A 57,671-nucleotide genomic window follows, 5' to 3' on the forward strand; every position below is an offset into this window, starting at 1 on the left:
CGCGGGGCGGTATTTCGGGGGCGCCTGGTGGCGGGGTTAACCACGGGCTCAAATCTGTTGGTGGACGGCGGCACCTCTAACCGGGGAATTTTTTGCGGCCCCGCTGTCATCGCCCGGCTTGACCGGGCGATCCAGTATTCCGATGCGACAGAAGTTGAATCGTGAAGCCGCGGCGTACTGGATACCCCGCCTCCGCGGGGTATGACACCGAGAGTGTGACGCGCACTCGTCGCAACAATCTCGTGGCAGCAGAGTGCGCTACATTCTTCAATGGAAATCCCGCGACGGCGGCAAGATGCGGACGTTGCGGGGGTGGCGAAGCTTTTGCGCGGGCGCATCCGGGTGGGCGCGGGGGTCGTCGTTGAGCGGCTCGATCGGGGCGGCGCCTGCCGGCACCGGATGCTTGCGGGTCAAGGCATCGTTGGCAAGCCCGATCAGGTCGTGTGAACGGTCGATCATGCGCTGGGCGATAAGGTGCGTCACCTTTTCTGGGCTGCTCTGGATGTAGCCTTCGACCAGGATGAGACGTGCGCCCATCACCTCTTTCCGGTACTGCTCCATGATCTTCGGCCACACCACGACATTGGCGATGCCGGTTTCGTCCTCCAGTGTCATGAACACGACGCCGCTGGCGCTGCCCGGCCGCTGTCGTACCAGAACGACGCCGGCACAGCGAACGCGGCGCCGCTCGTTGTCATGATTGATGTCCTTGCAGGCGATGATGCGCTCGCGCGTAAACATCTCGCGCAAAAATTCCATCGGATGGCCTTTGAGCGAAAGGCGAATGGTTTGGTAGTCCGCGACCACCTGTTCGGCGCGCGGCATCACCGGCAATGGCCTGGCGTGCTCGTCCGGCTGCTCGCGCGCGGTAGCCACCTCGAACAGCGGCAGCGGCACGTCGTCGGGCAGGCGCCGCACCTGCCACAGCGCCTCGCGGCGGTCGAGCCCGAGCGAGCGGAACGCGTCTGCATCGGCGAGCAGGATCAACGCGCGCTTGGGCAGGCCGGTGTCGCGGGCGAAGTCTTCCAGCAAGGTGAAGGGCCGGCGGTTGCGGGCGGCGACGATGCGGTCGGCCCAGTCGGGCGCTCTCTCCACATGGTCATTCCGGGACGCGGCTCTTTTCAGCCTTTCCTCATCCTCGTCCAGCCAGTGGAAACCGTCGATCTGGCGGAAGCCGAGACGTACCGCGCAATACCCGCCATTTCCCTGCTCCAGCGTGCTCTGCGCAAAACTGTAGGACACATCGATCTCGCGCACCTCGACGCCGTTCTTGCGGGCATCGCCGACGATCTGCGCCGGCGCGTAGAAGCCCATCGGCTGCGAGTTCAGCAGACCACAGCAGAAGGCATCGGGATGATGATATTTCAGCCATGAAGATATGTAGACGAGTTGCGCGAAGCTTGCGGCATGGCTCTCCGGAAAACCGTAGGAGCCAAAGCCCTTGATCTGGTCGAAGCAGCTCTTGGCGAAGTTCGGATCGTAGCCGCGCGCGACCATGTTGCCGATCAGCTTCTCCTCGTATTGGCCGATGGTGCCGACATTGCGGAAGGTCGCCATGGAGCGGCGCAGGCCGTTGGCTTCCTCGGAGGTGAATTTTGCCGCCTCGATCGCGATGCGCATCGCTTGCTCCTGGAACAGCGGCACGCCCAATGTTTTGTGCAGCACATTGTAAAGTTCGTCCTTGTCGCCATGATCCGGTGACGGCGACGGATAACTCACTTTTTCCAGGCCGTTCCGCCGCCGCAAATACGGATGCACCATGTCGCCCTGGATCGGTCCCGGCCGCACGATCGCGACCTCAATGACGAGATCGTAGAAGGTCCGCGGCTTCAGGCGCGGCAGCATGTTCATCTGGGCGCGGCTCTCGACCTGGAACACGCCGAGCGACTCCCCATCGCACAGCATGTCGTAGACTTTGGAATCATCCTGCGGGACGCTCGCCAGCATCCAGCGTTCGCCCTTGTGCTGCTCGATCAGATCAAAGCACTTGCGGATGCAAGTCAGCATGCCCAGCGCGAGCACGTCGACCTTCATCATGCTGAGCGCGTCGACATCGTCCTTGTCCCATTCGATGAAGGTGCGATCATCCATCGCCGCATTGCCGATCGGCACATAGGTGTCGAGCCGGTCTTGCGTGAGCACATAGCCGCCGACATGTTGGGACAGATGACGCGGGAATTCGATCAACTCGGTCGCGAGCTCGACCGCGAGGTTGATCATGGAATTTTGCGGATCGAGGCCGGCCTGCCTGACCTGCATGTCGTTGAGGCCCTTGCCCCAGCTTCCCCACACCGTATCGGCGAGGGCCGCGGTGACGTCCTCGGTTAGGCCCAGCGCCTTGCCGACGTCGCGGATGGCGCTGCGCGGGCGATAATGAATGACGGTGGCGATGATCGCGGCGCGATGGCGGCCGTAACGCCGATAGACATATTGCATCACCTCCTCGCGCCGCGAATGCTCGAAATCGACGTCGATGTCGGGCGGCTCCAGCCGTTCCTTGGAGATGAATCGCTCGAACAGCAGATCGACCTTGGTCGGGTCGACCGAGGTGATGCCGAGCACGTAGCAGACCGCCGAATTCGCTGCCGATCCCCGCCCCTGGCACAAAATGTTCTGGCTGCGCGCGTAATGCACGATGTCGTGCACGGTGAGAAAGTAATGTGCGTATTTCAGTTCGGCGATCAGCGCGAGTTCTTTCTTCAGGGTGGCGCGCAGCTTGTCGTCGATCTTGCCGCCAAAATATTTGTCGACACCGGCCCAGGTCAGATCCTCCAGATGCCCTTGCGCGGTCTTGCCCCGCGGCACCGGCTCGTCCGGATACTGATATTTGAGCTGGTCGAGCGAGAAGGTGATCTTGTCCGCAAAGCGAATGGTCTCCGCGACAGCCTCAGGGAAATCGCGGAATAGCCGCGCCATCTCCCTGGGCGTCTTCAGAAACCGCTCGGCATTGCCTTCCAGCTTGCGGCCGACCGCCTCGATCGTGGTTGTTTCCCGGATGCAGGTCAGCACGTCCTGGAGGGGACGGCGCGCGGGGTGGTGATAGAGCACCTCGTTGGTCGCAAGCAGCGGCACTTTTGCTTTTGAGGCGAGATCATCGAGCTGCGCGAGGCGACGGCGGTCGTCGCCGCGATAGACCAGGCTCGCCGCCAGCCACACGCCCTCGGCCCGACTTGCCTTCAGCTTGGCGAGGATGTCCTGCGCTTGCGCCGCATCGAAGCGATGCGGCAGCGTCAGGATCAGGAGCTGGCCTTCGGAAAACGCAAGGAGATCGGCGAAGGTGAGATGGCACTCGCCCTTCGCGATCCGCGTGATGTCGTCGCCGCGCTTGCCCCTGGTGAGAAGCTGGCATAGCCGGCCATAGGCGGCGCGGTCGCGCGGATAGACCAGGATATCGGGCGTACCATCGATGAAGACGATGCGCGCGCCGATCAGAAGTTTTGGCTTGTGCAGCACCTCGTCATTGTCGAGCTCCTTGTAGGCGCGCACCACGCCGGCGAGCGTGTTGTGGTCGGCGATGCCGATCACGGGAATGCCGAGTTTGCTGGCCTGATGCAAATAGGCGCGCGGATCCGAGCCGCCGCGCAGGAAGGAAAAATTCGTGGTGATGCCGATCTCGGCATAAGCTGGCGTAGTCATGCGAAGAGACCGTGCACATACCAACCGGGAGGAACGGGCTTGCCGTCGCCGTCGAAGCACTCCCCCTCGTAAAGACCATCGCGAAAGATCCAGAAGCGCAGGCCTTCGGCATCCTCGATACGGAAATAATCCCGCGTCAGTTGCTTGCCGTCCTGCCGCCACCATTCCATGGCGATGCGCTCGGGGCCTTCCACCCGCACCACCGCATGCTGCGCGCGGCGCCAGGTGAATTGATGCGGCGGGCCGTCGGGCACGGTCGCGAACGGCACATTGATCGGCTCAGGCTTGTCGAACAGCCGCAACGGACGCAGCGGCGGCTCACTTTCAGTGCGCGCGGGCCATTCGGCCTGCATGGCCACGGCGAGATGATGCTGGGCAGGCGCCGCCAGCACCGCACATTCGGGGATATGGGTATCCTCAGGCAGGTGCACGACGACGCGCTTTCCGCCGATGCGCGCGGCGATGCGGTCGATCAGCGCAGCAAGCTCGTCATTGTCGTGGACATGGGCATCGAGATCGCGCTGCTCCTGCACCACGATCTCGGTGCGGCTTGCCGACAGCCGCACCATGTCGAAGCCGAAGCCGGGATCGAGCGGATCGGCGAGTGCATCGAGACGCTCGCGGAACAGCCGGTCGACGACCGCGCTCCGCGTCACGGGACGTCCGGTCTCGACCATGATCGCACGCACTGCGCCGTCGGTACGGAAGAAGGTGGCCTCAAGCCGGCGCGCGCCCTTGCCCTGCTTCTCCATCGACGCGATCAACGTGTCCGCCAGGCGCGACAGCGTCATCGCGATCATGGTGTCGGTCGCGATCGGCTCAGCAAAGCGTTTCTCCACGATGTAATCGGGCAGCGGCTTTCGTGGATTGATCGGCGCATCGCCCTGCCCCAGCGCATGCGCGAGCAGTGTGGAGAATCGTGCACCAAACCGCGCCGTGATTTCGCTCGGCGTTCGCGAGGCCACATCGCCGATGGTCTTCAAGCCGGCGCGGCGCAGGCCGGTGGTGATGGCCTCACCCGCACCAAGCGCGGACACCGGAAACCGGCTGATTGCCGCCGCCTCCCCGTCATCGGCAACGATGCTACCGGATGCCTGCCGCGTCAGCGTGCGCGCGCAGACCGAGGTGCCGGCGACCGCCGCGCTGACGGCAAAGCCCTGGCGATCGAGGGCACGGACAAGGGTTTGCAACAGCGCAGCCTCGCCGCCGAACAGATGCGCGCAGCCGGTGATGTCGAGGAACAGCCCGTGCGGCGGATCGAGCGCCACCAGCGGCGTGAAGCGGTCGCACCAGTCGGCGATGTCGCCGATCGTCTTGGCATCGGCCACGGCATCGGCGTCGAACACCTTTAAATCAGGACACATCGCCCGGGCATTGGCCAGCGGCTGGCCGATATGCAGACCGAGGCGCTCGGCCGCCTCGTCCAGCGCATGGATCACCAGCGCGTTGCTGTCCTTGATGACGACAATGCTCGGATCATTGGTTCTACCCAGCCCGACGCCGTCGAAGAACCGCTGGATCCGGTCGATGGGCAGGCGCGGCAGCCACAGGCTGAGGATACGCCGACGATTCAGAGAACTGGCACTCATCACATTTCCATTCCATGATCCACCGGCCACACGGGCCATGACGATTGCGCAGGAGCTCGGCATCGAAGCGCGGCGCACCCCAGGCACTCCACATCGCGCCCGGCGGCGAATGCGCCGCGCGCAGCATCCACCTGGTCTCGGCGGTCGAGGGCAAAGGTTGCGCGGCCATCCGCAGCAGCAAGCCGGTGACACCGGAAGACTGCGCAGCCAATGTCAGCTTGCGGCTCGCTACGAGATCGAACTGCCTCGTCTCGCCCCAGAGCTCGAGCACGACGGCGCCCAGCGCGTCGCAGGCGAGTGCATCAGCCGACGTGCGCAGCGCGCTCTCCACGTCGGCGGCGCGCACCATCACCATGCGACGCGGATCGAGACCGATCTCGGCGAGCCCGCTCATCGACAGCGCGCCGGTTTCAATTTCCGAAAAATCCTGCCGCACCCACAGCAGCGGCTTGCGTGCCGTCACGCGCCCCGCAAGTCCCGTGACAAAGCCGGTCGCGGTCGCGCCCTGACGTCCCTCGCAAAACACCTCGTGGATTGCCGCGCGCGCGAGCCCGCCCTTTAGCGCGCTGTCGGCCTCGCGGTGGCCGAGCGCGACACGGTCGCGATGATGCACGACCTCCGCCGTCTCGATGCGCTCGATCTGGCCGCGCAAGGCTGCAAGCGCGCTTGTTCGTGCGCCGCTCATATACGCCGCTCCTCAAGGGTGATTGCCGGTGGCTCTCAAAAAGAGAACCAGCGGCTAGCTCATTTGTTCATGATATGTTCTAATATAAAGCTAACGACGCCCCGGGAGTCAATCGAATTGGCGGGCCTTGGGATTCGTGAGCTGAATCAAAGGGATTCCAATATGGACGTGCAACGCAAGCTGGAAATCCTGGCGGACGCCGCCAAGTACGACGCGTCCTGCGCCTCCAGCGGCACCGAGAGGCGGGATTCCAGCGACGGCAAGGGCATGGGCTCGACCGCGCCCGGCATGGGTATCTGCCATTCCTACGCGCCGGACGGCCGCTGTATCTCGCTGCTCAAGGTGCTGCTGACCAACGCCTGCAATTACGACTGCCTCTATTGCGTCAACCGCGCCTCCTCCAACGTGCCACGTGCCCGCTTCACCATCGACGAAGTGATCAAGCTGACGCTCGACTTCTACCGGCGCAATTACATCGAAGGACTGTTTCTCTCCTCCGGGATCATCCGTAACCCCGACTACACCATGGAGCAGGTGGTGAGCGTCGCGCGAAAACTGCGCGAGGAGCATCACTTCCGTGGCTACATCCATCTCAAGACTATTCCCGAGGCCGACGATGCATTGATCTCCGAGGCCGGCAAATATGCCGACCGTCTCTCCATCAACATCGAGATGCCGCAGGAGACGAGCCTGCAGCAATTCGCGCCCGAGAAGGACGTGCGCGCGATCCGCCGTACCATGGGCCGGCTGCGGCTGAAGCTGGACGAGGCCGAGGAAAGCCGCAGCGCGAAGACGAAAGCCAAGCCGCAACGCTTCGCGCCGGCCGGCCAAAGCACGCAGATGATCGTCGGCGCCGACGCGGCTTCCGACCACACCATCCTCCACACCAGTGCCAATCTCTACGGTTCATACAGGCTGAGGCGCGTCTATTATTCCGCGTTCAGCCCCATCCCCGATGCCAGCCGCGCGCTGCCTCTGCGCGCGCCGCCCTTGCTGCGCGAGCACCGTCTCTACCAGGCCGATTGGCTGATGCGGTTCTACGGCTTCGACGTCGGCGAGATCGTCGACGACAGCGCGATGCTGCCGCTCGACATCGATCCAAAGCTCGCCTGGGCGCTGCGTCACCGCGACCGCTTCCCGCTCGATGTCAACCGCGCCAGCCGCGAGGAATTGTTGCGCGTGCCGGGCTTCGGCACCAAGGCGGTCGAGCGCATCATCGCGGCGCGCCGCACGACCACGATCCGCGTCGCCGACCTCGCGCGGCTGCACGTGCCCCGCAACAAGGCGCTGCCGTTCATCGTCCTCAGCGATCACCGGCCCGCGCCGCACCGCCTCGACGAGGCACGGCTGATCGAACGGTTCAAGCCGGCAACACAACTGGGATTTGGCTTCTGATGCAGTACATCATCCTCGAAAACGAAACCGATTTCGATGGCTGGCGCAAAGCCGCGCGTAGCCTCGTGCTTCATCAAATGAAGCCGGGCGACATCACCTGGGCCGTGCGGGGCGGCGAAGCGGAGCTGTTCGCGCCGCCCTCGCCGTCTCCGCTGCCCGCGGGTGGCGACGGCACCTTCAACGTGCCTGCAAAATTCGTCGAGCTCGCCAAGGCCGCGATTCTGCATCGCGATCCCGAGCGTTTCGCGATCCTCTATCGCCTGCTGTTTCGGCTGAAGGACAATCACGACCTCATCGAGGTCGCGACCGATCCCGATGTCGCGCAAGTCACGGCCATGGCAAAGGCGGTCTACCGCGACGAGCACAAGATGCATGCCTTCGTGCGCTTCCGCGAGATCGGCAGGGAACGCGAAGCGCACTACGTTGCGTGGTTCGAGCCGGAGCATCACATCGTCGAGCTCGCCGCGCCGTTCTTCGCCAAGCGCTTTGCCGACATGCCCTGGTCGATCCTGACGCCGGATTTGTGCGCGCATTGGGATGGCCACGCTCTCTCCTTCACATCAGGCGTCAGCAAGAGCGAGGCGCCGAGCGAAGACCGGCTGGAGGAAACCTGGCGGCGCTACTACGCCAGCATCTTCAATCCGGCCCGCCTGAAGGTGAAGGCGATGCAAACGGAGATGCCGAAGAAATATTGGAGGAACCTGCCCGAGGCTTCGATCATTAAGCCCCTGATCGAGGACGCCGAACGCATGACCGGCGCCATGATCGCCAATGCCGCAACCGATCCGCACAAGCCTCAAAAGCGGCCGGAGGCTCCGATGAAACGCAAGACCGCCACCGACGATCTCGAAGCGCTCCGCGAGGAGGCCGCTCACTGCCGCGCCTGCCATCTCTACAAGGACGCCACCCAGACCGTGTTCGGCGAAGGCCCGAAGTCCGCCAATATCATGCTGGTCGGCGAACAGCCCGGCGACAAGGAAGACCTCGCCGGCCATCCCTTTGTCGGTCCGGCCGGCCAGATGCTCGACCGGGCGCTGCAGGAGGCCGGCGTCGACCGCAAGAAGGTCTATGTCACCAACGCGGTGAAGCACTTCAAATTCGTGCCGCGCGGCAAGATCCGTCTGCATCAAAAGCCGAATACGCCGGAGATAAAGGCCTGCCGACAGTGGTATGAGCGGGAGGTCTCCGTTATCCAGCCCGATCTCATCGTCGCGATGGGCGCGACCGCCGCGCAGAGCGTGTTCGGCAAAATCACCCCGATCGGAAAGAACCGCGGCCGGCTCATAGACCTGCCCGACGGCCGCAAGGCGCTGGTGACGGTGCACCCGTCCTATCTGCTGCGGTTGCCCGATCCGGAGGCCAAACTGCTGGAATATCACCGCTTTGTCGAAGATTTGAAGATCGCCGCCGGCTTACAGAAGAAAGCCGCGCGCGCCGCCTGAATACTGGCGGGAAAACGGCTTTCAGGCGCCGCCTGTCATCCAGCCTTCAAATCCATCGGGGACAATAGCCCTTACAGAAAGTTAAGGGGCGTCCAGACATGACCGATGTTGCATTCGACCGCGCGGTAGCCGATCCCGCGCCGATCCAGCCGGCCTCGCGGCCAAATCTCGACAAGGGCTTCAATCCGCTGACACTGATCCTGTTCTTCGGCATCCTCGCCGCGGGCCTGCTCTACGTGGCCTACAGCATCTATTCCGATGTCGATGCGACCGGCACCAGGGTCACGAGCTACCTGCCTTATATCCTCCTTATCGTTGCGCTCCTGATCGCGCTCGGCTTCGAATTCGTCAACGGTTTCCACGACACCGCCAACGCGGTAGCGACCGTCATCTACACCCACTCGCTGCCGGCCGAAGTCGCGGTGATGTGGTCGGGCTTCTTCAACTTCCTCGGCGTGCTGCTCTCGTCCGGCGCCGTCGCCTTCGGCATCGTTTCGCTGCTGCCGGTCGAGCTGATCCTGCAGGTCGGCTCCAGCGCCGGTTTCGCGATGGTGTTCGCGCTGCTGATCGCCGCGATCCTTTGGAACCTCGGCACCTGGTATTTCGGCCTGCCGGCCTCCTCCTCGCACACGCTGATCGGCTCGATCATCGGCGTCGGCGTTGCGAACGCGCTGATGCGCGGCCGCGACGGCACCTCGGGCGTGGACTGGGGCAAGGCCACGGAGATCGGCTATGCGCTCCTGCTGTCCCCGCTGGTCGGCTTCGTCTGCGCCGCCGGCCTGCTGCTGCTGCTCAAGCTGATGATCAAGAACCCGGCGCTCTATGCCGCTCCTGAGGGTAACAAAGCCCCGCCGATCTGGATTCGCGGCCTGCTGATCCTGACCTGCACCGGCGTCAGCTTCGCCCATGGTTCGAACGACGGCCAGAAAGGCATGGGCCTGATCATGCTGATCCTGATCGGCACTGTGCCCACGGCCTATGCGCTCAATCGCGCATTGCCGGAGTCGCAGGTCGCCCAGTTCGCGAAGATTTCGGAAGCCGCCTCCAAGGTGATTGCGGCCAAGGGCGCCGGCCATGCGATCATCGGCGATCCCCGTCCTGCGGTGACGCAGTACGTCACCTCCCATCACATCAGCGAAGGCACCTATCCTTCGCTGGCAGTGCTGGTGAAGGATGTCGGCGAGCAGGTCGCGAAATACGGTTCGCTGAACAAGGTGCCGGCGGAAGTCGTCGGCAACACCCGCAACGACATGTACCTGACCTCGGAAGCGATCCGCTTCCTGATGAAGGACAAGGAAAACGACCTTAGCAAGGAAGAGGTCGCGACCTTGAACGCCTACAAGGGCGGGCTCGACAGCGCGACCAAGTTCATCCCGACCTGGGTGAAGGTTGCGGTCGCAATCGCGCTCGGCCTCGGCACCATGATCGGCTGGAAGCGCATCGTCGTGACCGTCGGTGAGAAGATCGGCAAGACCCATCTGACCTACGCGCAGGGTGCCTCCGCCGAGCTCGTCGCCGCGGCCACGATCGGCGCCGCCGACGTATTCGGCCTGCCGGTCTCGACCACCCACGTGCTGTCGTCAGGCGTCGCCGGCACCATGGCCGCGAACGGTTCGGGTCTCCAGGTCGCCACCATCAGGAACATGGTGATGGCCTGGGTGCTGACCCTGCCGGTCGCCATCCTGCTGTCGGGCACACTGTACGTGATCTTCTCGCGGATCTTCTGAAAGATCTCTCCACTCCCTCTCCCCGTTCTTACGGGGAGAGGGTTCGGGTGAGGGGCCGCTTCCGCGATCACGGTGAGAGACGGACTCGCGGAGAGTCCCCTCACCCGGAACTCAAGCTGCGCTTGAATTCCGACCTCTCCCAGCAAGCCGGGCGAGGTGAAGTAAGAGTCTTACGATGCCGCGAGCGCTTCCTCGACCAGCTTGACCCAGTACGACGTACCGTAAACGATCGCCTCGTCGTTGAAATCATAGGCGGGGTGATGCAGGCCGGCGCTGTCGCCATTGCCGCAGAAGATAAGGGCGCCGGGCCGCGCTTCCAGCATGTAGGCGAAGTCCTCGCCGGCCATTTGCGGCGGCATCTCGTACACTTTGGCGTCTCCGACGACCTGTTTGGCGATCCGACGCGCCACCTCGGTCGGTGCCGCGTGGTTGTTGGTCACGGGATAACTGTTGTTGTAGCGCAGGTCGATCTTGGCGCCACTGATCTGGGCCACGCCGGCCACGATTTCGCGCACGCGCTTCTCCACGAGCTTGCGCGCCTCCGCGGTCAGCACGCGGATCGTGCCTTTCAACTCCGCCGTTTGCGGAATGACGTTGCGGGTGTTGCCGGCGTGAAATTCGCAGATCGAGATGACGGCCGCGTCCAACGGATCGACGCTGCGCGCGACGATCGACTGCAGGGCCGTGATCACCTGCGCGCCGACCAGAACGGGATCGACGCATTTGTGCGGACGCGCCGCGTGGCCGCCGAGGCCCTCGATCCTAATGTCGACCGCATCGGTCGCCGCCATGATCGGGCCCTGCCGGATCGCGAACGCCCCGATCGGAATGCCGGGGGCGTTGTGCATGCCGTAGACCTGATCGATGGCGAAACGCTCCATGAGTCCATCCTTGACCATGGCCGCGCCGCCGGCACCGCCCTCCTCGGCGGGCTGAAAGATCACGATCGCATCGCCGGCGAAGTTGCGGGTCTCGGCCAGGTAACGGGCTGCACCCAGCAGCATCGCGGTGTGGCCGTCGTGGCCGCAGGCGTGCATCTTGCCCGGAATCTTCGAGGCGTAAGGCAGGCTGGTCTGCTCCTCGATCGGCAGCGCGTCCATGTCGGCGCGCAGACCGATCACCCTGATATCAGCGCTCGCCGGCCGCTTGCCCTTGATCACGCCGACGACGCCGGTCTGGCCGATGCCGGTCACGACCTCGTCGCAGCGGAAGTCGCGCAGGCAGTCTGCCACGAAGGCTGCGGTCCGGTGAACGTCGTACAGCAGCTCCGGATGCTGGTGAATGTCCCGCCGCCAGGTCTGGATGTCGGGTCGAAAGTCGACGACGCGGTTCACGACGGGCATGGCTTTCCTGGATCCTGACTGACACCTCCCTCGGTGGAGCAGGCAAGAGCGCTGGCAATTTCGACAGGCCCACCCGAAGGAGATCTTTACAACGTAAAGATACCTAAGGGTCGGACAGGGGCATCGTCAAGCCAAATCTTGACAGTGTCAAAATTGAAATGGATGTGACGGATCAAGAAAAATGCCCGGGGCAAGCCCGGGCAACGAAGGGATGGACGGGAATGACCTCACGCCGCGAGTTGGCCCTCCACCAGCTTGACCCAGTACGACGTGCCGAAGACGATCGCCTCGTCGTCGAAATTGTAGGCGGGGTGATGCAGGCCGGCGCTGTCGCCGTTGCCGCAGAAGATGAAGGCGCCGGGGCGCGCTTCCAGCATATAGGCGAAATCCTCGCCGCCCATCAGCGGCGGCATCTCGAGCACATTGGCTTCGCCCGCAACTTGCTTGGCAATGCGCTTCGCCACCTCGGTCTCCGCGGCGTGATTGACCACTACCGGATAATTGCGCTGGTAGCGCAGGTCGATCTTGGCGCCGGTGATCTGCGCCACGCCCGCGACGACCTCGCGTACGCGCTTCTCGACCAGCTTGCGCACCTCCGGCGACAGCGTGCGGATGGTGCCCCTCAGTGTCGCGGTTTGTGGAATCACGTTGCGGGCATTGCCCGCGTGGAACTCGCAGATCGAGATCACGGCCGATTCCAGCGGATCGACGCTGCGCGCGACGATCGACTGCAGCGCCGTGATGACCTGCGCGCCGACCAGAACGGAATCGACACATTTGTGCGGCCGCGCGGCGTGGCCGCCGAGACCCTCGATCATGATATCGACCTCGTCGGTCGCCGCCATGATCGGACCCGGCCGGATCGCGAACGAGCCCACCGGAATGCCCGGACCGTTGTGCATGCCATAGACTTGCTCGATGCCGAAGCGCTCCATCAGGCCGTCCTTGACCATGGCCGCTCCACCCGCGCCGCCCTCCTCGGCCGGCTGGAAGATCACCACCGCATCGCCGGCGAAGTTGCGGGTCTCGGCGAGATAACGCGCAGCACCGAGCAGCATCGCGGTGTGGCCGTCATGGCCGCAGGCGTGCATCTTGCCGGGAGTCTTCGAAGCATAAGGCAGGTTGGTCTGCTCCTCGACCGGGAGCGCATCCATATCGGCGCGTAGGCCGATGGCCTTGAGGCCCTCGCCGGCCGGCTTGCTGCCCTTGATCACGCCGACCACGCCGGTCTGGCCGATGCCCGTCACGACCTCATCGCAGCCGAACTCGCGCAGGCGGTCCGCGACGAATGCTGCAGTGCGGTGGACGTCATAGAGCAGCTCCGGATGCTGGTGGATGTCCCGGCGCCAGGCCTGAATATCGGGTTGAAGGTCGGCGACGCGGTTCACGATGGGCATGGAGGGTCTCAAGCTTTGTTGAAAATGCAGGCCTGTCTACCATGCAAGCACCAGTCCACCCAACTGGCGCGGATCGGGGTGTAGCCCTGACTCACAGGCATGGCCGGACTTGTCCCGGCCATCCACGTCTGACTATTAGAACGGAAAGCTCGTGGATGCCTGGGACAAGCCAGGGCACGATTCCTGTTGGGTGGAAGAAGAATGCCAAGGCGGCTCGAAGGTGAGTTTGACTACATTGTCGTTGGGGCCGGCACGGCGGGCTGCATCGTCGCCAACCGGCTGTCGGCCGTTTCCAGCAATCGCGTCCTCGTCCTCGAAGCCGGCGGCGACGACAACTGGATCTGGTTCCACATTCCCGTCGGCTATCTCTTCGCCATCGGCAATCCGCGCTCGGACTGGATGTTCAGGACCGAGGCCGAGCCCGGCCTGAACGGCCGCTCGCTCGCCTATCCTCGTGGCAAGGTGATCGGCGGCTCTTCGGCGATCAACGCCATGATCTCGATGCGCGGGCAGGCCGCTGATTACGATCACTGGCGCCAGCTCGGCATGACCGGCTGGGGTTATGACGACGTGCTGCCGCTGTTCAAACGGCTCGAGGATCACTTCCTCGGCGCGAGCGAGCACCACGGCGCCGGCGGCGGCTGGCGCATCGAGGCGCCGCGGCTGTCCTGGGACATCCTCGATGCCGTGGGCGACGCGGCCGAGGAGATGGGCATCAAGCGCATCCCGGATTTCAATACCGGCGACAACGAAGGCACCAGCTATTTCCACGTCAATCAGAAGCGCGGCCGGCGCTGGTCGTCGGCGCGCGGCTTCCTCAAGCCGGTCCTGAACCGGCCCAATCTGCGGCTCGAAAAGCATGTGCTGGTTGATCGGCTGATCGTCGAACAGGGCCGCGCCGTCGGCGTGCGCTTCATCCAGAATGGCGAGATCGTCGAGGCGCGTGCGAGGCGCGAGGTGATCCTCTCGGCAGGCGCGATCGGCTCAGTGCAGGTGCTGCATCGCTCCGGCCTCGGGCCGGCCGACTGGCTGTCGCCGCTCGGCATCGATATCGTGATGGACAAGCCCGGCGTCGGCCGTAATTTACAGGATCATCTCCAGCAGCGCGCGATCTACAAGGTCGAGGGCGTGCGCACACTGAACGAGACTTATTACAATCTGCTCCGCCGCGGCCTGATGGGGCTCGATTACGCGTTCCGTCGCCGCGGGCCGTTGACCATGGCGCCGTCGCAGCTCGGCATCTTCACCCGCTCCGATGCGACGCGCGCACGCGCCAACATCCAGTTCCACGTCCAGCCGCTGTCGCTCGACAAGTTCGGCGATCCTCTGCACCGCTTCCCCGCGATCACGGTGAGCGCCTGCAATCTCCAGCCGACATCGCGCGGCACCGTACGTCTGCGTTCGGCGGCGCCGGACGAGAAGCCCATCATCGCGCCGAATTATCTTTCAACGGATGACGACCGCCAGGTCGGCGCCGATGCCATCCGCACCACCCGCCGCCTGATGCAGCAGAAGGCGCTGGCAAAATATCGCCCGAGCGAATATCTGCCCGGCCCCTCCGTCGGCGACGACGATGCCTCGCTCGCGAAGGCCGCCGGCGACATCGGCACCACCATCTTCCATCCCGTCGGCACCGCGAAGATGGGCGCGGTGAGCGATCCGATGGCGGTGGTCGACGAACGCCTGCGCTTCTACGGTCTCGGCGGCCTTCGCATTGTCGATGCCTCGATCATGCCGACCATCACGTCGGGCAACACCAACACGCCGACTGCGATGATCGCCGAGAAAGGCGCGACGATGATTTTGGAGGATGCGAAGTGAATGCATAGCCCCGATGGGGCGTAGCGAAATCCGGGAGAGGACGCTCGATTGGTCCCGTATTCCGCTGCGCTCCATACGGGCTACGCGTCCAACCACCTCACGAAAACGTCATCGCGTCCGGGAATAACACCCCCGCTCCCCCAATCACCTCCCCGAAGCCCAATTCCGGGCGGAGTGGAGCTGCGCGATGAGCGGACACGATCACGGCGAGGACGGCTTAAGCCGCCGCAAGGTGTTGGAATGCATGACCTGGGCCGGCACCGGAGTGCTCTGGACCATCACTGGGGGCGTGCCGCGCTCGCTCGGCATCATCGATTCCGCGCAAGCTGCGACCGCGGCCGCGCCCGGAATGACCTTCCTCCAGATCAGCGACAGCCATGTCGGCTTCGACAAGCCGGCCAATCCCAACGCGCTCGGCACGCTCGAGGAAGCCATCAACAAGATCAACGCGATGCCGGTCAAGCCGTCGTTCATGATCCACACTGGCGACATCACGCATCTGTCGAAGGCCGCCGAATTCGACAATGCCGATCGCATCATCTCGCAGAGCAAGCTCGACGTGCATTACGTGCCCGGCGAGCATGACTTCCTCGACGAGGAGGTGAAATTCTATCGCGAGCGCTACGGCCGCGGCACAAAGGGCGCAGGCTGGTATTCGTTCGACGCTGGCGGCGTGCACTTCATCGGCCTCGTCAATGTCGTCGACCTCAAGGCCGGAGGCCTCGGCAATCTCGGCGCCGAGCAGCTCGCCTGGCTCGAGGACGATCTGCGCGGCAAGTCGAAATCGACGCCGATCGTGCTGTTCGCCCACATCCCGCTCTGGACGGTCTACCCCGAATGGGGCTGGGGCACCGAGGACGGCGCCCGCGCGCTGGAACACGTGAAAGGCTTCGGTTCGGTCACCGTGCTGAACGGGCATATTCACCAGGTGATGCAGAAGGTCGAGGGCAACGTCACCTTCCACACCGCCCGCTCCACCGCCTTCCCGCAGCCGGCACCCGGGGCTGCCCCCTCGCCCGGACCGATGAAGGTCGAGGACGCAAAGCTCCGCGCGATGCTCGGCGTTGCCAGCATCAACTTCAAGCAGAACGAGCAGCGGCTCGCGATCATCGACACGCCGCTCCAGGGTTGATGCAGGGCTAACGGAAGCTGACAATGAAGACACTCAATCGCCGCGACTTCGGTGTCGCTTTGGCCGCGGCCATGCTGTTACCCGCCACAACCGCCCGTGCCGACGACATGGAGGTGCATATCGACAATTTCGTCTTCCAGCCGGCCGAGCTCAAGATCAAGGTCGGCACCACCGTGACCTGGACCAACCGGGACGACATCCCGCACACCGTGGTGTCGGCCGGCAAATTCAGGTCCAAGACCCTGGACACTGACGACAAGTTCTCGTTCACCTTCACCAATGCGGGCGACTACAAATATTTTTGTTCTCTGCACCCGCACATGACGGGGATGATCAAGGTTGAGTAACATCTCGAACCAAGGCATCAACGTCTTGCCCGGCCGGTGGTCCCACGCCGGCCGGGCTCGTGTGCCTTCGGTCACACACAGAGACAAAACGAACAGGGACGAGACGAACAGCGACGACACGATTCAACGCGCAGAACAAGAGGCAAAGCGAGGAGCGATGCCCGCTAACGACGATTTGCAGAAGGCGCAACGCTTCCGCGAGGCGGCGCTGCCCTATCTCGACGACGTCTACACGCTCGCGCGCTATCTCTTGCGTGACGCCTCCGATGCCGAGGACGCGGTGCAGGAGTGCTATCTGCGCGCTCTGAAGCATTTCGATAGCTATCGCGGGCCGGCGATGAAGCCCTGGCTGTTCGCGATCCTGCGTAACGTCTGCAATGCCGAATATGCACGCCGCGCACACAGGCACAGCGCGATCGAGGATACCCCCGGCGCTGCCGAGCAGACGCCGATCTGGCAAGAGACCGAGGCAAGCCCGGAAACCGAAGTGCTGCGCAGCCGCGATGCGGGCGCGATCCGCAAGCTGATCGACGCGCTCGCCGAACCGTTCAAGGAAACATTCGTGCTGCGGGAGATCAACAACCTGTCTTATCGTGAAATCGCAGAGGCCGTCGGTGCACCCGTCGGCACCGTGATGTCCCGCCTCGCCCGCGCCCGCGCCATGCTGCGCGCGGCCTGGACGGCGGATGAGGAGCAAGCAAGATGACCTGCGACGAAGCAAGAATCCTGCTTCACGCGCTGCTCGACAATGAGCTCGATGCCGGCCACGCGCGCGAGGTCGAAGCCCATATCGCCAGCTGCCCGGCCTGCGCTGCGGAGTTTTCGGCCCAACGCGACATGCAGCGCGTGCTTGCGGATGCCGATTTGCGCTACACCGCACCGGCGAGCCTGCGTGCGCGTATCGAGGCTTCGCTGCCGCAGCCGCAGCGTCAACAGCCGAGCCGCCGCTCCGTGCTGCGCGGCTTTGCGATGGGCTCGGCAGTCTCCGCGCTCGCCGCCTCCGGCGTCGTCGCATTGGTGCTGCGCCAGGACGACCAGCAGCGCATCCTGTCGGAGGTCGTCTCCGCGCATCTGCGCTCGCTCCAGGCCGGCCACCTCATCGACGTGGTCTCCACCGACCAGCACACGGTCAAGCCGTGGTTCAACGGCAAGCTCGACGTCGCCCCGCCCGTAATCGACCTCACCGCGCAAGGTTTTACGCTGGTCGGCGGCAGGCTCGACTATATCGACGCCCGTGCCATCGGCGCGGTCGTCTACAAGCGCCGGCAGCACGTGGTCAATCTGTTCGTGTCGCAGACATCGAACGCGGAATACCGCGCGCCCAAGACCGAAACCATGCAGGGCTTCAACTGCCGGCGCTGGGGCAATCGCGGCCTGAACTTCTGGGCCATCAGCGATCTCGGCGCCGACGAGCTCGCCGAGTTCGTCGAGAAGTTCGAGGCGGCGATGAAGGCCAATGTGGAGGGATAGCGGCGCATCCCGCAAGTCAGACTCACAACTTTTGATTGCGAGCTCGGGAGAGCGCTGCTAATTCAAGCGCCATGATGCGCCCTCTCCTTCTTGCCGCAGCGCTTGCCTGGACGATCGCCGCTTCCGGGCCGGCAGCAGCCCGCGACGGACTCGCCACCACGATGCGGGCCGTCCTCTACGAGGAAGACGTGAGCAACCCGAAGGGTGATCGCGCAGAAGGAAAGATCACTTGGCGGATAGAACCGACGACCGATGCCTCCGCACCATCAGGCGATGTTACGATACGCGGGAATGTCGAGGTGCCTTCGCGGAACCTGCAGATGACGCTCTCCATCCGGCGCAATTTCGACCCCGCACTGCCAGCCACCCACACGGTGCAGATCGATTTCGCCCCGGACTTCGCCGCCGGCAGGATCAAACAGGTCATGGGCCTTCTGATGAAGGCCAACGAGCAGGCCAAGGGAGCGCCCATTGCCGCGCTGTCGGTGAAGGTCGACGACACGCATTTCCTGATCGGCCTGTCCGCTGTGCCGCAGGACGCGGCAAACAATTCGCTTCTGATCCGAAGTAGAGCCTGGATGGACATCCCGATCGTCTACGCGACGCAACGCCGCGCCATTCTTGCGGTCGAGAAGGACGGCAACGTCCTGGCGCTCTTCAATACGGTGTTTGCCCATTGAGGCGGGCACCTCCCGCGGCCCTCGATCACATCGAAGTGGCGAACAAGATTGAAGCCGCCTGAGCGCCTCGGCCTTACGCCGACCGCCGCACCGCGTTGTCGACCAGCGTCTTGCCGAGCGACCAGATCGCGCCGGGGACCTTGTGGCTGCCGGCGATGACGTCGTCGAAGGCGCGCTCGATCCAGCCGCAATCTTCTTCGGTGATGGTGAGCGGCGGCAGAAGCTTGATGGTGTGGCTGCCATGGCCGGCGACCTGCGTCAGGATCTTGTGGTCCTTGAACAGCGGCACGGTGATGAGCTGGCAGAACAGGCCCTTGTTGGCTGCCTCCAGCACGTTCCAGGACGCCCGCAGCCGCAGCGATTTGGGCGGGCCGAACTCGACGCCGATCATCAGGCCCTTGCCGCGGACTTCCTTCAACAGCTCGTAGCCGGGCACCATGCGCGTGAGCGCGAGGCGCAGCTCGGCACCGCGCTTGGCGGCGGACTCGATCAGCTTCTCGGCCTCCATGATGTCAAGCGTGGCGATGCCCGCAGCCATCGCCAGGTCGTTCTTGGAGAAAGTTGAGCCGTGCACGACTGCACGGTCCATCTGGTTGAAGATCTTGTCGAAGATGCTCTTGCGCGTCAGCACCGCGCCGACCGGCACGTGGCCGCCGGACAGCGACTTCGAGAGCAGCACCATGTCGGGCTCGACGTTCCAGTGCTCGACCGCGAGGAAGCGGCCGGTGCGGCCCATGCCGGTCTGGATCTCGTCGGCGACGAACAACGTCCCGTATTTCTTGCAGAGCGCAGCCGCACCCGGCAGGAACTCGTCGGTGGGCATGTTGACGCCCTTGCCCTGGATCGGCTCGACGACGAAGGCCGCCACCTCGCGCGAAGCCAGCGCCTTTTCAAGAGCGGCGAGATCGTTGAACGGGATCGAGGTGCAGCCCGGCAGCAACGGCTCGAAGCCGGTGCGGAAGTTCGAATCACCGGTCAGCGACAGCGCGCCATAGGTCAGGCCGTGATAGCCGTGGGCACAATAGACGATCCCCGGACGGCCGGTGGCGCCGCGGGCGAACTTGATCGCGGCTTCGACGCATTCGGCGCCGGAATTGGCGAAGAAGGCCTTGTCGAGATAGGGGACGTACTTCAAAAGCCGCTCAGCGAGCACGCCGGCAAGCACCGAGACGTCGAATTGGACGAGGTTCGGCAGGTCGGCATCGAGCACGCTCTTGAGCGCCTCACGCATGACAGGATGATTGCGCCCGATCGCAAACACGCCAAAACCGGACAAGAGGTCGAGATAGCGCGCCCCGTCGCGGTCGTAGAGGTACTGCCCCTGCCCCTTCTGGAAGCCGACATCGTAGCCGATGGTCTTCAGAACCCGAACGAACTGCTCGTTCAGATGCCGATTATGCAGGGCGCTGCGCTGGGCCTGGCGGTCCGCGAACAGCTGAGACATGTCTGGATTTGGGCTGTGCATCCGCTACATACTTCGGTTGAGGGCCGTCTCGTCAACTGAAAACGGAACGTCGCTGAAAACGGTCTGTGCGGCCTTTTGCCCTTTTTCGGACCATCTTCGCAAGCAGAGCTTTAGACCATGTTGCACTGCCAAGGAACTATCATGCGTTTAGCCCTTTACACCGGACTAATACTGGCTGGCGGTTACACCTGCCTGGCCCCGGCGCTCGCCGCCGATCCGACCGGCGACTGGCGGGTTGCCGACGGCGTTGCCAACATTCGTGTCGCCCAATGCAATGGCAGCATGTGGGGCGCGGTTTCCTGGGAAAAACAGCCCGGCGGCCGCGACGAGAACAATCCGGACGCGTCGAAAAAGACCCGGCCCACGCTAGGCATGGCGACCCTGATCGACATGAAGAAAAAGCCCGGCGCCGAGCAGTGGGAAGGTCAGGTCTACAACGCCAAGGACGGCCAGCTCTACAGCGCGACCATCACGCCGGTTGGCACCGACCAGCTCGAGATCAAGGGCTGCGTGATGGGGTTCCTGTGCGGTGGCGAGACTTGGACCCGGGTCAGCCCCCCGATTCCCTTGAGCTCCGCCAACGCCATGGCCAAGGGCGCGCCGAAGCCCGCCGGCGCGGCACCGAAAGCCCCGGGAACGACAGGTACTACAGCGGCGCAGCCTGCGCCCGCAGCCCCGAAGGCCGCCGGCAGTGCCAAACCCGGTCAGAAGGGCGCCGCCGACCAGGTCGGCGACATCTGCCTACTCCCTGAGATTGCGGGGTTTGCCCATTAGGGCGGGCTGAAACAGCAGCACGGCGGCGAGCGTCGTCACCAGCGACAGCGCGAGCAGCTTGCCCATGCTGGACGTGCCGGGATGGCTCGACAGCCAAAGGCTGCCGAACGCGGTCGCCGTTGTCAGCGCGCTGAAAAATATCGCGCGCGTCAGGCTGGTCTGGAGCAGGTTTGTCCTGCCCGAGCGCCAGGCCACGACATAGTAGATCTTGAAGGCCACGCCGACGCCGAGCAGCAGCGGAAACGCGACGATATTGGCGAAGTTGAGCGGCAAGCCGATCAGCACGCAGATCTCGAGCGTCACCGCGCCGGCCACCAGCAGCGGCACCAGCGTCATCAACACGTCGACGAACCGGCGCAGCGTGATCCACAGCAGCAGGCCGATCACCAGCAGCGCGTAGATTCCCGCATGGATGAACGCCTTCACCACGGTGTCGCCGGATTTCAGGATCGAGACCGGACCGCCGATCGCGGTCGGCTCGGCAACGAGCACCGCCGCCGCAAATTTGCGCAGCGTGTCGTTGTCGTTGGGATCGCCCTTCGGCAGCGCCTCGACCCGGATGATGCCGTCCTTGCTCTTCCAGGCGCTGACGAGATCTGCCGGCAATGACTTCAGGGTAACCGGCTCGGCTTGCATCGCGTTCCGGAGCTGGTCGAACACGATCTTCATCGGCGCGACGAACACGTCCTGCGCCTTGTTCCGCGTGGCTTCATCGCCATTGGCGAGCTTTTCCAGCGCGTCAGCGAGCCGACGCGAGGCGACCGCACCCGGGCCCTTCGCATCGCCTGCGGTCCGGCGCAGATTGTCGACCGAGGATTTCAGCGCATCGACGTTTTCCTTGTCCGTGGGCGCGGCGTCGATCTGGTCGGGATTGAGCGCGGGGTTCAGCACCTTGGCGCCCTGCGCGATCAGCTTCAGCTTCGGCGCCTGGTCTTCGGGAACGAAGCTGTTGAGCGACATCACGCGCAACACCTCCGGCACCTTCTCCAGCTTCGCCTCCACCTGCCTCGCCTGCTCTTCCGACGTGGTCATCACGTTGATGGCATTGGCGCCAGTGTTGGGATCCTTGCGCAAATCGAGGAAGGTCGCGATCGACTCTGCCTTCGGGTTGCGCAGGTTCATCGGGTTGAAGTCGAACTTCATGTAATAGAGCAGCGGCAGGCCGGCGACCGCCAGAAACATCGTACCGCCGACGACCAGCACCCGGTGCTTCTCCAGGAAGTGATCGAGCGGCGCCAGGAAGGCGTAGCCGACCGGCTCCTTCTCGCCGGGCGGGTTCAACAGCTTCAGCATCGCCGGCAGCACGGTGATGCTGGTGACGAACGCGACCAGCATGCCGACGCCGGCGATCTGCCCGAGTTCGGCAATACCCTTGTAGTCGGTGGGGATGAAGCAGAGGAAGCCGGCCGCGGTCGCCATTGCCGCCAGCGACAACGGAATTGCCGAGCGCTTGGCAGCCAGGATCAGCGCGCCCGAAAGGTCGTTGTGCTTGTAGCGCTCGGAGCGATAGCGGACGCTGTACTGAATGCCGAAATCGACGCCGAGACCGACGAACAGCACGGCGAACGCGATCGACAGCAAATTGAGCGAACCCACCATCATCAGGCCGGCGGCGGTTGTCAGCGCAAGACCGACGAAGAGATTGACGAACACGGCGAAGATGATCTTCGCCGAATGCAGCGCCAGCCAGAGGATGAGCAGCACGACGAGAACCGTGCCGATGCCGTTGACGACGGCGCCTTCCTGGACGGTTGCGTATTCCTCGTTGGCGATCGGGACCGGCCCGGTCAGCCGGACCCGCGCCTGGTATTTGGTGGCAAAGTCCAGATCGGCTGCGGCCTTGCGGATCGCGTCGGTTGCGCCCTTACCGGGCTCCAGCGCGTTGTAGTCGAGGATCGGTTTGAACTCGATGAAGGCGCGCTTGTCCGAATCCGTCAGCGGCTCGTCACTGACGAGCTCACGCCAGGAGAAGGTCGCATTGCCCTTGTTGAGCACGGTCTCGACCGTTTGCGCGATCTGGTTGAAGGGCCGCTCGGTGTTGTCGAGCTTGACCTGCCCGCGCTTGACGCCGGCAAGTCCCGTTTCCAGCGCCCCGGTCAGGCCGCGGATCGAGGGATCGCCTGCCATGATCTCGATCAGAGGCGCGGCGGATTCGAACTGGCTGGTGACCTTTGCGACTTCCTCTGTCGGCAGGAACAACAGGCCATTCTTCTCGAAGAACTCGCCGGTGCCGAGCTGCTGCACCGACTGGAAGTCTGTCTTGTTGTCCTTCAGCTTGGCATAGAGCGCGTCCGAGGCCGCGGTCGCCATCTCCGGCGTTTTGGCTTCGACCACCGCCGTAATCGTCGCATCGCGGTCGAAGGCGCGATCGAACTGCTGGTCGCGTTGGCGCCAGTCCAGATTTTGGGCAATCAGCGAATTGATATCGGTGTTGATGGCGAAATGCCGGGACGTGTAATAGCCCGCCCCCACCGCCAGCAGGAGCCCGAGAATGACGACGAGGGAGGCAAACCGGGTGCAGGCCCTGACGATGGCAACGACGACGCTTTGCAGCACTACTTTTCTTTCTGCGGTTAACAGCTTGCCGGAAACGCCCGCTGTTTAACGGAGTTCCCGGCCGAAACCTATTGCTGTTTTGAGTGGTTATCGCCGTCAGAAGGTTCGAGGTAAACGGCGGAAGACCATGGCGAAATCATGCGGGGCGGTCGGTATAGCCGGGGAGTTGAGGCGGGAAAGTGACGAAGGCGCAAACACCGATATCACCGCTTTTCTGACCAAACATCCCTCTACTATAATACCGTAAAAGTGATCCCAGAGGAACCAAAGTTCATTCCACCTTTCCTTGCTGCCGATTTTTTGACACAAAGTATTGCGCCTCCATGCACGGGGCCCCGACAGGGGTGGGCGGCTACCGCGTGAGCGAAACCGGTGGTGCGGATATTGCAACTCATTGGTTCGTATCGGGGTGTCCCCTGAACTTGAGAGCGGATTGGTGCAACTTGCGTGATGGGCGTCCAATGGAAGTTTATCTGGCGCAACCGCGCGGCTTTTGCGCGGGGGTGGTACGTGCGATCGAGATCGTGGAACGGGCGCTGGAGAAGTACGGCCCGCCCGTCTACGTGCGCCATGAGATCGTGCACAATAAGTACGTCGTCGAGAGCCTGAAGAACAAGGGCGCGATCTTCGTCGAGGAACTGTCGGAGGTGCCGCCGAAGGCTGTGACGGTCTTCAGCGCTCATGGCGTCGCCCGCAGCGTCGAGGAAGAAGCGGCCGCGCGCGACCTTCCGGTGCTCAATGCCACCTGCCCCCTGGTCACGAAAGTTCACAATCAGGGGAAGCGCTACATCGCCAGGGGCCGCACCCTGATCCTGATCGGCCATGCCGGCCACCCCGAGGTCGAAGGTACGATGGGCCAGGTTCCCGCCCCCGTACTGTTGGTCCAAAGCGTTGAAGAGGTTAAGGCCCTTGAGCTGCCGGCGGATACGCCAGTGGCCTACATCACCCAGACCACCCTGTCTGTGGATGACACAAAGGACATCATTTCGGCCCTGCAGGCCCGCTTTACAGATATTCAAGGCCCGGATATCCGGGATATCTGCTATGCGACACAGAACCGCCAATCTGCGGTAAGGGACTTGAGCAAGCTGGTCGACGTGATCTTGGTGGTGGGCGCTGCCAATAGCTCGAATTCGAACCGGCTCCGCGAAATCGGCACTGAGGCCGGTGTCGCGAGTTATCTGATTGCCGACGGCAGCGCGCTCAATCCGGAGTGGTTGAAAGATGCCAGAACCGTCGGTGTCACGGCCGGCGCTTCGGCGCCCGAGGTACTCGTGGATGACGTGATCGAAGCGATGCGGCGGATCGGACCGGTCAAGGTCTCGGTGCTTCCGGGCCGCGAGGAAAACATCGAATTCCGGCTTCCGGCCCAACTGGCTGCGAGCTGACCCACCCGAATTTCAAGCCCAGAAAGAAACTTGTAATGGCTATCCCCTTCTTCAAGGAAATGCGTATCGGCGGCTATTTGATCAAGCAGAAGCTGCTTGGCCGCAAGCGCTATCCGCTCGTGCTGATGCTGGAGCCGCTGTTCCGCTGCAACCTCGCCTGCGTCGGCTGCGGCAAGATCGACTATCCGGATGCGATCCTCAACCGCCGCATGACCGCACAGGAGTGCTGGGACGCGGCCGACGAGTGCGGCGCGCCGATGGTCGCCATCCCCGGCGGCGAGCCGCTGATCCACAAGGAGATCGGCGAGATCGTGCGCGGCCTCGTGGCGCGCAAGAAGTTCGTCTCGCTCTGCACCAACGCTCTGCTGCTCGAGAAGAAGCTCGATCTGTTCGAGCCCTCGCCCTACCTGTTCTTCTCCGTGCACCTCGACGGTCTGAAGGAGCACCACGACAAGGCGGTGTCGCAGAAGGGCGTGTTCGACCGCGCCGTCTCCGCGATCAAGGCGGCCAAGGCCCGCGGCTTCACCGTCAACGTCAACGCCACCATCTTCGACGGCCATCCGGCCGAGGAGATCGCCAAGTTCTTGGATCTCACCGTCGAGCTCGGCGTCGGCGTCTCGATGTCTCCGGGCTACGCCTATGAGCGGGCGCCCGACCAGGAGCACTTCCTCAACCGCACCAAGACCAAGAAGCTGTTCCGCGACGTCTTTGCGATGGGCAAGGGCAAGAAGTGGAATTTCATGCATTCCGGCCTGTTCCTGGACTTCCTCGCCGGCAACCAGGAATACGAGTGCACGCCCTGGGGCATGCCCGCGCGCAACATCTTCGGCTGGCAGAAGCCCTGCTATTTGCTCGGTGAAGGCTACGCAAAAACCTTCAAGGAGCTGATGGACACCACCGACTGGGAGACCTACGGCACCGGCAAGTACGAGAAGTGCGCCGACTGTATGGCCCATTGCGGCTACGAGCCGACCGCGGCGACCGCGGCCATCAACAATCCGCTGAAGGCAATGTGGGTGTCGCTGCGCGGGATCAGGACCACGGGTCCGATGGCCCCGGAGATCGACATGAGCAAGCAGCGCCCGGCGCAGTACATCTTCTCCGCGGAAGTGCAGAAGCGCCTGTCGGAGATCCGCAAGGACGAGGCCGCCGCCGCGCAGGAGAAGGCGGCGCGGAAGGCTTCCACCGCCGCGTAAGCGCGACGCCCGCCCGGATGGAGCGCAAGCGAAATCCGGGACGGCCCCTCTGCTTTGAAGACGTCGGATTGCGCTCCGCTCCATCCGAGCTACGCACACCGAAATAGAAAAGGCCCGATCGCCAATGGCGACCGGGCCTTTTGTTTTTAGTGATCGCAGAAACCGCTCAGGCTGCCTCAGAGACCAGCGCCTCGCTCTCCACGAGCTCGGTACCAATCAAATAGTCGCGGCAACCGCGCAAGCTGCGCAGCGCGCGGTTGAAGTCGAGGCCGGTCGAGACCAGTCCATGCAGCGCGGTCGGATTGCGCACGATGCCGCGCAGCACGGCCAGCACGTCGATCTGGCCGTTCGGCTTGATGGCGGCGCGGGCGAGCGCCGGCAGCGCGCGATGGGCGGGATCGCTGATGACGCGGACCGCGGCGAACGGCAAGCCGGCTTCGGCGGCGTAGGCGGCCGCGATGTGGCTTTCCATGTCGACGGCGGCAGCTCCGGTCTCCGAATGCAGCGCCGCCTTGCAGGAGCGCCTCGTGACCACTTCCTCGGCACCGGCGAGGCTGCCGCGCACCACGCGGCGGCGGCCCGACGTCAGGCGGTCGATCAGGTCGTCGCCGAGCGAGAGGCCAGCGGCCCAGCGCGTGTCGCCCGCGAGCACCTCGGTCGCCAGCACGACGTCGCCGGAGCGCAGCGTCGGGTCGAGCCCGCCGGCCACGCCAAAGGAGATCACACCGCGAATCGTCTCGGGATCCAGCACCGTCAACAGCGCCCGCAACTGGGTCGGGCTGCTCGACGAACAGATCACCGCCATTCCGGGCCCGGCCGCGATGCGGGCCTCCTGAACCAATCCAGTCACGATCAATATCGGCCTCGGATCAACGGTTTGACCCGCGGTAAGATAGTCCCCCGTCCCCAAAGTCACATTCCGACCCCTACCACCCTGCTGTTGGTGTTCCGCAAGTTCCGATACCGCGCCAACGCCCACAGCGGGAAGAACTTCGGGTAACCATGGTACCGTAGATAGAATACACGGGGAAAGCCTGTGGCGGTGTACCGCTGTTCGTCCCACAGTCCTTTTTCGTTCTGTGTTGCAATCAGGTACTCCACCCCGCGGGCGACGGCCGGGTGATCAACCTCGCCAGCAGCCATCAAGGCAAGCAAGGCCCATGCCGTTTGCGATGCGGTCGAGGGGGCGGCTTCCCAGCCTCGGTAGTCCAGCCGGTAGCTGACGGCATCCTCGCCCCAGCCGCCGTCCTGATTCTGGATCGAGGCCAGCCAGCCGGCGGCTTTCCGGATCATGGGGTCGTCATGGCGGACGCCGGCCATGTTGAGGGCGCACAGCACCGACCAGGTTCCATAGATGAAATTCATGCCCCAGCGGCCGTACCAGGACCCTTCGGGGTGCTGGGTCTTCCGCAGGTAGGCGACGCCCTCGGCGACATGCTTGCTGGTCTTCGGGGTCTCGCCGAGCTGGGCCAGCATCGAGATGCAGCGCGCGGTGACGTCCTCGGTCGGCGGGTCGAGCAGCGCGCCATGGTCGGAGAACGGGATGTTGTTCAGATAATATTCGAGGTTGTTGACGTCGAAGGCGGCCCAGCCGCCGTCGTCGCTCTGCATGCCCTCGATCCACTCCCGGGCACGGTCGATCGCGGCGTCATAGCCGGTCGCACCGTGCTCCCGGCGCATCCGGTCCATCGACATCACCACCACCGCGGTGTCGTCGAGATCGGGATAATGGGCATTGTTGTACTGGAAGGCCCAGCCGCCCGGGCGCACGTCGGGCCGCTTCACCGCCCAGTCGCCCTTCACCTCGAGCTCCTGCTTCGGGATCAGCCAGTCGAGACCCTGCTTGGCCGCGGGCACCGCTCTGTCACAGCCGGCTTCGAGCAGCGCGTGGGCGGTCAGCGTCGTGTCCCACACCGGCGAGACGCAGGGCTGGCAATAGGCCTCGTCGTCCTTGATCACGAGCAGCTTGTCGATACCCCGGCGCGTGATCGCGCGCGGCGGATAGGTCTCATCCTTGCCGAGCGCGTCGTACATCATGACGATGTTGGCCATCGGCGGATAGATCGCGCCCATGCCGTCCTCGCCGTTCAACCGCTCCTCGGTGAAGGCGAGCGCGGCATCGATCGCGCGCTTGCGCAGGCTCTTGGGAAACATCGGCTCGACCACGCGCAAAATGCCGTCGAGCGCGCGGAACAGCACGAACCAGGCCATGCTCTGGTGCGGCGCCTTGGCCGTCATGCCAATCGAGCGCGGATCCTGCAGGAACAGCTCGTCGATGCCGACACCCTTGGGATTCTTCGCCCGTGGCTTCAGCGCGGCGATGACCATCAGCGGCACCATGGTGGTGCGTGCCCAGTAGGAGATCTTGTTGATGTGGAACGGCGACCAGAACGGCAGCAGCACGATCTCGATCGGCAGCACCGGTACCGCGCGCCAGGTCACGACGCCAAACATCGCAAGCATGAAGCGCGTGAAGACGTTGCTGTGAATGGCGCCGCCGCGGGAATGGATCGCCTCGCGCGCACGCACCATGTGCGGCGCGTCGATGGAATCCCCGATCATCTTCAACGCGAAATACGCCTTCACGCTGGCGCTCATGTCGAACTCGCCATCATGCACCAGCGGCCAGCCGCCATGGACGCCCTGAACGCGGCGAAGATAATTGGCGATCTTGGCTTCGAGCACGGCATCGACCGGCTCGGCGAGATAATGGCGCAGCAGCACGTATTCGGCCGGAATCGTGCAATCGGCCTCGAGCTCGAACACCCAATGCCCGTCGGATTGCTGGAAGCCGAGGACGCCTTCGGTGGCCGACGCAATGCTCGATGCCAAGTTCCCGAATTCTTGGGCTTCGCGGCTGGTCGCGTTCACGGAATCCATCTCGCTCGATTGCTCCGATAGTCGATTGAATTGGCCGAAATTGACCGGGACAAATACCCGTCAGGGCCGCCTGTCACTATCCCTTGGCGGCCAGAACCAGATCGGCGGCGCGATCACCGGATCGGACCGATCCCTCGATGGTTGCAGGCAATCCCGTAGCAGTCCAATCGCCTGCAAGAAACAGGTTTTTCAGCGCAGTGACCGGCCCTGGACGCAGGGCATTCTGCGCCGGCGTCGCCGCGAATGTGGCACGGCGCTCGCGCACGATCTGCCAAGGGGGCAGCTCGCCGGACACACCGCCCGCCTTGCACACGTCGTTCCAGATCGCCTGCGCGAGTTCCTCGCGCGGCATCTCGACCAGACGGTCGCCGTTGCTGATGGTGACGGACAGCCGGTTCGGGAACGCAAACAGCCATTCCACGACGCCGCCGATCACGCCGAGGATCGGAGCCGATCCCGCTGGCGGCTCAACGCGGAAATGCGCATTCACGATGGCGCGGAATTCGGTCGGCGTCTTCAGGCCCGGCAGCAGGTTGGAGGCAGCGCGCGGCGGTACCGCCATCACGACGACGTCGCCCTCGCCGATTTGGATCACATCTTCGCCGCCGAAATTCAGCGCGCCGACCTTGCCGTCATGGGTCGCAAACGAGCGCAGCTCATGGCCGAGCTGAACGCTGTGCCCGCGCTCCTGCAGGAACGTCACGGCAGGCTCGATCAGCACCGCGCTGAGCCCGTCGCGCGCGATCAGGGGACGGCAGGCCTGCCCGCCGGCGAGCAGCGTCTCGCGCACGATCGCGCCGGCCAGCCCCGCCGAGCCTTCGGGTGGATCGACGTTGAGCGCCGCCAGCAGCAGCGGCTGCACCAGGCGCTGATAGAGCACGCCCTCGCAGGGAATGGACTTGCCGACCAGCGTCTCTTCCGATGCCCAGATCAGCGGCGCCAGCTTCAGGTAATCGGTCAACCCGGTGTCGGGGACGCGGCGGCTCTCGTCGAGCACCCAGGTCGGGAGCCGGCCGTCGCCGAGGTCAATCTGCCAGCGCTGCCCGGTCGTGAGGTCGACAAAGGGAAACTGCGCGCGCTCCGGACCGACGAGGCCCGCTTCAGTGCCGATCGAGCGCGCGTAGGCGCGCGCATGGCTGTTGCCGGACAGCAGCAGATGGTTGCCGTTGTCGATAGTGAGATTGGTGGCGCCGTCGAAATAAGAACGGCAGCGGCCGCCGGCCTGCTGGGTCGCCTCGTGCACGGCGACCTTGAAGCCGGCATTGGCAAGCCGCACGGCGGCGGAGAGGCCGGAAATTCCAGCGCCAATGATGTGAGCTGTTTTTTGCATCAGATGAGAGCGTATCGGAGCAGGATGGCGATGCGTGTGATCTTCGACACACGCACCGGCTCACGCGGCGCGTTGAACCCGCGCGCGATCAGAAGATCCAGAATGGCATGATAGTATTTCGACATCATCCGGGGCGCGCGCACCGCGCGGCGCCGATTGCGGTTCATGATCTCGTCCGACTTCTCGAAATACACCTTTGCGCGCTGCGCCAGCGGCAGGCAGACCTTCGGCAGCGCGCGCTCGACGATCACGCGGTCCGGATCGTTGGAAGTGATGCCGGCATGCAGCAGCGCTTCGCGCGGTAGATAGAGCCGGCCGAGGCCCGCGTCCTCGTCGATGTCGCGCAGGATGTTGGTGAGCTGGAGCGCGCGGCCGAGATGATGGGCGAGCTCGATGCCGTCTTCTTCCGGCAGGCCGAAGACGCGGACCGACAGCCGCCCCACGGCACTCGCGACGCGATCGCAGTAGAGATCCAGCGTCGCCATGTCGGGCGCGCGGATGTCCTGCGGCACGTCCATCTCCATGCCGTCGACGATCGCGAGGAAATCCTCGCGCTTGAGGCCGAAGGTCTTCACCGAGGCGACGTAGTCCTTCAGCCGTGGCGGCGGATTGCCCTGGTAGAGCGCATCGATGTCGTTGCGCCACGCCTGAAGGGCGGCGAGCCGCTCGTCGCGCGGTCCGTCGGAATCGGCGATGTCGTCGACCTGGCGGCAGAAGCTGTAGATCTGGAACATCGCTTCGCGCTGGTCGTGCGGCAGGATGCGCATCGCGGCGTAGAACGAACTGCCGGATGCGGTCGAGCCATAATTGGCGCCGGGCGAGGTCGCCTCAAGCGTCATGTGCAGTCCCCGGTCTTGAAATGGCCTTGCGTCCGACCGCGCGGCGGCCGACTTCGCCGATCATGCCGGCGAGGCTGAAGGTGAGGAGCTCGAGCTTGTTCAGGTGCACGCGCTCGCGCAGGGGATCGCGCACCTTCAACAGGCGCACGATGCGGTCGGCATAAGCCTGGATCACCGAGACCTCGATGCCGAGGCGGAAATCCCTGATCTCCGCAGCTAGCGACCTGCCCTCGTCGAGCAGCGCTTCGTTGCGCACGGCGAGAGCCTGAAGGCAGGCCAGCATCGCCGGTGGCGATTGCGCCTCTCCGAGCTGCTCGACCGAGGCGCCACTCGCGGCCAGCGCATCGCGCGGCAGATAGACGCGGTTGAGCTCGCGGAAATCCTTGCCGCAATCCTGGAGATGGTTGTTGATCTGCAGCGCTGCACAGAGCGCATCGGACGCGGCCCAGGTCGAGGTGCTCTCACCATGGACGTCGAGCATGAAGCGGCCGACCGGCATCGCCGAGTAGCGGCAATAATGGATGACCTCGTCCCAATTCTCGTAGCGCAACTTGGTCACGTCCATGCGGAACGCGATGAGCACGTCGAGCGCGTGGCGCGGCGCCATACCGCGTTCGGCCAGTGCGTGCCGCAGGCTGACGGCCTCGGCCTGGGTGTCGCCTTTGCCGAGCAATTCCGCCTCGAGCAGGTCGAGATAAGCGAGCTTCTCGTCCGGCGGCAGCGTGGCGTGGTCGGCGATGTCGTCGGCGGTGCGAACGAAATTGTAATACGCCAGGATCAGCGCGCGATGACGCGGATGAATGATCCAGGACGCGACGGGAAAATTCTCGTCGCGCTCACCCTTGCCGGATCGCAATTCGCTCGCAGAGGTCATCGAGGGCTGGTCTACAATCGTTTGGACAGGAAGGGCTTTTTCGCTCGCGCTAGCCCGTGCGGGCGATGCCGCCGCGGCCCCCATATAGGGGAATACGGCCGCAAAACCAATCCTGTCTCTCGATGGCTGCCCTTTGCGGATCAGGCCCGAAAAGGCGGCCCCGGAGGCCGCCTTTTGTGGGCCAGTGGCCGAGCTTACTGGTTGTGGTTCTTCAGGACCTGGTCGCAGGCCTGCGAAATCTTGGCCCGGTTCTCCTTGAGGCAGGCCAGGATGGTGAAATCGCCCTGGTCGATGACCGGACGGCAGAGCTTCTGCACATCGCGCGAGCAGGCCTTCTGCTCGGCGTCCGTGCCGCGCCCTTGCTGGGCGAACGCTGCGGTCGAGAGGGAGGCCGACAGCAAGGTGAGAGCGACGAGAAGCTTACGCATTGTATTCCTTCATTCTGACGGCAGAATCGCACCAATCCCGGACAGCACAGGGCGACGACCGGAACGGATTGTTCTGATGGCAAGTCGCCGCGGGAGTAGCGGCCTCGGAGAAGGCACAAGCACTGGCAAATGCGGCCAAATTGGCGCCACGTCCACCAGATCAGGTCTTCCCTGCGCCTTCTGTGACAAATGTAAGAGACTGATACTACGTCATAATTCGGGTACGCCGCGTTTTGCTGCGCACCTGTTGCAGAGCTGCATCTCTACATCCCGCCATGGGCCCCAGAAACATGCCGAAACGCAGAGAATCCGGAGGCCGATCATGGCAAGTGCGCTTCGCGATGCCGACATGTGGGCGGCCGGCCATTGAACCTGACACAGGCTCGGAACACTAAACCTTCGATGTGGCGAGACGTCCTTGGTGACAAGCGGACGTCGTTCCAAAACGGGATATTTTGAAGATGAATTTTTTTGGGCGATCTGAACTGGCAATCAAGGCGGCCGGCATCGGCGCTGTGCTGCTGTTCTCAGTTTCGGCAAGTCAGGCTCAGTCGTCCGGACCGTTTGCAGGTTTCGAGGGCGCATGGACCGGCACGGGTACGGTGTCGCTGTCCGACGGCTCCACCGAGCGCATCCGTTGCAAGGCCGACTACAAAGTTGCCGGCACCGGTCTCAGCCTCAAGCAGGCGTTGCACTGCGCGTCCGACAGCTACAAGTTCGACCTCACCAGCGACGTGACCAGCCAGGGCGAGCGGATCTCCGGCAATTGGAGCGAGACCAACCGCAACATCTTCGGCAATCTGCAAGGCACCGCCGGTGGCGGCCAGATCGAGGTGTTCGTCGAGGCCAACGGCTTTGCCGCCAATTTGTCGCTGCGCACCAACGGCACCAAGCAAACGGTGCAGATCTCATCCAAGGGCGAGATTCGCGGCGTCAACATCACGATGACGAAGGGCTGACGGCTCTTACCGCTTCGAAAGCAACAAGCCCCGGTTCTCGCGAACCGGGGCTTTGTTGTTTTCGGGAGACGCGGCGCAATCGCCCGGACCGCGCCGATTCGAGTGTCTGATGAACGAAGCCGTTCAGATCGCCGGCTTGTCGCCCTGAAGCTTGGCGTGCAGATTGATCAACCACATCGCCGTCGGCCGCAGGATGAAGAGGTCGGCGACGAGCGCCATCACCATCGAGAAGGCGCTGAGCCAGCCGAACAGCCGTAGCGACGGCAGGTCGGAGAACACCGTGACGACGAGACCGCAGGCCAGCACCAGCGTGGTCAGGATCAAGGCCGGGCCGACCAGCACGGTGGCGCGCTCCACCGCGAGCGCCGAGCCGACGCCCGGCTTGCTCTCGAGCCTGAGGCGGTTGAGGAAATGGATGGTGGCGCTTAAGCCGAGGCCGAACGAAACGGTCAGAGCCACGACGCTGGCGAATTGCAGTCCCTCACCCATCGCCCACAGCACCGTTCCCGACATCACAACGGGGAAGATGCCCGGCAGGATGCAGGCGAACATCACCACCCAGGAACGGAAGGCCAGGCCGATGAAGATCGCGACCAGCGCGAATTCGACGGTCAGCCCACGGTTGAGCTTCTCGATCATGCCGGCCGAGTTGCGCGCGGCAATCGCGGCAAGACCCGTGACCGCCACTTCATAGCCGGGATGCTTCTTGCGCACGGCGTCGAGCTCGGTATCGAGCTTGTCGACGATCGGAAGGAGCTGGCTGGAATCCTTGTCCGGCACGCGACCTGCGACCACGACGGCGTCCTGCTCGGCATCGATGAACCGGCGCACCAGATGCTCCGGAATGACGCTGACATATTCCTTCAGGGTCGCGACGTCGGCGCTGCCGGCCTTGTCCGCGAGCCAGCGGCGCAGGGTCTCGACCGACCAGACATTGCCGACACCGGCTGCCTTCTCCACCGTCGCGTGCACATCCGCGATGGTCTGCAGCGTCTCCGGCGAATAGAGCGATTCACCCTTGGGGAACTGGATCAGAACGTTGACCGGGTTGGCGCCGGTGAGCTTGGCGTCGAGCCGGTCGCTGGCGGCGACCGCCTGGCGCTTGTCCGGCACCTGGTCGGCGAGCCGGTAGCGCGGCTCCAGATTTGCGTAGATGACGCCGAGGCCCGCCACGAACACCACCGCGATCAGGCTGAACAGGCCAGGACGGCCCACCATGCGCACCGCGATCCAGTAGCAGAAATTACGCAGCGCCTGCACGCCGGCATCCGCGCTCTGGAACTTGGTCGCAAAGACCTTCTCGTTGCGCACCAGCAGCACGCCGAACACCGGCACCAGCGACAACACCGCGACCAGCGCGATGATGGTGGCGGCGAGACCCGCCTCGCCAAACTTGCGGATCAGATCGGAGTCGGAGAACTGGAGCGCGATGAAGGAAATGCCGGCGGTGCCGTGCGTCAGCACGCAGGCCGGTCCCACCACCAGCACCGCGTTCTTGAACGCGGTGAACTTGTCCTGGCCCGCGATCAGCCGGTCGCGCGCGGCGAAGGTGAGCTGCATCGAGTCCGAGAAGCTGATGACCATGATGAGCGGCGTCATCACGTTCAGGAACATGTTGAGGTTGAAATTGGCCCAGCCGAGCGCGCCGAGCGCCAGCAGGATCGCAATCATCGGCGGGAACGCCGCCGCCACCATGAACGAGATCTTGCGGAAGAAGATGATGGCGATGACACAGCCGGCGAGAATGCCGAGGATGTTGTAGGTGAGCCCGTCGCGCTCGACCGCGTTGCGGATCTCGAGCTGCATCACCGGCACGCCGGAAAGCTGCACGTTGAGGCCGGTGTCGCCGAGGTCTTCCTTCATCAGCGCGCGGATGTCGGCGACGGTCTTGGTCAGCTTGTTGGAGGCGACCACCTCCGGATCGAGCGAAAGCACGATCAGCGCCAGCGTGCCGTCCTCGGACAACAGCTTGCCGCGGATGATCTCGTTGGCTTTGACGCCCTCGATGAACTTGTCATAGGCCGCGCCCTCGGGCAGCTCGGGCGGGAACAAGGCTGCGGGAAGCTTGCCCGGCGCCGGCGCCTGACGCGCGGAGAACAGCGAGACCAGTCCGCGCGTACCCTCCACCAGCTGCATGTCGGTGACGAAGTCGCGCAGCTTCTCGAGGTTGTTCCGCGCCAGCAGGGTCTTGCCCTCGACTACGACGAGGACGTCGAATTCTTCGGCCGGGAACTTCTTGGTCACCGCTTCGTACTGGCGGAATTCCGGCGTGTTGGACCGGAACAGCTGCGACAGCGAATCGTCGATCTTGATCCGATGGATGCCGAACACGGCGCCGACGATCAGGACGAGCAGGACGATGCAGGAGACGATGGGCGCCCGGACGGCGAACAGCCCGATGCGCTCCAGCCCGAAGGCGATCGAGGACGCAGGTCCCTGCTCGACCTTGTCGACATGAACCTCACTCTCGCTGTGCTTTTCGAGCATGCCTTGTCCAGTTCCTAAATCGGCTCGGGTCTGTGAGCTTGTCGCGCCCCGCGAACGGCTTGAAAATGCCATACCAATGGGAGGCTTGCCCTTTGAAAATGCGCAGAAAATCGCCGCGAGGGGTTTAGCAGGTCAATCGCCCTTCTCGCAAGCAGGCGGAGTGTGGCCGAATCGATCAAGATGTGGCGATTTTGCCTTAATGCCCTTCATTCGGGCAAAGCCGTGCCAATTCGACGCGGCGCGCGGTCCGCGCTCTCGTCCTTCAGCGCCACACCGCTCACTTCCCGCGCGAGCCCCTCGCGGACCAGCCAGGCGATCTTGAAAGCAGCCTCGTCATAGCTCAACCCGGCCTTGTGGATGTTCGACACGCAATTGCGCTCGGCATCGGTGCGGCCCGGCTTCGGGGCGAAAGTCAGATAGGCGCCGAGACTGTCGGGCGCCGACAGGCCCGGCCGCTCGCCGATCAGCGTCACGACCATGCGCGCGCCGAGAATGGCGCCGATCTCGTCGCCGAGCGCGACACGCGCGCCTGAGGCGACCACGACATGGCCGATCGCGACACCATCGCCGGCTGCGAGCAACGGCAGCAGGCGCATCACCAGCGCGGCCGCATGGGCGTGGACCGCCGCAGCCGACAGCCCATCGCCAATCACGACCGCGAGTTGGCACGGCTCCGAGGCGCTCCGCGCCAGAGCCTCGACTGATCCGGCATCCAGCAGTCTGCCCAGATCGGGCCGCCGCAAATAGTCCCTGCGGTCGACCGCCCGGCTGTTCGCCTCGGTGACGACGAGGCCGAGCGCGCGGAGATCCGCGACCAGCCGCGGCGCATCGAACACGGCATGTACGGCATCGCGGGCGCGGGCATGGTCCAGCGTGAAATCGAGCAGTGCCCGCGTCGGCAGGCTCGCGCCGCTGCGCCCGAGCGCGACGCGCGCGGGCGTAAGCGACCGCAGATCGAGGGTCGGACGACGCGGGATGGCCGGATCAGACATGTTGTGTCATTCGGCGGGGACGGAGGCCTCGCGTAGCCGGATCGAATAGTTCGAGGCGTTCTGCTGGCCGGTCGAGGCCGCCCGCGCAAAGGTGATGAGATGGTGCGCGATCAGAGTGCAGCCGATCAGACCTTCGAGGTCGCCGCGCTTGATGCGGCCCAGCGCGAACTTCCAGAACACGCGCTTGTAGTCGCCGAGCACGCCGACCTTCCAGAAGATGTTTCGCAGCATGACGAGGCCGCGCCTGATGTTGGGCCAGGTCTTCATCTCGTCCGGCGTCGGCATCTTCAGGCGATGCACGTAAACGTGGTCGCATTGATACTGGAAGCGCGCGTAGACCTTCTCGGGCTCGTAGGCGACGGCCATGGCGTGTTTCCAGGATGCGACGACGTCGTCGTAGGGCAACAGGAAGTTGACATTGGAATCGCGGCCGTCGTCCTCGACCAGGCGTCCCTCGCGCTCCAGACGGTCCCATAGCGGCGTCTTCGGCAGCGCCTGAAGCAGGTTGATCGTGAGCAGCGGAATCCGGGAGTCCTCGACGAAGGCGAGCAGCGCCTCCGAAGTGTTGGGCTTGTCGGTGTCGAGCCCCATGATGATGCCGGACACGACCTCCATGCCGTAGGAGTTGATGGTTTGCACGCCCTCGAGGATCGGGACCATCATGTTGTGGTCCTTGTGCATCGCCTTCAGCGCATCGGGATCGGGCGTCTCGATGCCGCAGAAGATGGTGACGAAATAGGCCTCGCGCATCTTCTCGAGGATTTCCGGCCGCTTGGCGATGTTGAGCGTCGCCTCGCAGGCGAGCCGCACCATATAGCCGGTCCTCTTCTGCCATTCGATCAGATGCGGCAAGAGGTCCAGCGCCGCCTTGCGGTTGCCGATGAAATTGTCGTCGACGAAATAGACCGTGTCGGTCATGCCGCATTCGCGCAGGCGGTCGAGTTCGGCGATGATCTGCTCCGGCGATTTGATGCGCGGATTGCGGCCGTACAGCCCGGGGATGTCGCAGAACTCGCACTGATACGGACAGCCGCTGGAATACTGGATGCTGCCGAGGAAGTATTTCTTCACGTCGGCGAGCTCGTAGGCCGGGATCGGAAACTCCGTCATCGGCACGCGGTCTTTGGTGGTCAGAACCACCTGGGTCTCGGGACGCGAGATGTCGCGCGACAGTATTTCGAGCAGCTGATTGGTGGCGTCGCCGAGCTCACCGACATGGAGATAGTCGAACGACGGATAGTAATCCGGGCAGGCGCTGACGGAGGGACCGCCAAGCGCGACCGGCAGGTCGAACTCATGGGCGCGGCGGCAGATGTCGTTCATCTGCTGGCGCTGGATGTGCATGCCGCTGACGAAGACCGCCTCCGCCCATTCGAACTCCTCCTTCGTCGTACGGCGCAGGTTCTCGTCGACGAATTTGACCTGCCATTCCCTGGGCAGATAGGCGGCGAGCAGCAAAAGTCCCTGCGGCGGCATGAAGGCGCGGACGCCATCGGTCAGGGGGTAGGAATGCTCGAACGTCCCGAACGACGATGTGTATCGCGGAAACACGCAGAGAATCCGCCGGGACGTCCCGTTACTTTCAGCTCGCATCAAAGCTCCCCCGCCACGCTCGACTTAGCTGCGGAAATTGCCAGACAGCCACATAGCGTAATGCTGCCGCCGGAATTTCTCAATATTGTGGCATGAGCATAATTCCTTAGGGCACCAATGGTTTCCTCGGGCCGCCGGGTGCTTCCGCCGCGTCACGCGATCAGCCGGGAGGCAAAATCGGGCAGCAGGCCTGCATCGCCGGCAAGACGGAAATCGGCGCCCGCAATGCCGGACCGCACCAGCCAATCGTCGAATTCCGGCGCGCGGCGCAGTCCGAAGACGTCGCGGACATAGAGCGCGTCGTGAAAAGACGTGGACTGATAGTTCAGCATGACGTCATCGGCGCCGGGGACACCCATGATGAAGGTGACGCCGGCGGCAGCGAGCAACGTCAGCAGATTGTCCATGTCGTCCTGGTCCGCCTCGGCGTGGTTGGTGTAGCAAATGTCGATGCCGAGCGGCAGGCCGAGCAGCTTGCCGCAAAAGTGATCCTCCAGCCCGGCCCGGATGATTTCCTTGCCGTCGTAGAGATATTCCGGGCCGATGAAGCCGACCACGCTGTTGACCAGGAGGGGCGCAAAGGCGCGGGCCACCGCATAGGCGCGCGCCTCGCAGGTCTGCTGGTCGACGCCGTGATGGGCGTTGGCCGATAGCGCCGAGCCTTGCCCGGTCTCGAAATACATCACGTTCTGCCCGACCGTGCCGCGCCTCTGCGACAATCCGGCCTCGTGCGCCTCCTTGAGAAGCGCGAGGTCGATACCAAAACTGCGGTTGGCAGCCTCAGTGCCGGCGACCGACTGGAACACGAGGTCGACCGGCGCCCCCTGCCCGATCAGCGACAGCGTCGTGGTGACATGGGTCAGCACGCAGCCCTGTGTCGGGATCTTCAGCCGCGCGATGACCTCGTCGAGCAGCCGCAGCAATTGGCCGATCACGGCCGGGTCGTCGCTCGCCGGGTTGATGCCGATGCAGGCATCGCCGGCGCCGAGCAGGATGCCGTCGAGGATGGAGGCGGTGATGCCCCTGGCGTCGTCGAAGGGATGGTTGGGCTGCAGCCGGGTGCTCATCCGGCCCTTCAGGCCGATGGTGTTGCGGAAAGCGGTGGTGATCTCGCATTTCCGCGCCGCCAGGATCAGATCCTGGTTGCGCATCAGCTTCGAGACCGCGGCGGCCATCTCCGGGGTGATGCCGCCGGCCAGCTTGCGCAAGATTTCGGGCGTCGCGGCGTCCGATAGCAGCCAGTCGCGAAAGGCGCCGACCGTCAGCGAAGCCACCGGCGCGAAGGCCTTGGCGTCGTGGCTGTCGATGACGAGGCGGGTGACCTCGTCGGTCTCATAGGGGATGACGGCTTCCTGCAAGAACTGCCCGAGCGGGACGCCGGCCAGCGCCATCCGCGCCGCGATCATCTGTTCGGCACTGGCGGCGGCGATCCCGGCCAGGCGGTCGCCGGAGCGCGGCGGCGTCGCCTTGGCGAGCAGGTCGCGCAAATCCGGGAACGTGTAGGTCGTGGCGTCGATGGTGTGGCGGTAGACCAAGGGTCTCTCCGGGGTTCGTCGGCCAAAGGCCGACTCCTGGGCAATCCCAAGACTATACCTTCAGATCAAGACGCTGAAATATCTACCTTTCCTTCGACCGACGGCGAAGGGCGCCAAACCCGGCGTTAACGCTGCGTCCATCTTCATTCTGCATAGTTTTGCAATAGTTTGCACGACCGCGCTCTCCGGCCGCTCCCGGCCATTCGGGCCCCTGAAAACCATGACAACTGACCGACCTGGGAATGCCACCGGCCTCGCCGGCCGCTTCACGCTTGCCAACAAGCTCTACGCCATCTTCGCGCTGTTCGCGATTCTCACGGCGGCGATCGCGATGCTGTCCGACTACAACAGCCGCCGCGGCGCCGAGCTGACCACCGCGATCGAGACCGCGAACGCCGCCGCGCTGAACGTCGAGCGGGTCAACTCGCTGGTCTATGCGGTCGTGATGGAATCGCGCGGCGTCTACATGTCGACTGAACCGGCCGTGGTGAAGAAGTACGGCGAGGGCCTGCTCAAGTTCAACGCCCAGATCCTTGACGTCGTGAAGCGCTGGGAGACCATCGTCAAGGCTGACGATGCCGAGCAGTTCGCCACGTTCAAGAAGCGCATCGAGCAGTTCGTCGAGTTTCGCAAGGAGCTGGTGCGCCGCGGCGTCGAGATCAATGCGGCCGCGGGCCGCGAATGGGGCGACAACGACGCCAACCGCGCCGTGCGCTCGGCGCTGAACAAGGATCTCGAGGCGCTGTCCAAGGTCTATGCCGAGCGTGCAAGGCAAATCGCGCACGAGACCGAGACCAATCGCACCCTGTCCTTGGTCCTGACCTGCCTCGCCGGCGTGGCGCTCGCCCTCGTCGTGATCGGCATCGTCATCATCGCCCGCTCGATCGCACGCCCCCTCTCCGCCATCACCGCGACCATCAAGCAGGTCGCTGACGGCGCCGAGAACGTCGTGGTGCCCCACTCTGACCGGGCCGACGAGATCGGCGCACTGGCACGCGCGATCCAGATCTTCCAGGACGCGATGGCGCGCAACCGCAACCTCGCCTCGCAGGTCTCGCAGGACTCCGCCGCGCGCGAGGAGCGCGCCCGCCACATCGAACAATCCGTCGACGCGTTTCGCGAGGCGATCGGCGCGATCATGCGCGGCCTCAGCGACAACGCCTCGGTCATGCGCGAGACGGCGCAGACCATCACCCGCGTCACCGCGGACGCGAGCAGCCGCGCCGGCACGGCGGCGAACGCCACCGAACAGGCTTCGCACAACGTCACGGCGGTGGCAGGCGCGGCCGAGGAGCTGTCTGCGTCGGTGGTGGAGATCGGCCGGCAGGTGCGGCAATCCGCCAGCGCGGTCGAGCAGACCGGCCAGCGCACCGAGAAATCGATCGCCGAGATCGAGAGCCTGGCGGCCGCCACGCAACGCATCGACGGCGTGCTCAGCCTGATCCAGGCGATCGCCGAGCAGACCAATCTGCTCGCGCTCAATGCCACCATCGAGGCCGCGCGCGCGGGCGATGCCGGCCGCGGCTTTGCCGTCGTCGCGCATGAAGTCAAGGCGCTCGCGGGGCAGACCGCGAAGGCCACGGCCGACATCAGCGAAAACGTCTCGATGATCCAGTCCTCCACCCGCAACGCGGTCGACGCCGTCCGCGAGATCGGCGGCGCAGTGCGCGAGATCAACGACGTCACCTCGGCGATCGCCGGCGCCATCGGCCAGCAGGACGCCGCCACGCGCGAGATCTCGTCCAACGCGCAATCGGCGGCCCAAGGCAACGAGACCCTCGTCGCCAACATCAGCTCGCTCCGCGACGCCATCGGCGAGACCGACACTGCAGCCTCCTCGGTGCTGACGGCTGCGAGCAGCGTGACCGAGACGGCGGAGACGCTGTCGCGCGAGGTGGAGAAGTTCTTCCAGAACCTGCGCTCGGGCGCAGCGGACGGCCGCGTCGCCAAGGCGGGCTAGCAGCACGTCCATCGCCAGCAGAGTCGGCGGTGGGGTCTCTCCAGCAAAAAACGCGAAAACAACCCCATGCACAGTAGCCGGGGACAGCGATATCAATGGCTTGGCTCTAGTCCAAATATATTCGTATTTTACGAAATGACATTTGACTCGTCGGGCAAAACACCGGCATGATGTCATCATGGCGAAGGCGCGCCGCCCGAGACCTTGGTCGTCCTGCCGAGGGAATGTACGCGCGAATTTTTCCCGCCAACGAAGCGTCGTGTCTCCACGCGTCAGGCACGCTTCCCGCCGATCGAGACAAACGCGATGAAGCCATCGAGGCGCTCGACTGTTCTGGACGGGCGTGTTGCTCGACGTTCTGATGCGACGGTTCAGCCAACCGGTCCGGGTGTCCAATCGCCGCCGGCAAGCGGCCGGACTTTTACGTCAGGAATGACCCCGCGCTCCAGGCTCGGATCGAAATGGCGCATCGTCCGCTCATTGAAGTCGATGATGCGGCCCGGCCTTAGCGGTCCCACGTCATTTATCCTGACGATGACCTTCTTGCCGACGGCCTCGACGAGGGCATATTTCGGCTTCGCGCCAAATTGGACCCCACCGAATTTCTTACGCAAGCTCGTCTTGATGGCGGCCGACCAGACCGAGGGATCATAGCGCTCGCCGGAAGCCGTCTTCGGGCCGCCCTCCTCTTTGCCGGGCTTGAACGGATTGTACATGGATGCCGCGCCAACGATCGCTTCCCCGGAAGCGGCATTGTCGGCGGCGCTTGAGTGAACCCCACCAGCTTCACATCGCGCAATAGAAACGGAAACGGCAAGCGCAACCACGGCGCCGCAAATTGCGGCGCTCGATCGAAACACCATTATATCTCCTGTGATTTTCGATTGTTCGGTTCCGATGCCGCAAATCGTTTTGCGGGTCGAGCCAACCCCTGGCTCCGGAACCGTTTGTAGGAACCCCAACGGTTCCAGCACGGCGTTTTAGTTGTCGCCGTCTAAGACAGACATTGCGTCAACAGCATGACGACGAGAGCCCCGACGAATAGCTGCGAACTGACAGTGCCGGCCCCTAACAAATCGGCAGAGGGCCGGCAAAGGACTATGCAGCCGAAATATTCCTCACGGTCGTCTCGGCCTGCTCGGCGAGCCAATTCACGAATAACTCGACGCTGCGATCGCCGATCAAATCGGCTGGCCACTGGGCAACCTGAATTTTCGTGCACTCGACTGCGGGGTAATCGGCGAGTGCGGACACGAGGCGTCCAGACGAAACCGCATCTGCCACAAGAAGTGAGCGCCCAAGTGTCACCCCGGCTCCTTCGGCCGCAGCCGACATGCACATTCCCATGTCGTCCAGCGTCAAGCTGCCAGCGGCAGCGCCCGATTTCGGCAATCCCAGGCGTCTAAACCAGGAGGGCCAACCCCAGTCGCCGGTCGCGTTGTCGCCTTTGTGGATGAGCGGCAGGGTCAGCAAGCCGTCGGGGTCCGTCAAGGGACGCCGCCGGGGCAACAGGTGCGGCGCACAGACGGGAAAAATCCGCTCCCAAAACAGCGGCAATTGAGTAGACGTCCGCCGTGCGTCTTCGCCGGCGTTCCAGACAATTCGCACGTCGAGCGGCCGCTTTGAACTGTCACCCGTCTCCAGTGGTTTGAGATCAACGTTGATCGACGGATATCGCGCCGTAAAATCTGGCAGGCGGCGGACGAGCCACCATGTTGCCAACGCCGAGCCGGCGCCCACGCGCAACGTCGTTCGGTTCGAGCGCCGCCGCACCTGAGCATCCAGCGCACCAAGCGCGTCGAGTGCTGCGGCAAGCTCTTGCCTAAGCTGCGCGCCGGCAGGTGTTATCCCGACCCCTGGATTCTGCCGCTGCAACAATGCAACCCCGAAATGGTCCTCCAGTTTTCGGATCTGATGGCTGACCGCACTCTGCGTGACGCCCAACTCCGCCGCGGCGCGCGTGAACGAGCCATGGCGGGTGACCGCGTCGAACGCGACAAGGGGCGCGAAGGGTGGCAAGCGGCGTGGCATCTCGATCTCCTCACGCCATGATACCGATTCATGAGGTTTTGAGGAACCATCATTCGACCAAAGCCCGTTGCCCGGCCATCCATGCTCCATGGAGGCCGAAACAACCATGCTCGACAAACCTCAGCACGACGATGATGAAATGCCGAGCGCCAGTTGGCTTGCCGATGACGGCCATCGCGGCAATCGCATGTCCCTGGAAACGGCGACGCTGCTTGCAGCGTGCTTGAGCGGCTCTCTGTTTCAAGTCGACCTGACGGCTCTAGCGGCTGCCTTACCCGATGTTGGCCACGATCTCGGTGCCGCTTCCGCACGAGCGGCCTGGGTCATCGACGTCTACAGCCTTGCCTTGATCTTCTGTTTGCCGATTGCAGGTAGCCTTGCCGACAGATACGGACGCGTTCAAATGTTCACCTGGGGTGCAGGGCTGTTTGGCCTGGCCTCTCTGCTGTGTGCGTGCGCCAACACGCTCGACGTTTTGCTGACATTCCGCACATTGCAAGGTATCGCCGGTGCCTGCATCACCAGCACCTCGTCTGCCCTCCTTGCTGGTGCTTACGAGGGGCCCCGACGTGCGCGGGCGTTTGGACTTTGGGGCACGATCGTCGGTGCCTCGATGGTCGCTGGCCCGCCGCTCGGATCGCTCCTGGCTGATACGATCGGGTGGCGCTGGATTTTCTGGATCAACTTGCCGCTTTGCGCCGTTTTGGTCTTCCTGGTGCTGTACAGAATTGGCAATGAGCTCGACCAGCAGCGTTCGAGCGCCAAGGTGGATTGGCTCGGTGCTGGCCTTCTTGCGACAATTTCGGCGGCGTTGGCGTTTATGTTGCTGGAAGCAGCTGCGCTTGGTGGCGTCGCCTCGGCGACGTTCCTGACGGGACTCGCCGCTTCGGGGATTGCGCTCCTCCTTTTCGTTTGGGTGGAACGCCGACATCCCAACCCGGCGTTCGATCTCAAGCTGTTCGGATCTCGGCAGTTCGTCGCGATGTGCCTCGTCCCGATGGCGGGATCGACCGGCTTCTGGTCGCTTCTCGTCTACGTGCCGCAATTGGCGCGCGGTCCGTTGGGTCTCAGTCCGTTTGAGGCGGGCTGGCTCCTGGTCGCGCTCACATTGCCGATGATGGTGTTGCCGCGCTATGGAGCGGTTTTGACGACCCGCATCCCATCACGCTCGTTCTTCTGTGGTGGTCTCGCGCTTATCGGGGTGGCTGACCTGGCCCTTGGTGCAATCTCCGGCGGAAACGTGGGGCCGGACACGCTGGTAGTGACAGTCATTGCGTTGCTCGTCAGCGGGTCAGGCTGTGCCGTGATCAACGCGCAGATCACTGCCGCCGCCGTGTCGGCGGTTCCAAGCGATCGTGCGGCGACCGCATCTGCCATCTGCGTCACGATGCGCCAAATCGGTTTCAGCTTCGGGATCGCACTTTTGGGCGCGGCCCTGCAGTTCAGTTCGAATGGCGACTATCTCGCCCCGTTTATCGTTGCAGGCGCATCGACCCTTGCTCTGACAGCCATCGTCTATTGGCTTATGGATGAGAAACCGGCTGCATAGCGGCGGGTGATCGACGGCAGTTCAGGAGCAAAAATCAAAGTGTCGGCGTTGCCGCAATCTGCTTCACCCCCATGAGCGGGCATCCGCCGTCTATGACTGCACGCCCTGGCTAAGAGCAACCACCTACCCCTCCATCACCCCGCCCCGCTTGATCAGCTCCTTCCCCACCGCAGCCAGATGCACCTGATCCGGCCCGTCGCCGATGCGGATGAAGCGGGCGTAGACATAGGCGCGGGCGAGGAACGTGTCCTGCGAGACGCCGGCGGCGCCGTGGATCTGGATGGCGCGGTCGATAACGCGGGCGGCCATGCTGGGCACCACGATCTTGGCGGCCGCAATCAGGTCGCGCGCCATCTTGTTGCCCTCGCGGTCCATCCTGTCGGCGGCTTGCAGCGTCAAGAGCCGCGCCTGCGCGATCTCGCAGAATGAATGTGCGATGTCCTCGCGCACCGAGCCCTGCTCTGCGAGCGGCTTGCCGAACGCCGTGCGGGAGACCGCGCGCTGGCACATCAATTCGAGCGCACGCTGGGCGCAGCCGATCAGCCGCATACAATGATGGATACGGCCGGGGCCGAGCCGGCCTTGCGCGATCTCGAAGCCGCGGCCCTCGCCGAGCAGGATGTTCTCTGCGGGCACGCGAACGTTCTCGTAGACGATCTCGGGATGGCCGACCGGCGCGTCGTCATAGCCGTAGGTCAGCATGTCGCGCACGATGCGCACGCCGGGCGTCGCTTTCGGCACCAGGATCATGGATTGCTGACGGTGGCGGTCGGGATCGTCAGGCGCGGTCTTGCCCATCACGATCAGGATCTCGCAATCCTCGTTCATCGCGCCGGAGGTGAACCATTTGCGGCCGTTGATGACGTAGTCGCCGCCGTCGCGCCTGATCTCGCACTGGATGTTGGTGGCATCGCTGGAGGCGACCTGCGGCTCCGTCATCGAGAAGCCGGAGCGGATGCGCCCCTCCAAAAGCGGCTTCAGCCAGCGCTCCTGCTGTGCCGGCGTGCCGTAATTGGCCAGCACCTCCATGTTGCCGACATCGGGCGCCGAGCAATTGAAGACCTCGGGCGCCCAAAGGATGCGGCCCATGATCTCCTTCACGGGCGCATATTCGAGATTGGTCAAGCCAGTGTTGTTAAGGTCTTGGCCGTGCTCGCCGGAGAGGAACAGGTTCCAGAGCCCCTGCTCGCGCGCCAGCCGCTTCAGGTCCTGAAGGACCTGCGGCGTCTTGTAGCGTGTCGCTTCCGGCTTCACCTGCTCGTAATAGAGCTCCTCGACCGGCTCGACATGCGTCCGCATGAACCGGCGGACGCGCTCTTGCAATTCCATCGAGCGGGCGGAGTGTTGAAAATCCATTCTTGATCCTCCCGTTCGCCGACCTTCGCGCCAGTATCGTAGGGTGGGCAAAGCGAAGCGTGCCCACCGCTTCTCTCGAAGCATTGATAGGTGGTGGGCACGGCGCAAGTGCGCCTTTGCCCACCCTACGATTCCGAACTCGCGGAGAGAGCTCCCTCAACCCGTTCGTCGACCTCGCGCAGTCCCCTCACGTGCCGCGCAATAGCTCGCTCGCGACGATCCAGTCATTGCCGTTGAACTGGAGCATATAGCCGTCCTTGATCGGGCGGAAATCCTGCGGCGTGGTGTTGAGCGTGATGCCGGGCATCAGCAGCGACAGCGGCACGTTCTTCAAATTGGCCGCCTGCGCCATGATGTTCTCGCGCGTCAGATTGTCCTTGCACTGCTTCAGCAAGACCACCAATGCCTCGGCAACGGTGTAGCCGTAGAGACCCGCGACGTTGTTGACGTCGGCATTGGGCAGGCGCTTCTTCATGAAGTCGATATAGGCCGTCATCGCCGGATCGTCCTTCGGCACCTCGACGAACGGCTTGAGCGAGCCGAGCGAGAGCACGCCCTTGCCGGCATCGAGGCCGGCCGGAACCATCACGGTGGCCTTGTTGGCGCAGCCCGAGGCGAGGAAGCGCGTCGCCTGCCAGCCGACCTCATGCGCTTTCCGGATCGCCTGGGCGCAGGCACGCGGCGTCACCGAATAGATCATGAACACGTCGGCCTTGGTGTTGGCGAGCGTCAGCACCTGGGAATCGACGGTGGGGTCGGCGACCTCGAAGCTCGACGCCATCGCGATCGCCTTGTCGGCGTCGGCACCAAGCGCTTCCTTGACGCCGCGCAGATATTCCTTGCCGGCATCGTCATTCTGATAGAGCACCGCGAAGCGCGCGTTCGGGTTCTTGGCACGGGCATAGGCGACGTCGATGGCGGCCTCGCTGGTGTAGTTCGGTGCCCATGGCAGCGCCATCGACCAGGGCATGTTGGCGGGGTCGTTCCACTTCGAGGCCGAGCTGATCAGAAACAGCTGCGGCACCTTGTTGCTGTTGAGATATTTCGCGATCGCCGAGCTCGGCGCGGTGCCCATGGTCGCGAAGATGAAGGCGACGCCGTCGCCTTCGACCAGCCGCCGCGCCGCTTCCATGGTCTTCGGCGGCGAGAAGGCGTCGTCGAGCGACAGGAGATTGAGCTTGCGGCCGTTGATCCCGCCCTTCTCGTTGACCTCGTCGAAATAGGCCGAGATCACCCTGCCGGTGATGCCGAGCGGCGATGCGGGGCCGCTATAGGGCATGGTGTTGCCGATCTTGATCTCGGTGTCGCTGATGCCGGGACCGTAAGATTTCTGCGCGGAGACAGGCGTGGACAAGCAGGCAGCCAAGGCTGCAGCCAGGACCAAAGCGGCTTTCATGGTTTCTCCCCGGTGATGATCGCCGCGCTGGTCGGAAGGCGCGGCGTGCTGCTTTTTGCCAGCACGCCAGATCAGCGGAGTTCCGTGAGAGGGTCTTGCGTCGAGTTGCTGATCAGTGGCGCCGCTTCAGGCTGAAGCCCAGGCTCACCCACCCCGCGCCCGCCATGATCAGGTCGATGCCGAGAAACAGGCCGAGGATGTAGACGCTGTTCACCGGCCAACGTGCCAGGATCAACAGCCCCAGCAGCAGCGTGATGGCGCCCGAGAGCGCCACCCAGACCCATGGACTTTCACGCTTCATGCTGAAGGCGAGAAAGAGCCGGACGGCGCCGGAGGCGAGCAGCGATGCGCCCAGGAACAGAGTCAGCAACACTGCAGCAAACAGCGGGTTCTCGAAGGTGAGAAAGCCCGCGATAACATAGAGTACGCCGAGCAAGGCCCAGATCACAAACTTGCCCCAGCTTTTCATCTGGAACGCGCCGATGATTTCGGCCGCGCCCGCGACGATCATCATGGCGCCAACCACGATGACGCTCGCCACCGTCGCCATTACCACGCTGCCAAGTGCGACGAAGCCGGCGACGAGGTAGACGACTCCCAAGGCTACGATCCAGCCCCATTTGGCATCCAGGGCCGAGATCCCGGAGCCCAGGCCGGAAGGATGGGAGGTATCCGAGGCACTTGTCATGACGGTGACTCCTGCATGGAAGCCCGCGAGCACAGGCCAGTATAGCGCGCGCCGCACCGGGACAACAGCCAGCACAGCAGCCCTCGCGGCCAGCAACATTGACGCAAATCAAGACCGGATGCGCGCCTCAGCCGCGTGTTCGCTCCATCTCCAGCTCGGCCTTGAGATTGTCGAGATCCCTATAAATTGAAGCAACCGCGAGGACGCGGCCGCCCTTGCGATACTTCAGCAGGCAGTCCTTGCCGGAAATGCTGCCGTCGATCGCGATGTCGTCGAAGCTCTCGGCATGGCCGACATAGTTGATCGGTACGTCATAGTGCTGAGACCAGAAGAACGGCACGGCTTCGAAGCGCTCGCGCTTGCCGAGCATGTTGCGTGCCGCGGTCTGGCCCTGCCGCTCCGCCACGACCCAGTGCTCGACGCGGATGGTTTGCCGCGAATGCGGATCGGGCCAGCGCGCGATGTCGCCGGCCGCGAAGATACCGGCTATGCTGGTCTCCAGATATCCGCTGACGCTGACGCCCCGGTCGGCCGCAAGTCCCGCTTGCTCGGCGAGCGCGAGGCGCGGCTTGACGCCGATGCCGACCACGACCAGGTCGGCCTCGATCACGCCGCCGCTATTCAACGTGGCGCGCGTGCCGTCCAGCTTCTCCACCGTGTCCTCGAGATGGAAGTTGACGCCGTTCTCCTCATGCAGCGCGCGCACGAAGTCGCCCATCTCGGGACCGAGCACCTTCTGCATCGGCCGTTCGTCCGGCGCGACCACGTGCACCTCGATCTTGCGTGCCCGCAAGGAGGCCGCAACTTCGAGGCCGATGAAGCTGGCGCCGATTACCAGCGCGCGCTTGGCGCTGGCGGCCGCCTTGATGATGGCGCGGCTGTCGGCGACGGAGCGCACCGTGTAGACATGAGGCTGGTCGGCACCCGGAATCTGCAATCTGACCGGCTCGGCGCCGGTCGCGAGCAGCAGCCGATCGAACGGCAGCCTGTCGCCGTTGCCCAGCGTCACGCTGCGCGTCTTCGCCTCGATCGCGGCGACATTCGTGTTGAGCCTGAGATCGATGCCGGCGTCCCGATAGTAGTCCTCGCCCCGCAGCGGCAGCCAATCCTCCGGCGCGTTGCCCGCGAGGTAATCCTTGGAGAGATTGGGCCGGTCCACCGGCATCGCGCTGTCATTGCTAAGCATGGTGATGGCGCCGGCAAAGCCCTCGCGACGGAGCGTCTCCGCCGCCGCGAAACCCGCCGCGCCGCCGCCGATGATAACGAATTTTTCCGGCGTTGGCGCTGTCCGATGAGGCGCCGGAGGCTTCGGCATCTCGCGCTTGCGCTCAACGATGATCTTGTCCTGATCGCGCGAGACCTCCCACACCGCCAGCGCATTCAGCGCCGGCGGACGGGTCGCCTCGCCTGACCGCAAGGAGAAGCAGGCGTGGTGCCAGGGACAGCGGATGGTGTCGCCAACCACCAGTCCTTCGGCGAGCGGGCCGTGATAGTGGCTGCAGGCCGGCTCGATCGCAAAGATCTCGCTGCCGGCCTGCACCAACAGAACGTCTTCCTCGCCGACATGGCCGAGCAATTTGCCGCCCTTGAACGCGGCGAGCGTCACGCCCCTGCTCAGGTCGGGCCCGCTTGGCTTCTTGTCCTCAGTCATGGCGTTGCCTCCTTGGGTCGCCGCGGATCAATCGTCCGAATTGGCCAGCCCCAGCAGCTCCTGGCGTGTCAACGCATTGTCGCGGAACACGCCGAGCATGCGGCTGGTGACGAGATCGGTCCCGGGCTTGTGCGCGCCGCGCGTGGTCATGCAGTGATGCGTTGCCTTGATGATGACCCCGACGCCTTCGGGCCTCAGCACATCGTTGATGGTGTTGGCGATCTGTGCGGTCATCTTCTCCTGGATCTGAAGCCGCTTGGCGTAGATGTCGACGAGACGCGCGAGCTTGGAGATGCCGACGACGCGCCCTTGCGGGATATAAGCGACCCAGGCGCGGCCGACGATCGGTGCCATGTGGTGCTCGCAATGGCTTTCGAAGCGAACACCGCGCAGAACGATCATCTCGTCATAGCCTTCGATCTCCTCAAACGTCTTTTGCAGGATTTCGGTCGGATCCTGCGCATAGCCGGAGAAATACTCCTCGAAGGCGCGGGCGACCCGGCCCGGCGTATCGCGCAGACCGTCGCGCGCGGGATCATCGCCGGCCCAGCGGATCATGGTCCGGATCGCCTGCTCGACCTCCGCCCTCTCAGGCCGCTCGCTCGGCGCCTGCGCGACCGCGACACGTTCCAGCCTGCGCGTTTGCGTCTTCATCGAAAACCTCCCCTGCAACGAACCGCATACAGAAAGCGGCCCCACAGCTTGGACGGCTGCGATTGGAAAAGGTTCCCGGGATCAGGAAAAATCGGAAGCTGCGAGAGCGGCAAGACAGTGGGGACGAGAAACCCGGCTCTATGAGGCCGCTTTCCGCACATCGAGCACGGCCTGCGCCCATTCGGCCGGCCGCTCCTGCGGCAAATTGTGGCCGGCCCTTGCAAAGACGCGCCGCTCGAAAAAGCCCTCGAATTTGCCTGCATGGTGCGCCGTGCCGGAATTGACGCCGTCGCTGTCGCCATCGATCGCGATGGTCGGCACCCGGACCGGCGGCTGGGCGGCGAGCTTCGCCTCGATCGCGGCATAGGCGGGATCGCCCGCGACCAGCGCGTAACGATGTCGATAGGAGTGGATCACGACATCGACGAAATCAGGATTGTCGAACGACATTGCGCTGGTCTCGAACGTCGCATCGTCGAACGCCCATGTCGGCGACCACATCGACCAGAGCTGGCGCGCAAAACCGCGCCGGTTGCGCTCCAGCGCGCGGCGGCCGCGCTCGTTGTGGAAGAGATATTGATACCAGAGCGCCGCCTCCTCCGGTGGCGAAGCCGGCTCCATCGAACGCGCGATGTTCTGGATGTTGTAGGAATTGCCCGAGACGAGCGCGATCACGCGCTCCGGATGCAGCACCGAGACCACGCAGGCCGCGCGCCCGCCCCAGTCGTAACCGCCGACCACCGCGCGCGAGATTCCAAGCGCATCCATGAAGGCCAGCAGATCGGCGCCAAGCGCCGCCTGCTCGCCGGAGCGCAACGTCGCAGCGGAGCGGAATCGCGTCGGCCCGTAGCCGCGGAGCCAGGGCACCAGCACCCGCGCGCCCGCTTGCGCGATGATCGGCGCGGTCTCGGCATAGGCGTTCACGTCGTAGGGAAAGCCGTGACCCATGATGCAGGGCCAGCCGTCCGGCGCGCCGTATTCACGATAGGCAATGTCGAGGATATCGGTGGCGATTGTTTTTTGTTGCATGATCGACTGACCGATTTGCAATGTCGTAGCCCGCATGCAGCGAAGCGGAATGCGGGGCGGTGCGTGCGCAGCGACAGGTTTCCCGGATTGCGCTTCGCTCCATCCGGGCTACGAGAGTCCGCCCTACTTCTGCGGCCCGGACAACGTGATGTCGCGTTCGGCGCGGAACACGTTGCTGTAGAGGTTGGCGATCCACTGCCGACCGATCTCGGTCTTGTTGAGGTAGCCGATCTCGGTCTGAATGTGCGGTGCGACGCTATTCCAATAGAACTGCGGATAGCGGTTCACGATATCGGCCGGCGAATCGTAACCGAGCTGGCGGTTCATGCCGACTTCTTCGAATTCGTAATAGAGCGCGTTGGCCTTGCGCAGATAGTTGGGGTCGCCGAGTTGCCCGATGAAATCGGCAGCGCGCAGGATCGAGGCGTCGTCGTCGTATTCCTGCCCTTCGCGGGCCGGGAAGCGGGTTCCCTCGATGGCGCGGGCGACGCGCTCGCTGTCCACGCCCCGAACTTGCGGCAGCCGCCGCCGTACAAAAAGCTTCGAGCGATCGACGTGATACATCATCAGGCTGGCATCCGAAGCGCCACGCGGCAGCGCCACCTTGGTGCCGGAATCATCGATGATGAAACCGTCTTCATCATCCTCCGGAAACAGACCGCGGACATAGCCGATGTCGTGCGCAAGGCATGCGATCAGAACGTTGATGTAGTCCTCAGCCGCAAGATGCGTGTGGAGATTACGTCCCATCAGGATCGCCTGAGCGGCCAGCGTCACCAACATCGTGTGCTCGATGTTGTGATAGAGTGCGTCGCTGTTGCCGATGCATTCCATCGCCGTCCGAGTCGAGCCTTCCAGCACTCTGGCGTAGGACTCGTCGTACCGACGACGCATGAACGATCCCAGCAACTTCTCCAGGGTCTCCGCCGCCAGTTTCGGTAACGTGATCATGGATGCAGCCCCGCTTGTCGGTGGTGTTCCACGCCAACTCCCGACGTCTCATTCATGTCCTCGACGCAAAGGCCAGCTTAGCCCAACTTGGGCCGACTGGCCAAACCCGGGAACGAAAATACGGAAATATGTTGCGGTTGTGCCCCGCGATATCGCGATTGCGGTGCCGGCCCGACACACCCGGGCTGGGCGTCGCGGGCACGGCAGGACCCGTAATCATTCCACCAGAAGCACGTCGACGGCGACGTCGAGCTTCTGCTTCGGCGAGCCGACGATGATGCCGTCGACCGGCGAAACGTCGGAAAAGTCGCGGCCGACCGCGAGCACGATATGATCGCCAGCAACCATAAGATCGTTGGTCGGATCGAAATCGACCCAGCCAAGCTCCTCCCCGCACCACAGCGACACCCAGGCATGGGTAGCGTCGGCGCCCTGCAGGCGCGGCTGGCCCGCCGGCGGAATGGTGCGCAGATATCCGCTGACATAGGCCGCGGGCAGGCCCAGCCCGCGCAAGCCCGCAATCATCACATGGGCAAAATCCTGACAGACGCCATGGCGCTTGACGAAGACCTCGTCAAGCGGCGTCGAGATCACCGTCGCTTTGGGGTCGTAGCGAAATTCGGTGCGGATGCGATGCATCAGATCGACCGCCCCGGCGAGGATGGCTGCGCCGGGCGCGAAGCTTTCCGCCGCATAGGCGCTGACCGGTCCCAGCACCGGGACCAGCGGGCTCGCAAAGACATAGCCGACCGGCGATGACGGCCCGAGGCTCGTCGCCTCGAAGGCGATGTCGCGAATGTTCTCCCAGGTCGGGCTGGCAGCGGCGCGCGCCGGCGGCTGGCGCGACACCTTGACGCGAGAGCGGGAATCGATACGCAAAGTGCGATGCGCGGCCTCGATCACGACGCTCTCGGTCAGGGTGCCGAAGAAATCGCGCCGGACGCTACGCTCCGCGGGGCGCGGACGAATCTCGACCTTATGCGAGATCAGCTCCTGGCCATGGCCGCTCCCCGGCTCCAACCGCAGCGTGCAGCGGGCGAAGCTGACCGGACTCTCGTATTCGTAGGTGGTGACGTGGCGGATATCGTAGATCACGCCAGCCCCGTCAGTTTTTCCGGGCGGCTGGCATTGGGGCCGTGCGGGAAATAGTGCTGCCCGACTGCCTCGGCGAGGCTGAGCAGATCCTGCTCCAGGGCGAACAGCGTCTTGACCTCGAGCTTCTCGGCCTCCGCGGTCGCGAGCATCGCCTGCATCGCGACCGCAAGCCGCTGCGGCTTCTCGATCAGGCCATGCTCCTTCAGGCTCGGCAGTGCGGCGATGTGCTCGTTCAGCGCCGTCACCTGGAACGCCACCGAACGCGGATTGTAGCTGTCGAGCACGGCGAGGTCCCGCACCGGCGCCAGGATCGGCGCCAGCAGATAGCGCGAGCGGTAGGTGATCTGGCAATCCACCAGCGTGAGCAGGATATCGAGATCCTCGTCGCCGGCTTCGTCATAGGCAAACTGCCGGGCAAAACGCGTGGTGTTGATGGCGCGCTCGGTGCGGCGGCCGATATCGAGGAAGCGCCAGCCGGCGGCGCGGTTCATGTTCTCATGCGCAAGGCCGGCAAAGCTCGCGAGCTCCTGCAGGGTCAGCTCGGCCGCGCTCAGCACGCTGTCGTCGTCCTCGACCTCAAAGGCCAGCCGCTCGGTCATCTCGGTGATGACCTGCCAGGCATCGGGCGACAGCCGCTCGCGCAAGGAGGTCGCCGTGCGCTGGGCCGCGCGGACCAGCGACAGTGCCGAGCCGAAACGCTCCGGGCTCTGCAGCGCCTCGGCGACGATGCGGCCGGGCGCCGCGCGCGAGGTCTGCGAGATCGCGCCCCAGGTCACCAGCAGGCGCTGGATACGCTCGGCCGATTGCAGCGACGCCGCGGTGCCCTTGTTGGGCCCGCTCGGCGAGCCCAGCGCCCGCACCAGCCGCAGCGTCGCCTCGGCGCGTTCGAGATAGCGGCCGAGCCAGAACAGATTGTCGGCGGCGCGACTCGGCAGCACGCCGGCGATACGGCGGATGCGCACCTTGTCGACCGCAGGCAGCAGCGTCGCGGTCGAGACCTGCTTGTCCGAGACCACCCAGACGTCGGCGGAACGCGCGCCGTCCCCCATCGACACCGCGCGCGCATCCGGCTGCTCGGCGATCCGGCAGAAGCCGCCGGGCATGATGGCCCAGCCGTCGGGAGTTGCGGCCGCGAACACGCGCAGCACGAAGGGGCGCGGGGTGATCTGCCCCTGCTCCCACACCGGCATGGTCGAGAGCCGCACCACCTCCTGGCCGACATAGTCCATGCCGCGCGCGCTGATTGCGTCGATCAGGCGCTGGCGTTCGGCCGCATCGAGCTCGCTCGCGAGCACGGGGCCATTGCTGTCGAAGCCGGGAACGCCGCGGCGATAGGCCCCCTCGATCGCGACCCGGTCGAGCCGCGACAACACCTCGTCGCGCGCCGAGCGCTGGCCGCACCACCAGGTCGCGATGTGCGGCATCTTCAGCTCCTCACCGAGCAGGCGGCGGCTGAGCGCCGGCAGGAAGCCGAGCATCGCGCGCGCCTCCAGGACGCCCGAGCCCGGCATGTTGGCGACGACGACGCCGTCCTTGCGCAGCACGTCGATCAGGCCGGGCACGCCGAGCCGCGAGGAGGCATCGAGTTCGAGCGGATCGAGCGAATTGGAATCGACGCGGCGCAGCAGCACGTCGAGGCGCTTGAGGCCCGCAACCGTGCGGATGTGGATATGGTTGTCGCTGACGGCGAGATCGTCGCCCTCGACCAGCAGGAAGCCGAGATAGCGCGCCAGCGTCGCGTGCTCGAAATAGGTCTCGCTGAAACTGCCCGGCGTCAGCACGCCGATCCGCGGCTCGTCGCGGTCGGCGCGCGCCCGAAGACTGTCGCGAAAGGCCTCGAAGAACGGCGCGACGCGCGGCACGTTCATCGACTTGTAGAGATCCGAGAAGGCGCGCGAGAGCACCAGGCGGTTCTCCAGCGCATAGCCCGCGCCCGACGGCGCCTGCGTGCGGTCGCCGAGCACCCACCAGCGGCCGTCGGGCCCGCGGCCGACATCGGCGGCATAGAGCGAGAGATAGCGCCCGCCCGGCGGCGGCACGCCGCAGACGGGGCGGAGATATTCGGGGCTCCCGGCGATCGCGGCCGCCGGCAGCGCGCCTTCGGCGACGAGGCGGCCCTCGCCATAGATGTCGCGCAGCACGAGCTCGAGCAGCTCGGCGCGCTGGGTGATGCCGTCGGACAGCTGCTTCCAGTCGGCCTCGTCGATCAGCAGCGGCAGATGGCTGATCGACCAGGGCCGGTCGGCGCTCTCGCCGGGCGCGCGATAGGTGACGCCGGCCTCGCGGAGATGACGGTCGGCCATGCCGAACCGCCGCTCGACCTCGTCGGGCGCGAGCCCGCCGAAGGCATCGAAGAAGCGGCTCCAGACGGCGCGGGGCTTGCCGTCCGGGCCGAGAAACTCGTCGGGGATGCCGGGAAGGCGCTTATAGTCGCGGACCCATTGCGCAAAACGGCGCTGGCCTTCACGTTGACCTTGCGCCTTACCCGCCTTGTCGTCCTCTTCGGCTGCGCCCTCGGCCATGCGCCTCTCCCTGCCCCCGCATCATACTCATTGCAGGAGCGGGGACCGCAAGTCGAGGGTCAGCGGAAACTCATTTGTGCGTTCCTCGGGCGGCGGCTGCATCGGGCCCGGCGTATGGCCGTGGTCCTGGAAGCGCGCCAGCCGCCGCGCCTCGGCCTCGTAGGTGTTGACCGGCTTGGTGTCGTAGCTGCGGCCGCCGGGATGGGCGACGTGATAGACGCAGCCGCCGAGCGAGCGGCCGTTCCAGGTGTCAATGAGGTCGAACGTCAGTGGCGCGTGAACGGGAATGGTGGGGTGCAGGCCGGAGGCCGGCTGCCAGGCCTTGAAGCGGACGCCGGCCACGGCTTCGCCGGAGCGGCCGGTGGCGGTCATCGGCAGGCGACGGCCGTTGCAGGTGACGATATGGCGGCCCTCGACGAAGCCTTCCGCCTTGACCTGAAGCCGCTCGACCGATGAGTCGACATAGCGCACGGTGCCGCCGGCCGAGCCCTCCTCGCCGAGCACGTGCCAGGGCTCCAGCGCCTGCCGCAGCTCCAGCGTCACGCCGCCATGATGGATGCGGCCGAAGGCGGGGAAGCGGAATTCGAGCTGGGCCAGATACCATTCGGGCTCGAACGGATAGCCGGACTGCTTCAACTCGGTCAGCACTTCGAGGAAATCTTCCCAGATGAAGTGCGGCAGCATGAAGCGGTCGTGCAGCGCGGTGCCCCAGCGCACGAACTTGCCTTGTTGCGGCTCGCGCCAGAATTTTGCGATCAGCGCGCGGATCAGCAGCTGCTGCGCCAGCGACATGCGCGGATCCGGCGGCATTTCGAGCGCGCGGAATTCG

General features: G+C 64.4%; 44 protein-coding genes (1 of these 44 cut by a window edge). 15 read left to right on the top strand and 29 right to left on the bottom strand.

What is annotated here, in order from left to right; genetic code table 11:
* Positions 1-267: 267 nt before the first annotated feature.
* Genes AC0L3A_RS27810 through AC0L3A_RS27820 form a run of 3 tightly spaced genes read right to left on the bottom strand, consistent with a single transcriptional unit; the run spans position 268 to position 5,910 of the window.
* Complete coding sequence (locus tag AC0L3A_RS27810; protein ID WP_473255484.1) at positions 268-3,636, bottom strand: error-prone DNA polymerase; 3,369 nt, start codon at positions 3,634-3,636, stop codon at positions 268-270.
* Entirely contained in the window at positions 3,633-5,225 is a 1,593-nt protein-coding gene (locus AC0L3A_RS27815) for a Y-family DNA polymerase (protein WP_035993090.1), read from the bottom strand. The genes AC0L3A_RS27810 and AC0L3A_RS27815 overlap by 4 nt, the downstream gene beginning before the upstream one ends.
* Positions 5,122-5,910 carry an ImuA family protein gene (locus tag AC0L3A_RS27820; RefSeq protein WP_354127644.1) on the bottom strand — a complete coding sequence of 263 codons (789 nt, stop codon included), beginning with the start codon at positions 5,908-5,910 and terminating at the stop codon, positions 5,122-5,124. Before AC0L3A_RS27820 ends, AC0L3A_RS27815 begins: the two co-directional genes overlap by 104 nt.
* Positions 5,911-6,072: 162 nt before the next feature.
* On the opposite strand from AC0L3A_RS27820, the gene AC0L3A_RS27825 reads away from it, so the two are divergent.
* The 3 genes from AC0L3A_RS27825 to AC0L3A_RS27835 all read left to right on the top strand — a co-directional run bounded on the left by AC0L3A_RS27825 (position 6,073) and on the right by AC0L3A_RS27835 (position 10,474).
* Entirely contained in the window at positions 6,073-7,305 is a 1,233-nt protein-coding gene (locus tag AC0L3A_RS27825; protein WP_219684817.1) for a putative DNA modification/repair radical SAM protein, read from the top strand.
* Positions 7,305-8,747: a UdgX family uracil-DNA binding protein gene (locus AC0L3A_RS27830; RefSeq protein ID WP_219684816.1), complete on the top strand. Its 1,443-nt coding sequence runs from the start codon at positions 7,305-7,307 to the stop codon at positions 8,745-8,747. Before AC0L3A_RS27825 ends, AC0L3A_RS27830 begins: the two co-directional genes overlap by 1 nt.
* A 98-nt stretch (positions 8,748-8,845) precedes the next feature.
* Positions 8,846-10,474 carry an inorganic phosphate transporter gene (locus AC0L3A_RS27835; protein WP_007593607.1) on the top strand — a complete coding sequence of 543 codons (1,629 nt, stop codon included), beginning with the start codon at positions 8,846-8,848 and terminating at the stop codon, positions 10,472-10,474.
* Positions 10,475-10,644: 170 nt separating this feature from the next.
* Here the strand turns inward: AC0L3A_RS27835 and AC0L3A_RS27840 are convergent, their stop codons facing one another.
* Together AC0L3A_RS27840 and AC0L3A_RS27845 are read right to left on the bottom strand one after the other, a co-directional pair.
* Complete coding sequence (locus AC0L3A_RS27840; RefSeq protein ID WP_007593608.1) at positions 10,645-11,817, bottom strand: M20 aminoacylase family protein; 1,173 nt, start codon at positions 11,815-11,817, stop codon at positions 10,645-10,647.
* A gap of 227 nt (positions 11,818-12,044) precedes the next feature.
* Positions 12,045-13,214 (bottom strand): M20 aminoacylase family protein, encoded by a 1,170-nt coding sequence (locus AC0L3A_RS27845; protein ID WP_007593609.1) that lies wholly within the window; start codon positions 13,212-13,214, stop codon positions 12,045-12,047.
* Between the two features lie 201 nt (positions 13,215-13,415).
* On the opposite strand from AC0L3A_RS27845, the gene AC0L3A_RS27850 reads away from it, so the two are divergent.
* The 6 genes from AC0L3A_RS27850 to AC0L3A_RS27875 all read left to right on the top strand — a co-directional run bounded on the left by AC0L3A_RS27850 (position 13,416) and on the right by AC0L3A_RS27875 (position 18,664).
* Complete coding sequence (locus AC0L3A_RS27850; protein ID WP_007593610.1) at positions 13,416-15,035, top strand: GMC family oxidoreductase; 1,620 nt, start codon at positions 13,416-13,418, stop codon at positions 15,033-15,035.
* Between the two features lie 187 nt (positions 15,036-15,222).
* Entirely contained in the window at positions 15,223-16,167 is a 945-nt protein-coding gene (locus AC0L3A_RS27855; RefSeq protein ID WP_473255485.1) for a metallophosphoesterase family protein, read from the top strand.
* Positions 16,168-16,190: 23 nt separating this feature from the next.
* Complete coding sequence (locus AC0L3A_RS27860) at positions 16,191-16,514, top strand: cupredoxin domain-containing protein (RefSeq protein ID WP_354127647.1); 324 nt, start codon at positions 16,191-16,193, stop codon at positions 16,512-16,514.
* A gap of 157 nt (positions 16,515-16,671) precedes the next feature.
* Positions 16,672-17,220: a sigma-70 family RNA polymerase sigma factor gene (locus tag AC0L3A_RS27865; RefSeq protein WP_007608103.1), complete on the top strand. Its 549-nt coding sequence runs from the start codon at positions 16,672-16,674 to the stop codon at positions 17,218-17,220.
* Positions 17,217-17,984, top strand: a complete 768-nt coding sequence (locus tag AC0L3A_RS27870) for an anti-sigma factor family protein (RefSeq protein WP_007593614.1) — start codon at positions 17,217-17,219, stop codon at positions 17,982-17,984. Before AC0L3A_RS27865 ends, AC0L3A_RS27870 begins: the two co-directional genes overlap by 4 nt.
* Before the next feature lie 71 nt (positions 17,985-18,055).
* Positions 18,056-18,664, top strand: a complete 609-nt coding sequence (locus tag AC0L3A_RS27875) for a hypothetical protein (protein ID WP_051058409.1) — start codon at positions 18,056-18,058, stop codon at positions 18,662-18,664.
* A 73-nt stretch (positions 18,665-18,737) separates the two neighbouring features.
* Here the strand turns inward: AC0L3A_RS27875 and hpnO are convergent, their stop codons facing one another.
* Positions 18,738-20,129, bottom strand: coding sequence for an aminobacteriohopanetriol synthase HpnO (gene hpnO, locus AC0L3A_RS27880; protein ID WP_007593615.1), 1,392 nt, complete (start codon positions 20,127-20,129; stop codon positions 18,738-18,740).
* A 141-nt stretch (positions 20,130-20,270) separates the two neighbouring features.
* On the opposite strand from hpnO, the gene AC0L3A_RS27885 reads away from it, so the two are divergent.
* Positions 20,271-20,903: a DUF2147 domain-containing protein gene (locus AC0L3A_RS27885; protein ID WP_007593616.1), complete on the top strand. Its 633-nt coding sequence runs from the start codon at positions 20,271-20,273 to the stop codon at positions 20,901-20,903.
* Here the strand turns inward: AC0L3A_RS27885 and hpnN are convergent.
* Entirely contained in the window at positions 20,871-23,459 is a 2,589-nt protein-coding gene (hpnN, locus tag AC0L3A_RS27890) for a hopanoid transporter HpnN (RefSeq protein WP_007593617.1), read from the bottom strand. The two genes, AC0L3A_RS27885 and hpnN, sit on opposite strands and share 33 nt — an antisense overlap.
* 461 nt (positions 23,460-23,920) lie before the next feature.
* On the opposite strand from hpnN, the gene ispH reads away from it, so the two are divergent.
* Positions 23,921-24,847, top strand: coding sequence for a 4-hydroxy-3-methylbut-2-enyl diphosphate reductase (gene ispH, locus AC0L3A_RS27895; RefSeq protein ID WP_219684809.1), 927 nt, complete (start codon positions 23,921-23,923; stop codon positions 24,845-24,847).
* Positions 24,848-24,882: 35 nt separating this feature from the next.
* Positions 24,883-26,043 carry an adenosyl-hopene transferase HpnH gene (hpnH, locus tag AC0L3A_RS27900; protein WP_007593619.1) on the top strand — a complete coding sequence of 387 codons (1,161 nt, stop codon included), beginning with the start codon at positions 24,883-24,885 and terminating at the stop codon, positions 26,041-26,043.
* Between the two features lie 166 nt (positions 26,044-26,209).
* Here the strand turns inward: hpnH and AC0L3A_RS27905 are convergent, their stop codons facing one another.
* The 6 genes from AC0L3A_RS27905 to AC0L3A_RS27930 form a co-directional block, all read right to left on the bottom strand.
* Positions 26,210-26,959: a phosphorylase gene (locus AC0L3A_RS27905; protein ID WP_007593620.1), complete on the bottom strand. Its 750-nt coding sequence runs from the start codon at positions 26,957-26,959 to the stop codon at positions 26,210-26,212.
* A complete protein-coding gene (gene shc / locus AC0L3A_RS27910) occupies positions 26,956-28,923 on the bottom strand; it encodes a squalene--hopene cyclase (protein ID WP_473255486.1) in 1,968 nt (655 codons plus the stop codon). The genes AC0L3A_RS27905 and shc overlap by 4 nt, the downstream gene beginning before the upstream one ends.
* Before the next feature lie 76 nt (positions 28,924-28,999).
* Entirely contained in the window at positions 29,000-30,253 is a 1,254-nt protein-coding gene (hpnE, locus tag AC0L3A_RS27915) for a hydroxysqualene dehydroxylase HpnE (protein ID WP_007593622.1), read from the bottom strand.
* Complete coding sequence (gene hpnD / locus AC0L3A_RS27920) at positions 30,253-31,092, bottom strand: presqualene diphosphate synthase HpnD (protein ID WP_007593625.1); 840 nt, start codon at positions 31,090-31,092, stop codon at positions 30,253-30,255. The genes hpnE and hpnD overlap by 1 nt, the downstream gene beginning before the upstream one ends.
* Complete coding sequence (hpnC, locus tag AC0L3A_RS27925; protein WP_007593626.1) at positions 31,082-31,966, bottom strand: squalene synthase HpnC; 885 nt, start codon at positions 31,964-31,966, stop codon at positions 31,082-31,084. The genes hpnD and hpnC overlap by 11 nt, the downstream gene beginning before the upstream one ends.
* A 194-nt stretch (positions 31,967-32,160) precedes the next feature.
* Positions 32,161-32,394 (bottom strand): hypothetical protein, encoded by a 234-nt coding sequence (locus AC0L3A_RS27930; RefSeq protein WP_007593627.1) that lies wholly within the window; start codon positions 32,392-32,394, stop codon positions 32,161-32,163.
* 461 nt (positions 32,395-32,855) lie between these two features.
* On the opposite strand from AC0L3A_RS27930, the gene AC0L3A_RS27935 reads away from it, so the two are divergent.
* A complete protein-coding gene (locus tag AC0L3A_RS27935; protein ID WP_219684806.1) occupies positions 32,856-33,353 on the top strand; it encodes a hypothetical protein in 498 nt (165 codons plus the stop codon).
* 123 nt (positions 33,354-33,476) lie between these two features.
* Here the strand turns inward: AC0L3A_RS27935 and AC0L3A_RS27940 are convergent, their stop codons facing one another.
* The 4 genes from AC0L3A_RS27940 to AC0L3A_RS27955 all read right to left on the bottom strand — a co-directional run bounded on the left by AC0L3A_RS27940 (position 33,477) and on the right by AC0L3A_RS27955 (position 39,960).
* Positions 33,477-35,840: an efflux RND transporter permease subunit gene (locus AC0L3A_RS27940; protein WP_007593629.1), complete on the bottom strand. Its 2,364-nt coding sequence runs from the start codon at positions 35,838-35,840 to the stop codon at positions 33,477-33,479.
* A 206-nt stretch (positions 35,841-36,046) separates the two neighbouring features.
* Positions 36,047-36,832, bottom strand: a complete 786-nt coding sequence (gene eutC / locus AC0L3A_RS27945; protein WP_007593630.1) for an ethanolamine ammonia-lyase subunit EutC — start codon at positions 36,830-36,832, stop codon at positions 36,047-36,049.
* Between the two features lie 6 nt (positions 36,833-36,838).
* Complete coding sequence (locus AC0L3A_RS27950) at positions 36,839-38,425, bottom strand: B12-binding domain-containing radical SAM protein (protein ID WP_007593631.1); 1,587 nt, start codon at positions 38,423-38,425, stop codon at positions 36,839-36,841.
* 152 nt (positions 38,426-38,577) lie between these two features.
* Entirely contained in the window at positions 38,578-39,960 is a 1,383-nt protein-coding gene (locus AC0L3A_RS27955; RefSeq protein ID WP_007593632.1) for an ethanolamine ammonia-lyase subunit EutB, read from the bottom strand.
* A gap of 220 nt (positions 39,961-40,180) precedes the next feature.
* Between AC0L3A_RS27955 and AC0L3A_RS27960 the strand changes: the two genes are divergently transcribed.
* The gene (locus AC0L3A_RS27960; protein WP_007593633.1) at positions 40,181-41,920 is read left to right on the top strand and encodes a methyl-accepting chemotaxis protein; all 1,740 of its coding nucleotides are present in this window, start codon (positions 40,181-40,183) and stop codon (positions 41,918-41,920) included.
* A 371-nt stretch (positions 41,921-42,291) separates the two neighbouring features.
* Here AC0L3A_RS27960 and AC0L3A_RS27965 read toward each other — a convergent pair whose 3' ends face one another.
* The gene (locus AC0L3A_RS27965; RefSeq protein WP_007593634.1) at positions 42,292-42,783 is read right to left on the bottom strand and encodes a septal ring lytic transglycosylase RlpA family protein; all 492 of its coding nucleotides are present in this window, start codon (positions 42,781-42,783) and stop codon (positions 42,292-42,294) included.
* Between the two features lie 235 nt (positions 42,784-43,018).
* Positions 43,019-43,951: a LysR substrate-binding domain-containing protein gene (locus tag AC0L3A_RS27970; RefSeq protein ID WP_473255487.1), complete on the bottom strand. Its 933-nt coding sequence runs from the start codon at positions 43,949-43,951 to the stop codon at positions 43,019-43,021.
* A gap of 106 nt (positions 43,952-44,057) precedes the next feature.
* Between AC0L3A_RS27970 and AC0L3A_RS27975 the strand changes: the two genes are divergently transcribed.
* Positions 44,058-45,500 carry an MFS transporter gene (locus tag AC0L3A_RS27975; protein WP_007593635.1) on the top strand — a complete coding sequence of 481 codons (1,443 nt, stop codon included), beginning with the start codon at positions 44,058-44,060 and terminating at the stop codon, positions 45,498-45,500.
* Between the two features lie 123 nt (positions 45,501-45,623).
* Here AC0L3A_RS27975 and AC0L3A_RS27980 read toward each other — a convergent pair whose 3' ends face one another.
* From AC0L3A_RS27980 to AC0L3A_RS28025, 10 genes are all read right to left on the bottom strand, one after another.
* A complete protein-coding gene (locus AC0L3A_RS27980) occupies positions 45,624-46,856 on the bottom strand; it encodes an acyl-CoA dehydrogenase family protein (RefSeq protein WP_007593638.1) in 1,233 nt (410 codons plus the stop codon).
* A 187-nt stretch (positions 46,857-47,043) separates the two neighbouring features.
* Positions 47,044-48,252, bottom strand: coding sequence for an ABC transporter substrate-binding protein (locus AC0L3A_RS27985; protein ID WP_219684798.1), 1,209 nt, complete (start codon positions 48,250-48,252; stop codon positions 47,044-47,046).
* A 112-nt stretch (positions 48,253-48,364) separates the two neighbouring features.
* On the bottom strand, positions 48,365-48,940 hold the full coding sequence (locus AC0L3A_RS27990; RefSeq protein WP_473255488.1) for an HdeD family acid-resistance protein: 576 nt from the start codon (positions 48,938-48,940) through the stop codon (positions 48,365-48,367).
* 127 nt (positions 48,941-49,067) lie between these two features.
* Positions 49,068-50,591: an FAD-dependent oxidoreductase gene (locus AC0L3A_RS27995; protein ID WP_007593643.1), complete on the bottom strand. Its 1,524-nt coding sequence runs from the start codon at positions 50,589-50,591 to the stop codon at positions 49,068-49,070.
* 27 nt (positions 50,592-50,618) lie between these two features.
* Positions 50,619-51,245, bottom strand: coding sequence for a GTP cyclohydrolase I FolE (gene folE, locus AC0L3A_RS28000; RefSeq protein WP_007593645.1), 627 nt, complete (start codon positions 51,243-51,245; stop codon positions 50,619-50,621).
* 138 nt (positions 51,246-51,383) lie between these two features.
* The gene (locus AC0L3A_RS28005) at positions 51,384-52,274 is read right to left on the bottom strand and encodes an alpha/beta fold hydrolase (protein WP_007593647.1); all 891 of its coding nucleotides are present in this window, start codon (positions 52,272-52,274) and stop codon (positions 51,384-51,386) included.
* Positions 52,275-52,397: 123 nt separating this feature from the next.
* A complete protein-coding gene (locus AC0L3A_RS28010; protein ID WP_007593648.1) occupies positions 52,398-53,225 on the bottom strand; it encodes an HD domain-containing protein in 828 nt (275 codons plus the stop codon).
* A 216-nt stretch (positions 53,226-53,441) separates the two neighbouring features.
* Positions 53,442-54,320, bottom strand: coding sequence for a transglutaminase family protein (locus tag AC0L3A_RS28015; RefSeq protein ID WP_007593649.1), 879 nt, complete (start codon positions 54,318-54,320; stop codon positions 53,442-53,444).
* Positions 54,317-56,842: a circularly permuted type 2 ATP-grasp protein gene (locus AC0L3A_RS28020; protein WP_007593651.1), complete on the bottom strand. Its 2,526-nt coding sequence runs from the start codon at positions 56,840-56,842 to the stop codon at positions 54,317-54,319. The genes AC0L3A_RS28015 and AC0L3A_RS28020 overlap by 4 nt, the downstream gene beginning before the upstream one ends.
* A 27-nt stretch (positions 56,843-56,869) precedes the next feature.
* Positions 56,870-57,671, bottom strand: partial view of a transglutaminase family protein gene (locus AC0L3A_RS28025; RefSeq protein WP_007593652.1) — the end only. It continues 2,468 nt past the right edge of the window; the window shows 802 of its 3,270 coding nt (coding positions 2,469-3,270); the start codon falls outside the window, past its right edge; its stop codon occupies positions 56,870-56,872.

The organism is Bradyrhizobium sp. MI1.3 (genome assembly GCF_055811695.1).

Excerpts from the sequence above, each read along its gene's own strand:
- hpnO (WP_007593615.1), bottom strand. The coding sequence starts at position 20,129 with ATGCACAGCCCAAATCCAGACATGTCTCAGCTGTTCGCGGACCGCCAG.
- AC0L3A_RS27970 (WP_473255487.1), bottom strand. The coding sequence starts at position 43,951 with ATGCCACGCCGCTTGCCACCCTTCGCGCCCCTTGTCGCGTTCGACGCG.
- AC0L3A_RS27840 (WP_007593608.1), bottom strand. The coding sequence starts at position 11,817 with ATGCCCGTCGTGAACCGCGTCGTCGACTTTCGACCCGACATCCAGACC.
- AC0L3A_RS27935 (WP_219684806.1), top strand. The coding sequence starts at position 32,856 with ATGAATTTTTTTGGGCGATCTGAACTGGCAATCAAGGCGGCCGGCATC.
- shc (WP_473255486.1), bottom strand. The coding sequence starts at position 28,923 with ATGGATTCCGTGAACGCGACCAGCCGCGAAGCCCAAGAATTCGGGAAC.
- AC0L3A_RS27810 (WP_473255484.1), bottom strand. The coding sequence starts at position 3,636 with ATGACTACGCCAGCTTATGCCGAGATCGGCATCACCACGAATTTTTCC.
- AC0L3A_RS27960 (WP_007593633.1), top strand. The coding sequence starts at position 40,181 with ATGACAACTGACCGACCTGGGAATGCCACCGGCCTCGCCGGCCGCTTC.
- AC0L3A_RS27865 (WP_007608103.1), top strand. The coding sequence starts at position 16,672 with ATGCCCGCTAACGACGATTTGCAGAAGGCGCAACGCTTCCGCGAGGCG.
- AC0L3A_RS27845 (WP_007593609.1), bottom strand. The coding sequence starts at position 13,214 with ATGCCCATCGTGAACCGCGTCGCCGACCTTCAACCCGATATTCAGGCC.
- AC0L3A_RS27990 (WP_473255488.1), bottom strand. The coding sequence starts at position 48,940 with ATGACAAGTGCCTCGGATACCTCCCATCCTTCCGGCCTGGGCTCCGGG.
- AC0L3A_RS27835 (WP_007593607.1), top strand. The coding sequence starts at position 8,846 with ATGACCGATGTTGCATTCGACCGCGCGGTAGCCGATCCCGCGCCGATC.
- AC0L3A_RS27965 (WP_007593634.1), bottom strand. The coding sequence starts at position 42,783 with ATGGTGTTTCGATCGAGCGCCGCAATTTGCGGCGCCGTGGTTGCGCTT.
- AC0L3A_RS27815 (WP_035993090.1), bottom strand. The coding sequence starts at position 5,225 with ATGAGTGCCAGTTCTCTGAATCGTCGGCGTATCCTCAGCCTGTGGCTG.
- AC0L3A_RS28020 (WP_007593651.1), bottom strand. The coding sequence starts at position 56,842 with ATGGCCGAGGGCGCAGCCGAAGAGGACGACAAGGCGGGTAAGGCGCAA.
- AC0L3A_RS27930 (WP_007593627.1), bottom strand. The coding sequence starts at position 32,394 with ATGCGTAAGCTTCTCGTCGCTCTCACCTTGCTGTCGGCCTCCCTCTCG.
- AC0L3A_RS28010 (WP_007593648.1), bottom strand. The coding sequence starts at position 53,225 with ATGATCACGTTACCGAAACTGGCGGCGGAGACCCTGGAGAAGTTGCTG.
- AC0L3A_RS27850 (WP_007593610.1), top strand. The coding sequence starts at position 13,416 with ATGCCAAGGCGGCTCGAAGGTGAGTTTGACTACATTGTCGTTGGGGCC.
- AC0L3A_RS27975 (WP_007593635.1), top strand. The coding sequence starts at position 44,058 with ATGCTCGACAAACCTCAGCACGACGATGATGAAATGCCGAGCGCCAGT.
- AC0L3A_RS27830 (WP_219684816.1), top strand. The coding sequence starts at position 7,305 with ATGCAGTACATCATCCTCGAAAACGAAACCGATTTCGATGGCTGGCGC.
- AC0L3A_RS27940 (WP_007593629.1), bottom strand. The coding sequence starts at position 35,840 with ATGCTCGAAAAGCACAGCGAGAGTGAGGTTCATGTCGACAAGGTCGAG.
- eutC (WP_007593630.1), bottom strand. The coding sequence starts at position 36,832 with ATGTCTGATCCGGCCATCCCGCGTCGTCCGACCCTCGATCTGCGGTCG.
- AC0L3A_RS28005 (WP_007593647.1), bottom strand. The coding sequence starts at position 52,274 with ATGCAACAAAAAACAATCGCCACCGATATCCTCGACATTGCCTATCGT.
- hpnC (WP_007593626.1), bottom strand. The coding sequence starts at position 31,966 with ATGACCTCTGCGAGCGAATTGCGATCCGGCAAGGGTGAGCGCGACGAG.
- folE (WP_007593645.1), bottom strand. The coding sequence starts at position 51,245 with ATGAAGACGCAAACGCGCAGGCTGGAACGTGTCGCGGTCGCGCAGGCG.
- AC0L3A_RS27995 (WP_007593643.1), bottom strand. The coding sequence starts at position 50,591 with ATGACTGAGGACAAGAAGCCAAGCGGGCCCGACCTGAGCAGGGGCGTG.
- AC0L3A_RS27985 (WP_219684798.1), bottom strand. The coding sequence starts at position 48,252 with ATGAAAGCCGCTTTGGTCCTGGCTGCAGCCTTGGCTGCCTGCTTGTCC.
- AC0L3A_RS27820 (WP_354127644.1), bottom strand. The coding sequence starts at position 5,910 with ATGAGCGGCGCACGAACAAGCGCGCTTGCAGCCTTGCGCGGCCAGATC.
- AC0L3A_RS27825 (WP_219684817.1), top strand. The coding sequence starts at position 6,073 with ATGGACGTGCAACGCAAGCTGGAAATCCTGGCGGACGCCGCCAAGTAC.
- hpnD (WP_007593625.1), bottom strand. The coding sequence starts at position 31,092 with ATGACGCTTGAGGCGACCTCGCCCGGCGCCAATTATGGCTCGACCGCA.
- hpnH (WP_007593619.1), top strand. The coding sequence starts at position 24,883 with ATGGCTATCCCCTTCTTCAAGGAAATGCGTATCGGCGGCTATTTGATC.
- AC0L3A_RS27980 (WP_007593638.1), bottom strand. The coding sequence starts at position 46,856 with ATGGATTTTCAACACTCCGCCCGCTCGATGGAATTGCAAGAGCGCGTC.
- hpnE (WP_007593622.1), bottom strand. The coding sequence starts at position 30,253 with ATGCAAAAAACAGCTCACATCATTGGCGCTGGAATTTCCGGCCTCTCC.
- AC0L3A_RS27870 (WP_007593614.1), top strand. The coding sequence starts at position 17,217 with ATGACCTGCGACGAAGCAAGAATCCTGCTTCACGCGCTGCTCGACAAT.
- ispH (WP_219684809.1), top strand. The coding sequence starts at position 23,921 with ATGGAAGTTTATCTGGCGCAACCGCGCGGCTTTTGCGCGGGGGTGGTA.
- AC0L3A_RS27860 (WP_354127647.1), top strand. The coding sequence starts at position 16,191 with ATGAAGACACTCAATCGCCGCGACTTCGGTGTCGCTTTGGCCGCGGCC.
- AC0L3A_RS27855 (WP_473255485.1), top strand. The coding sequence starts at position 15,223 with ATGAGCGGACACGATCACGGCGAGGACGGCTTAAGCCGCCGCAAGGTG.
- AC0L3A_RS27875 (WP_051058409.1), top strand. The coding sequence starts at position 18,056 with ATGATGCGCCCTCTCCTTCTTGCCGCAGCGCTTGCCTGGACGATCGCC.
- AC0L3A_RS27950 (WP_007593631.1), bottom strand. The coding sequence starts at position 38,425 with ATGCGAGCTGAAAGTAACGGGACGTCCCGGCGGATTCTCTGCGTGTTT.
- AC0L3A_RS27885 (WP_007593616.1), top strand. The coding sequence starts at position 20,271 with ATGCGTTTAGCCCTTTACACCGGACTAATACTGGCTGGCGGTTACACC.